54 protein-coding genes and 2 tRNA genes (2 of these 56 cut by a window edge) are annotated in these 57671 nt (G+C 50.4%); 34 read left to right on the top strand and 22 right to left on the bottom strand.

Annotated features, from left to right (window positions below):
- Window positions 1-892: the 5' portion of an FAD-dependent monooxygenase gene (locus H8K26_RS14915; RefSeq protein ID WP_190480598.1), read on the bottom strand. 302 nt of this gene lie to the left of the window's left edge; the window shows 892 of its 1194 coding nt (coding positions 1-892); the start codon lies at window positions 890-892; its stop codon lies off the left edge, out of view.
- A gap of 155 nt (window positions 893-1047) precedes the next feature.
- On the opposite strand from H8K26_RS14915, the gene H8K26_RS14910 reads away from it, so the two are divergent.
- From H8K26_RS14910 to H8K26_RS14900, 3 genes are all read left to right on the top strand, one after another.
- Window positions 1048-1123 (top strand) — tRNA-Phe (locus H8K26_RS14910).
- A gap of 142 nt (window positions 1124-1265) precedes the next feature.
- Window positions 1266-1889: a hypothetical protein gene (locus tag H8K26_RS14905; protein WP_190480595.1), complete on the top strand. Its 624-nt coding sequence runs from the start codon at window positions 1266-1268 to the stop codon at window positions 1887-1889.
- Window positions 1876-2319, top strand: a complete 444-nt coding sequence (locus H8K26_RS14900) for a tetratricopeptide repeat protein (RefSeq protein ID WP_190480593.1) — start codon at window positions 1876-1878, stop codon at window positions 2317-2319. Before H8K26_RS14905 ends, H8K26_RS14900 begins: the two co-directional genes overlap by 14 nt.
- Window positions 2320-2376: 57 nt before the next feature.
- Here H8K26_RS14900 and H8K26_RS14895 read toward each other — a convergent pair whose 3' ends face one another.
- The gene (locus H8K26_RS14895) at window positions 2377-2886 is read right to left on the bottom strand and encodes a tyrosine-type recombinase/integrase (RefSeq protein WP_317889280.1); all 510 of its coding nucleotides are present in this window, start codon (window positions 2884-2886) and stop codon (window positions 2377-2379) included.
- Window positions 2887-3274: 388 nt separating this feature from the next.
- The gene (locus tag H8K26_RS14890) at window positions 3275-3769 is read right to left on the bottom strand and encodes a GNAT family N-acetyltransferase (protein WP_190480590.1); all 495 of its coding nucleotides are present in this window, start codon (window positions 3767-3769) and stop codon (window positions 3275-3277) included.
- Between the two features lie 536 nt (window positions 3770-4305).
- Here H8K26_RS14890 and H8K26_RS14885 point away from each other — a divergent pair.
- From H8K26_RS14885 to H8K26_RS14865, 5 genes are all read left to right on the top strand, one after another.
- Entirely contained in the window at window positions 4306-4923 is a 618-nt protein-coding gene (locus H8K26_RS14885) for a LemA family protein (protein ID WP_190480588.1), read from the top strand.
- On the top strand, window positions 4920-5795 hold the full coding sequence (locus H8K26_RS14880) for a TPM domain-containing protein (RefSeq protein ID WP_190480586.1): 876 nt from the start codon (window positions 4920-4922) through the stop codon (window positions 5793-5795). Before H8K26_RS14885 ends, H8K26_RS14880 begins: the two co-directional genes overlap by 4 nt.
- Before the next feature lie 2 nt (window positions 5796-5797).
- Window positions 5798-6295, top strand: a complete 498-nt coding sequence (locus H8K26_RS14875) for a TPM domain-containing protein (protein ID WP_190480584.1) — start codon at window positions 5798-5800, stop codon at window positions 6293-6295.
- A 326-nt stretch (window positions 6296-6621) separates the two neighbouring features.
- Window positions 6622-7323, top strand: a complete 702-nt coding sequence (locus H8K26_RS14870) for a pirin family protein (protein WP_186884563.1) — start codon at window positions 6622-6624, stop codon at window positions 7321-7323.
- Window positions 7324-7355: 32 nt separating this feature from the next.
- Window positions 7356-7781, top strand: coding sequence for a DoxX family protein (locus tag H8K26_RS14865; protein ID WP_190480582.1), 426 nt, complete (start codon window positions 7356-7358; stop codon window positions 7779-7781).
- A 70-nt stretch (window positions 7782-7851) separates the two neighbouring features.
- On the opposite strand, the gene H8K26_RS14860 is transcribed toward H8K26_RS14865, so the two are convergent.
- Together H8K26_RS14860 and H8K26_RS14855 are read right to left on the bottom strand one after the other, a co-directional pair.
- Window positions 7852-8244, bottom strand: coding sequence for an OsmC family protein (locus tag H8K26_RS14860; protein ID WP_223827042.1), 393 nt, complete (start codon window positions 8242-8244; stop codon window positions 7852-7854).
- Between the two features lie 86 nt (window positions 8245-8330).
- Window positions 8331-9275, bottom strand: coding sequence for a VTT domain-containing protein (locus H8K26_RS14855; RefSeq protein ID WP_223827041.1), 945 nt, complete (start codon window positions 9273-9275; stop codon window positions 8331-8333).
- Window positions 9276-9557: 282 nt separating this feature from the next.
- Between H8K26_RS14855 and H8K26_RS14850 the strand changes: the two genes are divergently transcribed.
- Window positions 9558-10505, top strand: coding sequence for a LysR family transcriptional regulator (locus H8K26_RS14850; RefSeq protein ID WP_190480580.1), 948 nt, complete (start codon window positions 9558-9560; stop codon window positions 10503-10505).
- A gap of 13 nt (window positions 10506-10518) precedes the next feature.
- On the opposite strand, the gene H8K26_RS14845 is transcribed toward H8K26_RS14850, so the two are convergent.
- The 3 genes from H8K26_RS14845 to H8K26_RS14835 form a co-directional block, all read right to left on the bottom strand.
- The gene (locus H8K26_RS14845; RefSeq protein WP_190480578.1) at window positions 10519-11934 is read right to left on the bottom strand and encodes a DHA2 family efflux MFS transporter permease subunit; all 1416 of its coding nucleotides are present in this window, start codon (window positions 11932-11934) and stop codon (window positions 10519-10521) included.
- 368 nt (window positions 11935-12302) lie between these two features.
- Complete coding sequence (locus tag H8K26_RS14840; RefSeq protein WP_190480576.1) at window positions 12303-14147, bottom strand: AMP-dependent synthetase/ligase; 1845 nt, start codon at window positions 14145-14147, stop codon at window positions 12303-12305.
- 413 nt (window positions 14148-14560) lie between these two features.
- Complete coding sequence (locus tag H8K26_RS14835; protein WP_190480574.1) at window positions 14561-15832, bottom strand: O-acetylhomoserine aminocarboxypropyltransferase/cysteine synthase family protein; 1272 nt, start codon at window positions 15830-15832, stop codon at window positions 14561-14563.
- 258 nt (window positions 15833-16090) lie between these two features.
- Between H8K26_RS14835 and H8K26_RS14830 the strand changes: the two genes are divergently transcribed.
- The 19 genes from H8K26_RS14830 (at window position 16091) to H8K26_RS14740 (ending at window position 35381) form a co-directional block, all read left to right on the top strand.
- Complete coding sequence (locus H8K26_RS14830; RefSeq protein WP_190480573.1) at window positions 16091-17302, top strand: acyl-CoA dehydrogenase family protein; 1212 nt, start codon at window positions 16091-16093, stop codon at window positions 17300-17302.
- Between the two features lie 13 nt (window positions 17303-17315).
- Entirely contained in the window at window positions 17316-18113 is a 798-nt protein-coding gene (locus tag H8K26_RS14825) for a methionine ABC transporter ATP-binding protein (RefSeq protein ID WP_186897794.1), read from the top strand.
- Window positions 18106-18768, top strand: a complete 663-nt coding sequence (locus H8K26_RS14820) for a methionine ABC transporter permease (RefSeq protein ID WP_190480571.1) — start codon at window positions 18106-18108, stop codon at window positions 18766-18768. The genes H8K26_RS14825 and H8K26_RS14820 overlap by 8 nt, the downstream gene beginning before the upstream one ends.
- A gap of 77 nt (window positions 18769-18845) precedes the next feature.
- Window positions 18846-19673, top strand: coding sequence for a MetQ/NlpA family ABC transporter substrate-binding protein (locus H8K26_RS14815; protein ID WP_223827040.1), 828 nt, complete (start codon window positions 18846-18848; stop codon window positions 19671-19673).
- An 8-nt stretch (window positions 19674-19681) separates the two neighbouring features.
- Window positions 19682-21073, top strand: coding sequence for an LLM class flavin-dependent oxidoreductase (locus tag H8K26_RS14810; RefSeq protein ID WP_190480570.1), 1392 nt, complete (start codon window positions 19682-19684; stop codon window positions 21071-21073).
- A 26-nt stretch (window positions 21074-21099) separates the two neighbouring features.
- On the top strand, window positions 21100-22083 hold the full coding sequence (locus H8K26_RS14805) for an aliphatic sulfonate ABC transporter substrate-binding protein (RefSeq protein ID WP_190480567.1): 984 nt from the start codon (window positions 21100-21102) through the stop codon (window positions 22081-22083).
- A 5-nt stretch (window positions 22084-22088) separates the two neighbouring features.
- A complete protein-coding gene (locus H8K26_RS14800) occupies window positions 22089-22925 on the top strand; it encodes an ABC transporter permease (protein WP_190480565.1) in 837 nt (278 codons plus the stop codon).
- A complete protein-coding gene (locus tag H8K26_RS14795) occupies window positions 22922-23656 on the top strand; it encodes an ABC transporter ATP-binding protein (protein ID WP_190480562.1) in 735 nt (244 codons plus the stop codon). The genes H8K26_RS14800 and H8K26_RS14795 overlap by 4 nt, the downstream gene beginning before the upstream one ends.
- A gap of 280 nt (window positions 23657-23936) precedes the next feature.
- Complete coding sequence (gene minC, locus H8K26_RS14790) at window positions 23937-24683, top strand: septum site-determining protein MinC (RefSeq protein ID WP_190480561.1); 747 nt, start codon at window positions 23937-23939, stop codon at window positions 24681-24683.
- A 43-nt stretch (window positions 24684-24726) separates the two neighbouring features.
- A complete protein-coding gene (minD, locus tag H8K26_RS14785) occupies window positions 24727-25542 on the top strand; it encodes a septum site-determining protein MinD (protein ID WP_186884549.1) in 816 nt (271 codons plus the stop codon).
- Between the two features lie 2 nt (window positions 25543-25544).
- Window positions 25545-25808 carry a cell division topological specificity factor MinE gene (gene minE, locus H8K26_RS14780; RefSeq protein WP_186884548.1) on the top strand — a complete coding sequence of 88 codons (264 nt, stop codon included), beginning with the start codon at window positions 25545-25547 and terminating at the stop codon, window positions 25806-25808.
- Window positions 25809-26069: 261 nt separating this feature from the next.
- Window positions 26070-26762: a response regulator transcription factor gene (locus H8K26_RS14775; protein WP_186884547.1), complete on the top strand. Its 693-nt coding sequence runs from the start codon at window positions 26070-26072 to the stop codon at window positions 26760-26762.
- A gap of 70 nt (window positions 26763-26832) precedes the next feature.
- On the top strand, window positions 26833-28527 hold the full coding sequence (locus H8K26_RS14770) for a FecR family protein (RefSeq protein ID WP_190480558.1): 1695 nt from the start codon (window positions 26833-26835) through the stop codon (window positions 28525-28527).
- 10 nt (window positions 28528-28537) lie between these two features.
- A complete protein-coding gene (locus H8K26_RS14765; RefSeq protein ID WP_190480556.1) occupies window positions 28538-30946 on the top strand; it encodes a CHASE2 domain-containing protein in 2409 nt (802 codons plus the stop codon).
- 79 nt (window positions 30947-31025) lie between these two features.
- On the top strand, window positions 31026-32312 hold the full coding sequence (hemA, locus tag H8K26_RS14760; protein ID WP_190480554.1) for a glutamyl-tRNA reductase: 1287 nt from the start codon (window positions 31026-31028) through the stop codon (window positions 32310-32312).
- Window positions 32313-32417: 105 nt separating this feature from the next.
- Window positions 32418-33497, top strand: coding sequence for a peptide chain release factor 1 (gene prfA / locus H8K26_RS14755; protein WP_190480552.1), 1080 nt, complete (start codon window positions 32418-32420; stop codon window positions 33495-33497).
- 126 nt (window positions 33498-33623) lie between these two features.
- Window positions 33624-34124: a disulfide bond formation protein B gene (locus tag H8K26_RS14750; protein ID WP_186884542.1), complete on the top strand. Its 501-nt coding sequence runs from the start codon at window positions 33624-33626 to the stop codon at window positions 34122-34124.
- Entirely contained in the window at window positions 34124-34951 is an 828-nt protein-coding gene (gene prmC / locus H8K26_RS14745) for a peptide chain release factor N(5)-glutamine methyltransferase (protein ID WP_190480550.1), read from the top strand. The genes H8K26_RS14750 and prmC overlap by 1 nt, the downstream gene beginning before the upstream one ends.
- Before the next feature lie 16 nt (window positions 34952-34967).
- Window positions 34968-35381 carry a GNAT family N-acetyltransferase gene (locus H8K26_RS14740; protein ID WP_190480548.1) on the top strand — a complete coding sequence of 138 codons (414 nt, stop codon included), beginning with the start codon at window positions 34968-34970 and terminating at the stop codon, window positions 35379-35381.
- A 90-nt stretch (window positions 35382-35471) separates the two neighbouring features.
- Here H8K26_RS14740 and H8K26_RS17900 read toward each other — a convergent pair whose 3' ends face one another.
- The 7 genes from H8K26_RS17900 to H8K26_RS14710 all read right to left on the bottom strand — a co-directional run bounded on the left by H8K26_RS17900 (window position 35472) and on the right by H8K26_RS14710 (window position 41398).
- The gene (locus H8K26_RS17900) at window positions 35472-35600 is read right to left on the bottom strand and encodes a hypothetical protein (protein WP_255422883.1); all 129 of its coding nucleotides are present in this window, start codon (window positions 35598-35600) and stop codon (window positions 35472-35474) included.
- 131 nt (window positions 35601-35731) lie between these two features.
- A complete protein-coding gene (locus tag H8K26_RS14735) occupies window positions 35732-36184 on the bottom strand; it encodes a lysozyme inhibitor LprI family protein (protein ID WP_190480546.1) in 453 nt (150 codons plus the stop codon).
- 325 nt (window positions 36185-36509) lie between these two features.
- Window positions 36510-37334 (bottom strand): penicillin-binding protein activator LpoB, encoded by an 825-nt coding sequence (locus H8K26_RS14730; protein WP_190480544.1) that lies wholly within the window; start codon window positions 37332-37334, stop codon window positions 36510-36512.
- A gap of 53 nt (window positions 37335-37387) precedes the next feature.
- The gene (gene lpoB, locus H8K26_RS14725; RefSeq protein WP_186897780.1) at window positions 37388-38002 is read right to left on the bottom strand and encodes a penicillin-binding protein activator LpoB; all 615 of its coding nucleotides are present in this window, start codon (window positions 38000-38002) and stop codon (window positions 37388-37390) included.
- Window positions 38003-38047: 45 nt separating this feature from the next.
- Window positions 38048-38443, bottom strand: coding sequence for a YcfL family putative periplasmic lipoprotein (locus tag H8K26_RS14720; RefSeq protein WP_186884536.1), 396 nt, complete (start codon window positions 38441-38443; stop codon window positions 38048-38050).
- A gap of 70 nt (window positions 38444-38513) precedes the next feature.
- Window positions 38514-40007: a hypothetical protein gene (locus tag H8K26_RS14715; RefSeq protein ID WP_186884535.1), complete on the bottom strand. Its 1494-nt coding sequence runs from the start codon at window positions 40005-40007 to the stop codon at window positions 38514-38516.
- A 263-nt stretch (window positions 40008-40270) separates the two neighbouring features.
- A complete protein-coding gene (locus tag H8K26_RS14710; protein ID WP_190480542.1) occupies window positions 40271-41398 on the bottom strand; it encodes a serine aminopeptidase domain-containing protein in 1128 nt (375 codons plus the stop codon).
- Window positions 41399-41674: 276 nt separating this feature from the next.
- Here H8K26_RS14710 and H8K26_RS14705 point away from each other — a divergent pair, with 276 nt between their 5' ends.
- The 6 genes from H8K26_RS14705 to H8K26_RS14675 all read left to right on the top strand — a co-directional run bounded on the left by H8K26_RS14705 (window position 41675) and on the right by H8K26_RS14675 (window position 50860).
- Window positions 41675-44026 (top strand): Tex family protein, encoded by a 2352-nt coding sequence (locus H8K26_RS14705; protein WP_190480541.1) that lies wholly within the window; start codon window positions 41675-41677, stop codon window positions 44024-44026.
- Window positions 44027-44377: 351 nt separating this feature from the next.
- The gene (locus tag H8K26_RS14700; protein WP_190480539.1) at window positions 44378-46081 is read left to right on the top strand and encodes an ATP-dependent nuclease; all 1704 of its coding nucleotides are present in this window, start codon (window positions 44378-44380) and stop codon (window positions 46079-46081) included.
- 713 nt (window positions 46082-46794) lie between these two features.
- Entirely contained in the window at window positions 46795-47298 is a 504-nt protein-coding gene (locus H8K26_RS14690; protein WP_190480537.1) for a nuclear transport factor 2 family protein, read from the top strand.
- A 274-nt stretch (window positions 47299-47572) separates the two neighbouring features.
- The gene (gene grxD / locus H8K26_RS14685; protein ID WP_186884528.1) at window positions 47573-47884 is read left to right on the top strand and encodes a Grx4 family monothiol glutaredoxin; all 312 of its coding nucleotides are present in this window, start codon (window positions 47573-47575) and stop codon (window positions 47882-47884) included.
- Window positions 47885-47891: 7 nt separating this feature from the next.
- Window positions 47892-48491 (top strand): UbiX family flavin prenyltransferase, encoded by a 600-nt coding sequence (locus H8K26_RS14680; RefSeq protein WP_190480535.1) that lies wholly within the window; start codon window positions 47892-47894, stop codon window positions 48489-48491.
- Between the two features lie 296 nt (window positions 48492-48787).
- On the top strand, window positions 48788-50860 hold the full coding sequence (locus tag H8K26_RS14675; RefSeq protein WP_190480534.1) for an esterase-like activity of phytase family protein: 2073 nt from the start codon (window positions 48788-48790) through the stop codon (window positions 50858-50860).
- A 397-nt stretch (window positions 50861-51257) separates the two neighbouring features.
- Here the strand turns inward: H8K26_RS14675 and H8K26_RS14670 are convergent, their stop codons facing one another.
- The 7 genes from H8K26_RS14670 to petA all read right to left on the bottom strand — a co-directional run.
- Window positions 51258-53444 carry a S9 family peptidase gene (locus H8K26_RS14670; protein ID WP_190480531.1) on the bottom strand — a complete coding sequence of 729 codons (2187 nt, stop codon included), beginning with the start codon at window positions 53442-53444 and terminating at the stop codon, window positions 51258-51260.
- Between the two features lie 198 nt (window positions 53445-53642).
- A tRNA-Thr gene (locus tag H8K26_RS14665) sits at window positions 53643-53718 on the bottom strand.
- 58 nt (window positions 53719-53776) lie between these two features.
- Window positions 53777-54286 carry a ClpXP protease specificity-enhancing factor gene (locus tag H8K26_RS14660; RefSeq protein WP_190480529.1) on the bottom strand — a complete coding sequence of 170 codons (510 nt, stop codon included), beginning with the start codon at window positions 54284-54286 and terminating at the stop codon, window positions 53777-53779.
- A gap of 124 nt (window positions 54287-54410) precedes the next feature.
- Window positions 54411-55022 (bottom strand): glutathione S-transferase N-terminal domain-containing protein, encoded by a 612-nt coding sequence (locus H8K26_RS14655; RefSeq protein ID WP_186884523.1) that lies wholly within the window; start codon window positions 55020-55022, stop codon window positions 54411-54413.
- A gap of 157 nt (window positions 55023-55179) precedes the next feature.
- Window positions 55180-55944: a cytochrome c1 gene (locus H8K26_RS14650; protein WP_190480527.1), complete on the bottom strand. Its 765-nt coding sequence runs from the start codon at window positions 55942-55944 to the stop codon at window positions 55180-55182.
- A 25-nt stretch (window positions 55945-55969) separates the two neighbouring features.
- Window positions 55970-57382 carry a cytochrome b gene (locus tag H8K26_RS14645; RefSeq protein WP_190480637.1) on the bottom strand — a complete coding sequence of 471 codons (1413 nt, stop codon included), beginning with the start codon at window positions 57380-57382 and terminating at the stop codon, window positions 55970-55972.
- A protein-coding gene (gene petA, locus H8K26_RS14640; protein ID WP_186884521.1) for a ubiquinol-cytochrome c reductase iron-sulfur subunit crosses the window boundary here: on the bottom strand, window positions 57382-57671 show its 3' portion. It continues 325 nt past the right edge of the window; the window shows 290 of its 615 coding nt (coding positions 326-615); its start codon lies beyond the right edge, outside the window; its stop codon occupies window positions 57382-57384. Before petA ends, H8K26_RS14645 begins: the two co-directional genes overlap by 1 nt.

Here is a 57671-nt window from a genome sequence, read left to right as displayed (position 1 = left end):
GCGCTGCGTCGCCAATCAGCGCAACACGCTGTGCAATCATGCTGTGCGGACGTATTAATCGGAGAGGAAACGCCTTAATATCTTCTGGCAATACCGGTGTCAGATGCCCCAGCGTATCCAGACAATATTCTTCCAGCCGACTGACCAGCGCAGACAATGGCTCACGCAACAATTCGGCAGCCAAAGCATCTGGTGCAGACCACACCAGCGACACCCGGTTCCCCGGCAAAGGCAACAAAGCAATAATGCCCTGCTCTTCGACAAACCACTGATGCGCAACCCCGTGGTGCGGAATCTCGCATTCAAAATTAGTGACGACACCCTGTTGTCCGTAAGAGCGATAATCCAGACCGATATCGCACTGACCGCGCACCCACGATTGGGCACCATCAGCACCAACGATCAGACTCGCCTTGATCTGGCTGCCATCCTCAAGATTAATCTGCGCACCATGTTCATCTGCATGCAAACTCGCGGCAGCACCCGTGACTACCGATAAATTCTGCGCAAACTTCATTGCTGTATCGAGTGCGTGATTTAAATTTTTATCTTCAACAATCCAGGCCAGCTCACCGGTACGGGCGCCGTATGCATCGAACGCGAGTTGACCATCATCAACCGACTTGCCACCGCGTACATTCATTTCAGTGACAGCCGCGACACGCTGTAAATCCAATGCATCCCATACTTTAAGTGAAGACAATAAATCATGCGCAATATGGTTCAGCGCGAATACCCGCACATCCCACTGCGCCGACATCGGCAAAGCAACGGTGGAACGACAAAGGACCGCCACCTTCAGACCCGCCTGCGCAAATCCCAGTGCAGCAGCTTTACCCACCGCGCCATTACCCACGATACAAATATCACAATGATGAATCTGAGCCGTCATATAAAAGACCTTCGCCATAGACAATGGCAGGCATTATACGGCACCGGAACCAGCACCCGGCTGAGACACATCAATTCAGAGCTAGCCCCGCCCAGCAGCTTTTTTTCGCAAGGGACTTGCAAAGCACCGAACACATCTCTATAATGCGTGGTCTTGGCCTGGTAGCTCAGTCGGTAGAGCAGAGGATTGAAAATCCTTGTGTCGGTGGTTCGATTCCGCCCCGGGCCACCAAGAAATACGTAATAAAAAGAAGGGCTTACAGCGATGTAAGCCCTTTTTGCATTGCCCCTTTAGTTCTACAAAAAATGGAGTTGTTCTACAATTTAGAAATTAGTCGCATTATTTAAATATAAATCCGCTCGCTGGGACTGGCATGCAAATTATACGAATTACCCTGTTACTCTTAACTATAGCCTTCTCGTTAGGCTCACATGGAGTAGCCGAAAGTCATACAGACTCAAAGCAAAGCGCGGAATTTCAACGCGAAGTTGATTATTTAAAACGCGACTTGAAAAGAACCGACGACGACATTGCTATATTGCACAGAGATCAAATTAACTACCAGCTTGAAAAAGATCTTCTAAAAGAGACCTACTCAACCAACTACCAAACCACAGCCTTAACGATCTCTTTAGTTTCCACTTCAGTTGGAATTATTTTTGCAATTATTGGCTACCTTAGTTTTAAGAGCGTGGGCAAACTAAAAGATGAATTTTCAAACGAATTGCAAAATGCGCGTATGCTAAAAAGTGGTTTGGAAATTGAAATTGAAGAACTGCGCAAGAAGCAAAAGCATGCAGATGAGGAAATTTCAAAATTAAATCAAAAGCAGGCAACTACAATTCAAGTTCTGGAAATAGTGGAAAAGGCGTCAGCGCTTATAAATAGCGGTTCTTATGTTTGGGCAATAGAGAATATTGAAGCTGGTCTTGCCATTAATCCGACTTACCCCCCCCTTATTAAGGGTGTATGGTATGTGTCGAATGAAACAGGGTAAATTCGACAAGGCGACCGATATCCTAAGAAAAATACTCACTTGCAACTCCACGGTCGAAGTCGGAGATGTAGCAAATCTCGCAGAATGTCTTATTATTTTGCAGCAATATGATGAGTATCAAAAGCTATATGCTGAACACAAACAATCACTGGACACTCTGAATGATGGAAATTTCGTCACTTTAATGAATACACTCAAGGCAATTCAAGAAAATGATACCGCCGCAATAAAGGCTCAACTCCAACCTTTAATCGCGAAAACCCCTCCCGGTATGCACTCAAAATTAGTTCATTGGCAATTTAACGAAATCCAAAATGGTATTATCGATAAACTATCAGATGACAGAAGGCAACTCGCCGAAACGATAGTCGGGTTCTTTTCAGGAAGAATCGATCCTCAATTTATGCAGAGCACGCTAGACCAAGTGTAATTGATTTTTTCAATTGCCTATTCGCGTCGCCTGAACTCACACTAAACCTACACAGAATTAGCTTTTACAAGTTCTTGCAAGCGGCTTCACTAAATCGCCCTTTCTGTCCCTCGTATAAATTTCAGTGGTGCTACGATTTTTATGTCCTAGTAACCGCTGAGCATGAGCCAAATCATCAGTATCCGTTGCGGCTTTGGCGCGTAAGTCGCGAAACTGGAAACTAACTCCCGCTAAGTCTCTCGCTTTATCAAAGCGAGAGCGCAAAGCAAAATAGCTCAACCGTTGCCCATCGGGGTCTTGCAATAACGCCTTATTCATCTCATTCACCTTATCGCGTAGTTTAGCAAAAATCCGGTCGATCACTTCCGCAAGTTCGCCCTCAATTGCGATGCGTAATTTTTTACCCGTTTTATTTTGGATTAAGCTCAGACTTCCATCTGCAATATCTGTCACATTAAATTTCAGTACGTCAGCCGGGCGCTGGTCTGTACACAATGCCAAGTCCATTGCGTCTTGCACGGTAGGATGCGCACACGCCCATACAGCGGCATATTCGTCGTCAGACACATACCTGTCACGCGACTTCTCTTATGCCCTTTGATGCCAATACAGGGGTTTGTAATGTCGGTATATCCCCAAGCCCTGGCATGGTTAAAATCGTGCTGAAAAGTGCCTTCTCGCGGTTCGCACGTACTTTGAATGTTTCGCCGCGAACCCGCAAATATTCAGCGATAAAACGGGCGAATACTATCGATAGGCATTGCGCCAAATAGCGCATTCACTGAATTGAAATATCAAGTGCAATTCCGTATTGCATTCGCGCATAATCGTCGATAAAAGCTAAGATACCGACGAATTCCAGATCGGATATTCTCAACCTGCGATCGGCCAACGTTTTTTGAAAACTCTGATCTCCGATAGTTGTCGCCGGCAAATCAGGAAGCTGGTTGTACGCCTATTTTTTTCTATGCTTTGCGCCAAAGAATGAAATGCCTTCGGTAGTAAAGCGCCCATCCAGACACAGATCAGGAAAATCAGAAAAGGCTCTTTCGATCAGCCACGAGGCGATGCCTTGACGACGATATGCGTCATCAATATAGATGTTATCAATCACATGTCGGTTTTCATGATTGAGCTTGAGTACCAGAACGCCGACAGAAAATTCTTTATTCCCTTGAAATTGCGAAATTTTTTTCCCAGTCGGACGCAATTCATCTGAGGCGATGCGAATGTACCGGGTAAAGTAATCATTTGTCGAAATGATAGTGCGGTCATCCTGAAATACCACTTTTTCGTCGCTAAATACGGTTCTGGACAACACAGTATTTGGCATTGCCAGGCAATGAAGAATCGAGCTATCCGGGTTATATAACCGCTCGACGACCTGACAGATAATCGGGAGGCGGCAAGCCAGACGCTTGTTAATTCTGGATATCTTTACTTTTGACAACGGTGTGCCTCTTACAATAAATGAGGTCAGCAATTGTATTAACTTTTCATTTCATCTTCTGTTTCAAAGTGTTACGCGAATGCAACTTTATTTAACTGACTGAAGTGAATATTAATGATCTTCCCAAGGGTCGTTTCTATCACTCAGGGTAGTACAAAAACAGGTTTTTAAAAGCTGGCTACGGCACTGGTCTTGTCACAATTCGGTATTTGCTTTTAGTGAAAATGAGGCGATCGAAAATACTATCGTCGAGCTACATCACTGAAAAATGGCAGCTTATTTAGTACTCACATAAGTAAGAAGCAGGCTGAAATCAGTCTTGCACAGCAAGATATTCCAATTAAACTTAACTAAGTTTCGTTAAAGTGAGTTAGTTGCAGCGAGGCGAGGCAGTTGGTCCGCAGCTTGGAGAGTAATGCACTCACAGCAGTACAATTACTAAACTATCTTTCCGTTACGATATCTTTTTTGATGCAGGTAACAGGCGCTTACGTTATTCTTAACGAACGATGATTCAACATTTATGGAGTACTTCTATGCGTAAATTATGGCAGGCCGCATCCATCATCCTGATCCTTTGTTTATCTGGCTGTGGCTACAATACGATACAGACCGAAGACGAGCAAATTAAGTCAGACTGGTCAGAAGTGTTAAACCAGTATCAGCGACGAGCAGATCTGGTGCCAAATCTGGTGAGCACGGTCAAAGGTTTTGCGGAACAAGAGAAAGATGTGCTGCTCGGTGTCACCAATGCCCGCGCGAAAGTTGGCAGCTTACAAGCAACGCCTGAACTGATCAATAATCCCGAGGCCTTTGCTAAATTTCAGAGTGCACAAGGCGAATTATCAGGTGCACTGTCAAAGTTACTGGTTGTTACTGAAAATTATCCGCAGTTGAAATCTGACGCCGGTTTCCGCGATTTGCAGGCGCAACTGGAAGGCACTGAGAATCGTATTGCTGTCGCCAGAAATCGCTACATTAAATCCGTGCAGGAATATAACGTCACCGTTCGTTCTTTTCCTTCCAATCTGACCGCGATGGTTTTTGGATATCAGGTAAAACCTAATTTCACTGTTGAAAATGAAAAAGCACTTGCAGTGCCACCGAAAGTTGATTTCGGTGCGCCGCAAGGGAATAACGGAAATCAGAAATGACTATTCTGAAAACGGCAAGAATGCTGATTCTTGCCGGCTCTTTATGCTGCTCATTTTTTGCTTCGGCAGAACTTGCCGTTCCTGCGCTGAGCCAGCATGTCACCGATCAGACTGGGACGCTCAACACAGAACAACAAAGCAGTCTGGAACAGACCTTGCAATCTTTCGAAGAAAAAAAAGGAAGCCAGATTGCAGTATTGATTATCGCCAGCACTGCACCGGAAACGATAGAGCAATATTCGCTGCGTGTTGCTGAACAATGGAAATTAGGTCGCAAGAAAATTGATGATGGCGCTATTCTGGTGATTGCCAAGAATGATCGCACTTTACGCATAGAAGTCGGATATGGTCTCGAAGGTGCGCTCAATGACGCGACCAGCAAACGCATCATCAGCGAAACGATCATTCCGCAATTCAAGCAGGATAACTACTTTGGCGGTATCTCCGCCGGAATCAATCAGATGATCCAGGTCGTGAATGGTGAACCGCTGCCCGCAGTCAGACAGAAAAAGGCGAAAAATGACGATGGCGCTAAACAGTATCTTCCGATGCTGTTTATTTTCGCGATGGCCGCTGGCGGAATATTGCGTGCGATATTTGGCCGGCTTCCCGGCGCGATGATAACCGGCGCTGTTGTTGCAGGCTTAACCTGGATACTCGCTGGTGCGATCACGGTCGCTTTGATCGCCGGCATCATTGCGATGATATTTACCCTGTTCAGCGGAAGTATCGGTGGACGTGGGGTCGGTACTTATCATGGCGGTGGAAACCGTAGCGATCGTGGTGATTTTGGTGGCGGCGGCTTTGGAGGTGGCGGTTTCAGCGGAGGCGGAGGCAGCTTTGGCGGTGGCGGCGCATCCGGACGGTGGTAATCATGAATCTGAGACGCATAATCAAACATTTATCGATGAGCCGCTGGCAACTGCCGCGCTATTTCCCTGAAAAATCTCTGCAGGCCATTGAGCAGACAATTAAGCTCAGCGAGACCCGGCATCTGGGTGAAATACGTTTTGCTGTCGAAGCCTCACTCGATGGCGCGCCGCTATTCCGGAATCAATCCTCCCGAGAACGTGCGATTAATCTGTTTTCCGAATTACGTATATGGGACACAGAACACAACAACGGTGTTCTGATCTATCTGCTGCTGGCCGACAAACGTGTCGAAATCATCGCAGACCGTGGAATCCACACGAAAACTGGTAACGCCGAATGGGAAAAAATCTGCCGTGATATGGAAAGCTACTTTCAACGAGCAGAATATGAGGCCGGTGTGATCGCCGGAATACAGGCTGTGACACAGCATCTGATACGGCACTACGCAACAGAACATAACACCTGCAATGAGTTACCGGATCAGCCTGTGCTGCTGTGAGCCAAAACACGCATCTTTCGCCAATTCGCACAGACGGAACAACGTAGCGATAAAATTTAATACGTATTCTGTTTTCTTTTTCATATTCCGGGATTCATCACGGATATGCCCTGCCGGATGCAGCAATGATCTTGTTCAATCCTGAGCAAGATCAAAACTTCCCATATGCGGAAATAACATTGTTGCTATGACTCCATGAGTGTCATCAATATGCAATTCAAAGTGATTGGACATTCAAATTTTTTAAATGATGTCATCAAACGGCACGCGGCATCAGGTCGCAGAGAAATGAAATAATCACTGCCATCAACAAGGAGAAACCTATCATGCTTACACTCAGAAAATCTCAAAGTCGTGGTCGTGCGGATCATGGATGGCTTAAAAGTAATCACTCATTTTCTTTCGCAGATTATTACGATCCTGATCATTCAGGCTGGGGTAATCTGCTGGTGATCAATGAAGACGTTATTGCTCCCGGCACTGGATTTGGCACTCATGGCCATCGCGACATGGAAATTATCAGCTATGTGTTATCCGGGCAGCTCGCGCATCAGGACAGTATGGGTAACATCAAAGGCATTCCGCCAGGCGATGTGCAAAGAATGAGCGCAGGTACCGGCGTCAGACATAGTGAATTCAATCACGCAGAAGGTGAAACCACCCATTTTCTGCAGATATGGATTACGCCAAAACAAAAAGGAATCGCGCCGGGCTACGAGCAAAAAACGATTCCGGCAGCGAAAAAACGTGGCACTTTGTGTTTAGTTGCATCCCCTGATGGTGCGCAGGATTCTGTTGCGATGAATGCGGACGCTGCGCTGTATTCCGGCTTGTTTGATGGCGATGAAAAAGCGGAACTGATCTTAAATCCTGCACGTAAAGCGTATGTGCATCTGATACGCGGAGAACTGGAAGTCAATGGTCAGCGCATCAGTGGTGGTGATGCTTTCAAAATTGAGAATGAAAGCAAGATTACCCTCACCAATGGCAAAGACGCTGAAGTATTAGTGTTTGATCTGACTGCCTGAACAAGCTGTTTCACTAAAGAATCGGAGTCACTATGTTTGATGCATTAAAAAATCCTTTGGCACTCGCTGGTCGCTTATTGCTGGCCTCGCTGTTTTTACCTGCGGGGATCGGTAAGCTCACGGGTTTTGCAGGCACTATCGCTTATATCAGTTCGGCAGAGTTGCCTATGCCTGCACTGGCTGCGGCAGCCGCGCTCATCGTTGAAATCGGCGGTGGCGCAGCACTGATTACCGGCGCGGGCACACGCATTGCGGCCTTGGTACTTGCGCTGTTCACGCTGGTCGCATCATTTGTTTTTCATGCTTACTGGGCGGTTCCGGCTGATCAGCAATACGTCACGCAATTGCTGTTCTTTAAAAATATTGCGGTTGCAGGTGGCTTGCTGACACTGGCCGCGTGGGGTGCAGGTACATGGAGTATTGATGCTCGTATGGCGACAAATTCTCGGCACCGTTAATCTCGGCAAATATAAAAAAAGGCGTCGTCCAGACGCCTTTTTTCTTTGCTACGCGATATCAGGAATCGCTTCAGATCAGCTCACTATCGATCTGAAACTGCCCACTCAGCGCTTTATGTATTGGGCACTTATTCGCAATACGCAGTAAATCTTCACGCGTTGTCTGATCCAGCTCGCCAAGCAATTGTATGCGCCGGGTCAGGCGATAAATACCACCCGATTCTTCCCGGTCAATTTCCACATGTATGCCTGCAAGAGCATATCCCTTGCGCTTCGCATACAACTCCAGCGTCAGCGCGGTACATGCCCCGAGTGCGGAATCAAGCAGCTCATGCGGCGAAGGATGTTGCCCTGATCCGCCAGATTTTTTATCGATGTCAGAAATCCATTGCAAACCTTCAAATTCGACATTGCATGCAGTGCTGCCACTAGCGGCTTGCCAATCAACCGAAATCGTCATCATCAAACTCCTATTAAATTAAATGACAGGTAGAAAAATTATCCTGCCTCATCTGAATCACGTATGCCGATAGCCTGAGATATCAGACATTACGCGTGGCCGATTGTCTCTACCGGATACCCCGCATCGATCCAGGCGTCGATACCGCCATGTAAAACACTGGCGGCAATTCCACGCCGACTCAGTAAATACGCAGCTTTGAGTGCGGACGCATCATTCGGACACGAGCAATACGTAATAATTTTTGCGCTTGCCGGCCATGTGTCGACAGGGGCAGTTTCTATGCCGCTTAATTCTATGTGTCTGGCACCTTGAATATGTGTCTCCAGCGCGCCCGGGGCCAAAGAAACACGGACATCGACAATCACGAGTTCTTCACCACGCTCAAGCAGATCTGCCAGCTGAGCAGGCGCTACACGCGGCAAACTGGCCACCGAGCGTTTCACGCGCCAGCGCCGCCAGATACGTACGGCAATGTATAAAGCAACTCCACAAGCAACCAGCAACATGGCGGTATCGCCAAGCTGACTCAGGTAAGCCAACAGTTGCCCGACCTGATTGTGAAACAGTAAGCCTCCTGCAATACCACTGCCAGCCCATAACAGCGTGCCGGCAATATTAAATATCACAAATGATGACACCCGCATGCCCATTGCCCCTGCCAGCGGCGGTGTGAGAATCGACAGTCCCGGAACAAACTTGGCGACGACCAGAGTTGCGATACCACGGCGGGCAAAACTCAGCTCACTCTGGCGCACACAAGTATCGGGAGAAATTGAAATCCGGCACAGCAATGCCAATACGCGATGACCAAACCTGCGCCCGGCATAGAACCAGACGGAATCGGCAATCATTGATGCCAGCGTCGCCACTGCCAGCGCCTGAACCGCAAACACACCGTTATCTGCCGCCGCGACACCGGCTAACAACAGAAAAGGCAGGGCGGGAATAGGAGCACCGAGTTGCTCGACCAGTACACCAAAAAACAGTGCCAGCAACCCATGCTGAGAAAAAAGAGAGGTGATATTTTCCATTGTGACCGACTTGAATGTTCCTGATAAAGCTGACTCCGCAGTCTACCATTTCAGTTTTGTTCTGGCGCGAACAAATAGCGAATCTCTGCGATCACACTGCGGCGATGTTTTCGCGTTGGCATTTTTTGAAAATCCTGGCAATCGTCTCTGATCAATATCGCCCATCAAGCAATGAGCAATGAGCAGCCTGATCCCACCTTCCCATCATGCCTGACAAACACACTGTTTCCACGGGTGAAATTTGATGTCATGATTCTGAATAAATGAACGAATAAATACACCATGAATACTCCCCGTGATGTCCTGACGCCAGCGGCACTGGCGATGTTGCAAGTCATCGCTGATACCGGCAGCTTTGCCGCGGCCGCGCGCGCCAGCAATATGGTGCCAAGTGCCCTGACCTATCGCGTGCGTCAGATCGAAGAAGCGCTCGATGTATTGCTGTTTGATCGCAGCTCCCGTCAGGCGCAATTAACGGCTGCAGGGATGGAATTACTACGCGAGGGAAACAGTCTGCTGGAAGAAATCGACGCCATCGCCAATCGTGTGAAACGCGTTGCCACCGGTTGGGAGCCACAATTTACCATCGCCGTTGACAGCATCATTGATCGCACAACCATCATGGAATTGTGTGAACAGTTCTTTCAGATGAATCCACCAACGCGGCTTAAACTAAGGGCGGAAACCTTATCCGGCACCTTGGAGGCGCTGACATCAGGACAAGCCGATCTGGCTATTGGTGTCGTGATGGACAGCAATACGAAAACCGGCTTACAACGCGAACACCTGGGCACTGTCGATTTTGCCTTCGCCGTCGCGCCGCATCACCCGTTGGCAACCGCGACAGAACCCTTGTCTGACAAGGTGATACGCCAGTATCGTGCGGTTGCTATTGCCGACTCAGTCAAACAAGGAACCAGCATGTCGATAGGTTTGCTGACGGGGCAAGATGTGTTCACCGTTGCCGATATGTCTGCCAAACTGGAGGCGCAGGTGCGAGGACTGGGAGCAGGATTTTTACCGACCTGCCTTGCTAACCCATGCATAGACAGCGGAAAACTGGTCGTCAGAAAAGTGGAACGGGCGCAGCAGCAGGTACAGTCAAGTTACGCGTGGCGTCAAAGCAGTAAAGCCATGCAAGGACGTGCGCTGCAATGGTGGCTGGATCAACTGCAAGCGCCAGTCACCCGCGCAGCATTACTGGGAGTGCGCCGACAGCGCCATCTCTGATGCGGCAAAGCTGCTACGACTCCTTATCTGCAACGACGCCCTTCGTGACGTTTTCACCGTCCTCATTTTTTAAGGTCCAGAAAAATATCGACGACAACATCGTGACCACACCTAATGTGAGGAAGGCGTGGTGTAACGCACTGGTGACCGCAATTTTGTCGCTCTGCGGAAGCGCGCCGAGATACCATGCTGCGACCAGTGAGCCGCAAGCCAGCCCGAAACTCAAGGCCATCTGCTGCAAAGAACTGCCTATTGTGCTGGCCATGCTGGAATCGACGGGCTCAATATCGGCATACGTCATTGAGTTGATACTGGAAAACTGCAGTGAATTAAAAAATCCCTGCGCCAGACTCAGCGCCACAATCAATATCAACGGTGTGGAAGAGGAAACACGGGCAAACAAGCAGATCGTCACGCCTATCATGAACGTATTCGTAATCAGAATTTTGCGATAGCCAAATTGACGCAGCAAATGTCGGGCGATCAGCTTCATACCCATAGCAGCCGCAGCCGCAGGCATCATCAGTAATCCAGATTGCCATGCAGGCAGTCCCAGCCCCAGCTGATACAACAAAGGCAGTAAAAACGGCAGTCCACCTATACCTAAGCGCGTGACAAAACCACCGACAATAGACACCCGGAACGTGCGTATCTGAAACAGATTTAAGCGTAACAACGGATATGGCGTATGTTGCGAATGCCATCCATAAGCTGCCAGTAATATCAGCGAGATCACAAACAGAACTGACTCCGACGTAATATCAAGGCGGTGCTCACCAAAGATTTCCAGCAGCCATGACAGCAAGGCGGTTCCGGTGCCGAATAAGACCAATCCAACCACGTCCAGCGGGCGCTCCTCATTCCCGTAATAATCCGGCATGTGGCGATACGCCAGCCACAGCGCAATGATGCCGACCGGCACATTGATAAAGAAAATCACACGCCACGACAACCAGTGCACAATCAGTCCACCAACGGTCGGACCCAATAGCGGGCCTATCAGTGCAGGGATGATCACAAAATTCATCGCAGTCAGTAATTCTGTTTTTGGGAAAGTACGGATGATCGCCAACCGGCCGACGGGCATCATCATGGCGGCTCCGATGCCCTGCAAAATACGGGTTGCGACGAGCATAGGCACACTGACTGCCAGACCACTCAGAACCGAAGCAACGGTAAAAATTGCGACGGCAAAACCAAAAACCCGGCGTGTCCCAAAGCGATCTGCAATCCAGCCGCTGACAGGAATACCAACGGCCAGACTCAGAATATAACTGGTTACTGCAGCCTTCAAACTTAAAGGCGTCACCTGCAAGCTCGCCGCCATAGAAGGAATCGCGGTATTCAGAATAGTCGCGTCGAGCTGTTCCATGAATAGAGCAATCGCGACGACCCATGGCAGATAAGATTTGACCTTGAGATCATTCATCGTAAGTGCGCTGACATTGTGAGAAAGTGAAAATACCTGGCATAACGTGAGGCGATTTGAAACAAGCTTGCCAGTGTAACCCTAAGACGGTAACGCGTCACGCTGCCGTATGCAGATGAATCGGTACGTCATCAGAATTTTTTTGCACGAAATATGCAGATCGTTGGATGCGCGACCTTACGTGAGGTCGCCATCAAACCGAAAATAGAAAAACCTCCCCTGTACCGTTGATCGGGAACGATACAAAGGCGGGAAAAACAAAATCGCGGAATGCTCAAGCATGCACCAGAACGCGCAGGAATAACGGACACCAGTCCCTGCATTATCTGGATAAACATTGCAGAGACTGGTGTCCGACGATGGCAGGTTTATTTTTTTCGTGGAGCGTAAATACGTGCCATGTCTTCTGCAAAGTGCTTTTGCAAATTCAGACGTTTCAATTTCAGCGTTGGTGTGATTAAGGTACTTTCTATCGTCCAGGGTTCGGTCGATAAAATCACGCCTTTAGGTTGGGCGTAAAACGGAAAGCTGCTGGTCAGTTCACGCACACGCTTCAACACCACGTCAGTTGCAGCGGGGGATTTTAAATTGTTCATATCCGTGGCATCCAACCCCAGCGTTTGCGCTAACTGTGCCCAGTAAGACTGACTCAGTACAACGACGCAACCGATGAAAGGCGCATTCTCACCAAAAGCGTACACCTGCTCAAATGCCGGATCGGTGGAAATTGCGATTTCCAGATCGACAGGCGCAATTTTTTCACCAGTCGATGTCACAATAATCTCTTTGACGCGGCCGAGTATGCGCACGCGACCATCGACGACTTCCGCCTGATCACCGGTACGCAGCCAGCCATCAATAAATGCTTTGGCAGTATCTTCTTCACGCTTCCAGTAACCGCGCATGACGTTAGGTCCGCGCACCTGCAGCTCGGCGTTTTCACCTACCCTTACCTCAACACCTTCAAGAATTCGCCCGACGGTGGAAGGATTATTGTCGTCCGGTGCGTTGAATGCCACAACCGGCGCGGTTTCTGTCATACCGTATCCCTGCACAATAGGAATTCCCAGACCGAGGAAGCAACGCGAGATCGATGTGGAGAGTGCAGCGCCGCCACTGACCGCAACGCGCAGGCGACCACCAAACTGATTTTTCAATTTGCTGGCAACCACAGGCTCCAGCACACGCCAGACGATAGCATCGCTGATACTTTGCAACACGCTATCTGCCGACAAACCCTGCGCGCGCGTGAAGCGCCGCCAGCCCACTGCGATCGCCGCATTAAACAAAAACGACTGTACTTTTGACTGCGCCAGCCTGGTCTGAATCACGCTGTACACACGCTCGTAAATCCTCGGCACAGAAATCAAAATTGTCGGCTTAATCGTGACCAACTCTTCAGGCAACTGTTTGACCGAATGCGAGAATGCAACACAGGCACCGGCCGCCACTGGCAGGTAATAACCGGCTGTACGCTCAAAGGTATGCGACAAAGGCAGGAACGACAGAAATACATCGCTGATCACCGGTGCCACACGTGCAACCACGGCTTTCACATTCGACATGACATTATTGTGCGTCAGCATCACGCCCTTGGGCTTACCTGTGGTGCCTGAGGTGTAAACCAAGGCGGCAAGATCATCCGTCGCAGCCTCTTCCAGCCCCCCGGCAGCATTCACACTCGCCGCAGCAGACAGCCATTCTTCGCTTGAAACGACAGGAACACCGGCGGGATAATCAGCCGCCGTCAGATTTTTTTCCAGCACCACGACCTGACGCAAAGCAGGCAGCGCAATCCCGGCATTGCCTATGTCTTTCCATTGTTGATCAGTTGTTGCGATCAGAACTGAAGCATCGCTGTCACCGATGATGTAAGCAATACTTTCAGGATTATCAAGCGCATGCATCGGAACTGGCACGCACGCCATCTGCAACGCCGCCTGATCGATACACACCGCCTGCAAACCATTCGGCAACAAAATCGCGATACGCGCACCACGCTCCAGATTCAACAACGACAGCGCCCGCACGCAGCCCATCACGCGCTGATGGGTTTCTTCCCATGTGTAACTGATCCATTGACCATTTTGCTCATTAAACTGCCGATAAGCTTCTGCGGACGGCGTTTTCGCTACGCGCCATGTGAAAAGTTCAGCGAGGGTCCGGAGGTCTGTCAATGCGCGCTCTTGCAATGGTCTCTGTTGGTTTGACATGATTTTTAAGTTTTCGTTAAGCACCGCTCTGTGACGGTAGGCTGGTCGCCGGATGAGAATGCAGCTCAGACAACATGTTCAGGAAAATAATTTGCTTCTGGCAAGTACGAGGCTGCGTATGAACAAATGCGCCACATGCGAAACATGCGGCATATGCGACGCATGCAATACCTGATTCATTCAGACAGCATATGTTTATATTACTACTATGGCAGCATATCGGCGCAGAACAGTCGGCTGAAAATAGCACATCCGTGCGGAATTCAGGGCAAACGAATTATAGGACGCCATCAGGTCGGGGCATTGACTTGGGTCATTGACAGAATGAGCAAAAAATTGCTATTCCTTACTGCGGATGAAAATCAGTGAGATGCGCCCTGATGCAAAGCCTGCGATCAGGGCGACATATTATGTTATGAAGCGGCTAATGCCTGTTCGAGATCAGCGATCAGATCGTCGATATGCTCGATACCTATCGACAAGCGCACAGTGTCTTCGGTCACGCCTGCTTTGGCGAGTTCTTCCGGATTTAATTGCCGGTGCGTCGTGGTCGCAGGATGGCATGCGAGAGATTTAGCGTCGCCGATATTTACTAAACGAGTGAAGAGTTGCAAGGCATCCTGAAAACGTCCACCCGCTTCACGTCCACCTTGCAGACCAAAAGTCAGTATTCCTGATGGCTTACCGCCCAGGTATTTCTGCGCCAGCGCATGATCTTTATGATCTGGCAAACCAGCATAATTCACCCACTTCACTTTCGCGTGCTGTTGCAGATATTCGGCAATCTTGCGTGTATTGTCGGTAATGCGATCCAGTCTTAACGCCAGCGTTTCTATGCCCTGCAATATCAGGAAGGCATTGAACGGCGACAAGGCGGCACCCGTATTACGCAATGGCACCACGCGCGCACGACCTATGTAGGCGGCAGGGCCTAAAGCTTCGGTATAAACGACGCCGTGATATGAGACATCAGGCTCATTCAGACGCTTAAAACGTTGCTTGTGTTCTGCCCAAGGAAACTTGCCGGAATCAACGATAATGCCGCCTATCGTCGTACCATGCCCGCCCAGATATTTAGTCAGCGAATGCACCACGATATCGGCACCAAATTCAATCGGGCGCAACAGATAAGGCGATGGCACCGTGTTATCGACGATCAGCGGCACACCATGTCTGTGCGCAACGGCAGCAATCGCTTCGATATCGGTGATATTCCCCAGCGGATTACCAATCGATTCAACAAACACTGCTTTAGTTTTATCGTCGATCAACCGCGCAAACGACTCTGGGTCACGATAATCCGCGAAGCGGGTTTCTATGCCGAATTGTGGCAAGGTATGCGCAAACAGATTATAGGTACCGCCATATAACGTCGATGCCGAAACGATGTTGTCGCCAGCTTCAGCAATCGTCTGTATCGCATACGTAATGGCGGCCTGCCCGGATGCCAATGCCAGGCCAGCGATACCGCCTTCGAGTGCCGCGACGCGTTTTTCCAGCACATCATTGGTCGGATTCATGATCCGTGAATAAATATTCCCCTGCACCTTCAGATCAAATAAATCTGCGCCATGCTGGGTGTTATCGAAAGCATAGGCAACGGTCTGATAAATCGGCACCGCAACTGCACGTGTCGTCGGGTCTGGCGAATAACCGCCGTGAACAGCAATAGTTTCCAGTTTCATTGATGGTTTCCTGTCGTTTGAGATGGTTTGAAATGGTTTGAAAAAAGCTGTGATGATCATAAAAAGCGCCAGAACACCTGACAAGGAAGCATTTCATATTTCTATAGTTGAAAATTAAAAAACAACAGATTTCAACTATCAGCATCTGATTTTCAACATAGGAAAATTCCGCATAAGCAAGGCGAAATATCTTCGTGTACCGCGATAAGACCAGATGCAATACTGGCCTGACATATTGCTCATCCATCAGGTTTTCGCATGTCCCGACGACTACAAACATTAAGTGACGCCATCGATTTTTCATCTCCTGAAAACGAGATGATTGCCATCGCCGCCAACCTGGCTGATCGTCTGGCGCAAAGCGCCGTCGAACGTGATCAGACTGGCGGTCATGCAGCAACAGAACGTGCATGGATACGTGAATCCGGCTTGTTGACCTTATCCATTCCTGAGGAATTTGGCGGTCAGGGCGCGAGCTGGGCAACGATCTTGCAGATCGTACGATTGCTCGCCAAAGCCGATAGCGCCCTCGCGCATGTGTTCGCGTTTCACCACTTACAAATTGCAGGCATAGAGTTGTATGGCAACGCGCAGCAACGCCGGCGTCTGTACAGCGCCACCGTCGCACAAAAATTATTCTGGGGTAATGCGCTGAATCCTCTGGATAAACGCACGATTGCAACCCGTACTCAAAATGGCTATCTGCTCAACGGTATTAAAAGTTTTTCGTCTGGCTCCGTGGGTTCGGACTGGCTGACCATTTCAGCCTGGGATGAAGCAACGCAAAGCGCGCTGATTGCGGCAATACCTAGCACCCAACCCGGCATACGCATACAGGCAGACTGGGATGCCTTCGGCCAGCGCCAGACAGATAGCGGCAACGTGCATTTCGATCACGTCTTCCTGCATGACGATCTGGTGTTGCAGGCGCCGGGACAAGTACCGACGGCGCAAGCCACACTGCGCTCGCAAATTGCCCAACTGATGATGGCAAACCTGTATCTGGGCATCGCGTCCGGTGCGTTTGATGCCGCCCGCAACTACACGCGGGATAAGGCCAGAGCCTGGTTTTCCTCAGGAGTCAGCGCCGCCACAGAAGACCCTTACATTCAGCATCGTTATGGTGAACTCTGGTTATTGCTGCGCCCGGCGACGGCACTTGCCGATCTGGCGGCACAAGAACTGGAGCGCACTTTCAGAAAAGGGGCGCTGGTCACTGCCACAGAGCGAGGTGCGCTTGCGATCTCGGTCGCAGAAGCAAAATGCCTTGCGCACCGCGCAGGTATTGAGGTGAGCTCACAAATGTTTGAACTGACCGGAGCCAGCTCAACATCCAGCCGCTATGGCTACGACCGTTTCTGGCGCAATGTCCGGGTACATACCCTGCACGACCCGATTGATTACAAACTACGTGATCTGGGGCGCTATGCACTGAACGGCAGCGTGCCTGAACCGACCGCCTATTCGTAATACGGAGCCGATCATGAGCGACAACATCATACGAATACAGTCTGCCAGCAAATCCTTTGTGCTGCCGCACGGCGACATTTTTCAGGCGGTCAACAACGTCAGTCTGGACATTGCAAAAGGCGATATTTTTGGTCTGATAGGAAAAAGCGGCGCAGGAAAATCGACGCTGCTGCGTCTGTTCAATTTACTGGAGCGGCCAGACACGGGCAGCATCACTGTCGCCGGTAACGAACTGACGCGACTCAACAAAAAACAATTGCGTGAAGCACGCCAGAACATAGGCATGATTTTTCAGCAGTTCAATCTTTTACAAAATGCCAGCGTGTTCGACAACGTCGCGTTCCCGCTGAAGATACACACCCATCTGAGCAAACACGAGATCCGTGAACGTGTAGAGGAATGTCTGAATATCGTCGGCCTGACGAATAAAGCCAACAGCTATCCGGCGCAGTTATCCGGTGGGCAGAAGCAACGCGTTGCAATCGCGCGCGCACTGGCGAGCAGACCACAAGTGCTGTTGTGCGATGAACCAACCTCATCTCTCGATGCAGAAACAACACGCGAAGTGCTGGACACTTTGCGCGATATTAATCAACGTTTAGGAGTCACGATTGTGATCGTCAGTCATGAATTATCCGTCCTCAGCAGTATTTGCAATCATGTCGCGGTGATCGTCGATGGCGAAGTCGCTGAAAGCTTTGCGCTGGCCGATACCGACATCCCACGCCAAACCGCGTTAGGACGTGAACTGGCGTATTACAGCCGCGAAGAAAGCAGCGCCGGACAGTGGAAAGATCTTGCCCATGTTTGAAAATCTGATCTCACTGTTACCTGAACTCGGAACGGCTCTGCTGCAAACGCTGACCATGCTGGGTATAGGCTTGTCAGCCGCCGTCATCATCGGCGGGCCACTCGGTATTCTGTTGTTTCTGGTCGGCGAGGGGCAATCGCTACAGCATCGCCCCCTCGCACTGGCGCTAGGCTGGCTGGTCAATACCGTACGCTCATTTCCTTTCATCATTTTGCTGGTCGCACTGGTGCCATTCACACGCTGGCTAGTCGGCACCTCCATCGGCCCGCTGGCAGCGGCAGTGCCACTGTCGTTTGCTGCGATTCCTTATTTCGCGCGGCTGGTCGAACAAAGCTGCAAAGAAGTGCCACGCGGCGTCATCGAAGCCGCCCATGCGATGGGCGCCACCGAATTTCAGATCGTCTGGCGGGTCTTGCTGGTCGAAGCCCGTTCCGGTCTGGTGCTCGCCCTGACCGTATTGGCGATCAGTTTTCTGTCTTACTCCGCCATTGCTGGCGTGGTCGGCGGCGGTGGCATCGGCGATCTTGCGATCCGCTACGGTTACTACCGCTTTCAGACCGATGTCATGTTTTTTACTGTTGCCATTCTGATTGTTCTGGTGCAGTTGATACAGTTCACCGGCAGCCGTATCGCCAGAAAAATTGATCATCGTTGATTCGTTACCGTCACCGCTACCGTTACCTTTACCTTTACTGCATTCACTTTCATACTCAACTTTCTGAAGGAATTTCTATGCTGCGTCGTACACTTCTGACTACCCTGTTGACGAGCTTAGCGCTCGCCGTTTCCGTTCCGGCATTGGCGAAAGACCCGAAAGAATTAGTCATCGGTACAAGCGCAGGCCCGTATGCCGATCAGGTGAAATTAGGCATTAAGCCTGTACTGGAAAAGCAGGGATACAAAGTTAAAGTCGTCGAATTTAACGACTATATACAACCGAATTTTGCACTCGCCGAAGGCTCGCTCGATGCGAATGCGTTTCAACACATCATCTATCTGACCAAGTTTTCGACTGAAAACAAATTGCCATTAAGCGAGCTGATTAAAGTCCCCACGGCTCCGATTGCGATCTACAGCAAAAAACATACTTCACTGAACCAAGTTAAAGAAGGCACGACCGTCGCCTTACCAAATGATCCGACCAATCAGGCCAGAGCACTGGTGCTGCTCGACCAGTTAGGATGGATCAAACTGCGGGCAAATTTCGATCCTATCCGTGCCTCAGAAAAAGATATTGCCGACAACATCAAAAAAATCAAACTGATTCCGCTGGAAGCAGCGCAGTTACCACGCTCTTTGCAAGACACAGATTACTCGTTTGTGAATGGCAATTTTGCGCTGGTGTCAGGCTTGAAACTGAGCGAAGCGCTGGCGCGTGAAAAAATCTCTGCCAATTATCAAAACCTGGTCGCGATCCGCACTGCAGATAAAGGCAAAGCCTGGGTGAAAGATCTGGAAGCCGCTTATCGTTCACGCGAATTTCTGGATGTCACGAATAAACATTTCGCCGGGTTCTCCAAACCGGATTATCAGCAAGCGCTGGAAAACAGCGGAAAATAAATCAGGCCATGAGCAAAGTCATCCGCTTCAATGCGTTTCAGATGAATACCGTCGGCCATCAGTCGCCGGGGCTGTGGCGACATCCCAGCGATCAAAGCCATCAATACACCAGCGCGCGGCATTGGACCGAGCTCGCACGCTTACTGGAATACGGTTTGTTTGACGCCGTATTCCTGGCCGATGTGCTGGGTGTGTATGACGTCTTTCAGGGCAAGGTGGATGCTGCACTGAAACATGCGATACAAATCCCCTTAAACGACCCGCTGGCCTTGGTGCCCATCATGGCGAGCGTAACCAAACATCTGGGCTTTGGCGTGACATGTGCATTAACCAGTGAACATCCCTATCCGTTTGCGCGTCGCTTATCGACACTCGATCATCTGACGGAAGGACGCATAGGTTGGAATATCGTCACTGGCTATCTCGACAGCGCCGCCCGCAATCTGGGTCTGCAGCAGCAACTCGGTCACGACGAACGCTATGACCTGGCAGATGAATATCTGGAGGTCGTCTATAAATTGTGGGAAAAAAGCTGGGATGAGCAAGCGCTTCAGCGCGACAAATTGCGCGGTATTTATGCCGACCCGGCACATGTGCATGCGATTGCGCACGAAGGCCGGTATTTCAAAGTACCGGGCATCCACTTATCCGAACCTTCACCACAAAGAACGCCACTCTTGTTTCAGGCTGGCACTTCCAAGCGCGGTACTGCATTTGCCGCCAGACATGCTGAATGCACGTTTGTCAGCGGCCCCAGCAAACAAGTCGTCAAACGCTATGTCGATGATATTCGGCAGGCGGTCGTTGCCGCTGGCCGCCAGCCTTCCGACATTCTGATTTATGCGCAGGCACTGATCATCACCGCAGAAACCGAAAAAGAAGCGCAAGCCAAATATCTGGATTATCGGCAATACCTCGATATTGAAGCATCGCTGACCTTGTTGTCTGGCTGGACCGGTGTCGACTTTTCACAATTTCCACTCGATGCCACGATAGACTACATCGAGTCAGATGCAGGCAGATCGGCGCTGGCCTCGTTCAGTGCAGCAGATCCTTCAAAAAAATGGACGGTCAGGGAAGCGGCAGAATTCATTGCGCTCGGTGGTCGCGGGCCGGTCTTCATCGGTGACCCGCAACAAATCGCCACCCAGTTAGAAGCCTGGGTCGATGAAACAGGTATCGACGGTTTTAACCTTGCGTTTGCCATCGCCCACGAAACGATGCGCGATGTCGTGAATCTGATCGTTCCCGAATTACAGCGCCGCAAACGCTACAAGACCAGGTATGCCAGCGGCAGCTTGCGACATCAGCTTTTCGGCAAAGGCCCTTATTTACCCCAAAATCATGCCGGACGCCAGGTCAGCATCACGCCCCCGGTCGCAGCTACAGCTGCAACCTGATTATTTCTTTTTTTTGAAAGCGCCTCATGAAACGTCGCCATTTCCTCGAACTTGCTTCCGCTTCTGCAACCGCAGCTTTATTACCGACATTCGCTCACGCTGCGACACCACTGAAAGAATTGCGGCTGGACTATGCGTATTACTCCCCCACCAGTCTGGTATTACGTCGTTTCGGCTGGCTGGAAGATGAATTCAAAGCCGACGGTACCAGTATCAAGTGGGTGCTGAGTGCAGGCAGCAATCGAGCGCTCGAATATCTGAACGCCAACAGTATTGATATCGGTTCGAGTGCCGGTTTGGCGGCCTTACTCGCCAAAGCCAACGGCAATCCGATCAGGACGCCGTATATTTTTTCACGCCCCGAATGGACGGCACTGCTGGTGCGGAAAGACTCTGCCATCCGCAATCTCGCCGACCTGAAAGGGAAAAAAGTAGCGGCTACCAAGGGCACCGATCCTTATCTATTTTTGTTACGTGCGCTGAAAACGGCGGGATTAAAACGTAGCGACATAGAACATGTCAGCCTGCAACACGCCGATGGCCGTGCTGCGCTGGAGCAAGGTAAAGTGGATGCGTGGGCAGGATTGGATCCGCACATGGCCGCCAGCGAACTGGAATCGAATTCCAGACTGATCTACCGTAATGTGGCATTCAACACCTATGGCTTTTTGAATGTGCGCGAAGAATTCCTAAGCAGTCGCCCGACCGAGGTCGCGCGTGTCATCCGCGCCTATGAAAAAGCACGTCTGTGGATTATCAGTAATCCATCGGAGGCCGCAAAGATATTGTCGGAAGAAGCCAAAGTCACGTTGCCAGTCGCTTTATTGCAAATCAAATTACGCAGCGACTTCAGCCAGCCTTTGCCGACAAATGAACATATCCAGGCTTTGGAAACTGCCGCGCCTATTCTGCTGGAGGAAGGGCTGGTCAAACCAGGCACCGATCTGAAAGCCGTGATTCATGCACTAATCGATACGCGTTTTTCCCAACCACTGATTAGCCGCAGCTGAACATCATGAACACGTCTGCCATTGCGATGACTGCTGCCAGCACAAATCCGGCAGCGCAAAAAAAGAACCCGGTGTTACCACGCGCATTGTGGGGCCTGCTGTTGCCGCTGACCGTTTTACTGCTGGCGGAAATCAGTGTCCGCTTTGCGCTGATTCCGTCTAATCTGCTACCAGCACCGTCTGAGATTTTTGGTACGCTTTTTTATCTCTGGCAGCATGACCTGCTCAGCCACATCGGCGTCAGCAGCGCCCGCGTTGCAGCGGGATTTGTCATCGGTGCGGCGCTGGCAATCACCACCGGTTCTATGGTTGCGCTCAGCGGACGTCTGGACGCATTGCTCGATCCCAGCTTTCAGGCATTGCGTGCGATTCCCTCGTTGGCATGGGTTCCTTTATTGCTGTTGTGGCTGGGTATTGATGAAGCACCGAAATTAGTATTGATCGCGATCGGCGCTTTTTTCCCGGTGTATATGGGCGTTGTTTCCGGCATTCGTGGCGTTGACCGGCGGCTGACGGAAGTGGGTAAACTATATCGTCTGACGCCTTATGCGATGACGCGCCGCATCTTGCTACCGGCCGCCTTGCCGGCGATTCTGACTGGTTTGCGTAACGGACTGAGTCTGGCGTGGATGTTTATGGTCGCCGCTGAATTGATTGCCGCCAGTCAGGGGCTGGGCTATCTGCTGACCGATGGGCGCGAAACCAGCCGTGCCGACATTGTTCTGGCCGCAATCGCCTTACTCGCCTTGCTGGGCAAGATCAGTGACTGGGGTATGCAACAACTGGAGCAGCACCTGCTTACCTGGCGTGATACTTATCAGGCAGAAGGAACCTCCGCATGAGCGATTTCCTGCATATCAGTATCGACGACAAACACTACGGCAGCCGCCAGGTATTGCGCTCGCTGCAAATCGAGATACAGCGCGGCGAGATCGTCAGCCTGATCGGCGCCAGCGGTTGCGGCAAAAGCACCTTGCTCTCCATTATTGCCGGGCTTGATCGTGATTACCGTGGACAAATACAACTCGAAGGTAAGCGGCTATATGGTGTCAGCCAGGACATCGGCTTTATATTTCAGGAACCCCGCCTATTTCCTTGGCTGAGCGTCGCCGCCAATATTGCCTTCGACCCGGCGCAATCAGCCACAGAACGCTCATCGGTGTCACATCTGCTGTCAGAAGTCGGCTTGTCCGGATATGAAAATGCGCTGCCCAAACAGTTATCTGGCGGACAGGCACAACGCGTAGCAATCGCCCGGGGGTTGTACTCTCGCCCGAAGTTACTGCTGCTGGATGAACCATTTTCTGCGGTGGATGCGTTCACCCGCATGAAATTACAGGATTTGCTGCTCAGCGTGGCGCAAGAGCATGGACTGACGATAATCATGGTCACACACGATATTGACGAGGCGCTGTATCTGAGCGACCGTATTATTCTGCTGGATCGCGATGCAGGCAATGTCAGATCCATCTTCCGTCCCGGGCTTCAACAACCAAGAAATCGTGCACAAGCGACGCTCTCACCGTTAAAAGCAGAAATCCTGGACAATTTGCATGCTGCGCATGCGTTCTAGATCTCGTTTCATCAATAGAGATGATTTCTGCTTATATCCGCTTACGTCTGTTACATAAATTTTCCATATGGAAAGTTTTACTGAGTAGCGTCGTGGATTTGCCGCTTGGCGCAAGAAAACCTTGCTTATTTTTGCAATCTTTTCTGTCAATTGGTAGGATGAGTCCTTTTAGCAGGTATCAAGCTTACCTGCCGAAACGCGTATCGATATCCTGCGGATGATTTCCTGACCACAAAATAATGATACGCTGGCGACTGCCTTTCCTTTTCTGATGAATGCCATGCAAAACAGTCTGACGCGTAAGCCCATAGAAATAAAAATTTCCACCGTTGTCGCTGTCGCTGTATTGCTGCATGAAGCGTCCACTCCTGCGCTGGAAGCTGCCTTAAAGGAAATGACCACTGGTTCACCGGATTTTTTTGACGATGAATTCGCAGTCATTGACGTTGAAAGCATCGCTGCAGAAACCGTTGACTGGGATGCGCTGATCCCACTATTCAAAGCGCATGGCTTGCATCCGGTCGCGGTTCGCAATGCGCGCGAAGAGGATTATGCGATCATCCGTTCACATGGTTTAAGTATTGATGTGGTAAGCAAACCACGCCACGAACCAGAAGTGATCGCAGCGCAAGCCGAAGTACCGGCACCGGCAGCAAAAGCTGAACCACAAGTAATTATCCGCAATAATCCGGCAATGGTGATCGATACGCCAGTACGCGCTGGTCAGCGTATTTATGCCCGCGGCGCAGACCTGATTATTACAGCCTCAGTCAATAACGGCGCGGAAGTTATCGCCGACGGCAGCATCCATATTTACTCTACGCTGCGCGGACGCGCATTAGCTGGCGCTACCGGCAATACGGAAGCAAGAATTTTTGCTCTGCAAATGGAACCGGAACTGGTGTCGATTGCCGGCATCTACCGGACATTTGAAAATGGCTTCCCGGATTTGCAGGCACAACATCCCGCACAAGTAAGGCTGATTGGTGACAGTATTGAAGTATCATCAGTAAAAACGGTCGGATAACGCCCTATATTTCAGTTATTTCGAATAGAAAAAGGAGTTTTTTGTGGCAAGAATCATTGTTGTAACATCCGGCAAGGGCGGCGTAGGAAAAACCACCTCCAGCGCAAGTTTTGCCTCAGGTCTGGCAATGCGCGGGCATAAAACAGCCGTACTGGATTTTGACGTCGGTCTGCGCAATCTGGATCTGATCATGGGTTGCGAACGCCGCGTGGTCTATGATCTGGTGAATGTCATCAGCGGTGAAGCAACCCTGAATCAGGCATTAATCAAGGATAAGCATTGCGATAACCTGTTCATACTGCCCGCCTCACAGACCAGAGATAAAGATGCACTGACAGAAGAAGGTGTTGAGCGCGTGCTGAATGATCTGGCAAAAATGGACTTTGAATTCATCGTCTGCGACTCACCAGCGGGTATCGAACGCGGTGCCGTCATGGCGCTGACATTTGCTGACGAAGCAATCGTTGTTACCAACCCTGAAGTGTCTTCAGTACGTGATTCTGACCGTATCCTCGGCATCATTCAGGCGAAGTCTAAACGCGCACAAGCAGGCGGCGAGCCAGTCAAAGAACATTTACTGATCACACGCTATTCACCAAAACGTGTTGAAGCCGGTGAAATGCTGTCGTATACCGATGTACAGGAAATTTTACGTATCCCTCTGATTGGTGTGATCCCGGAATCAGAGGCTGTATTACATGCATCGAATCAGGGTAACCCTGCTATACACATGAAAGGCAGCGATGTCTCTGATGCTTATGAAGATGTGGTCACCCGCTTCCTCGGTCAGGAAGTTCCGTTGCGCTTCATCACTTACGAAAAGCCAGGCTTACTGCAGCGTATTTTCGGAGGTAAATAAACATGGCCTTGCTTTCTTTTTTATTTAATAGCAAACCAAAAACTGCCAATGTGGCAAAAGAACGCTTACAGATCATCATCGCCCGTGAACGCACAGGTCGTGAAGGTTACGATTTTTTGCCCGCGTTGCGCGAGGAGCTGATCGCTGTCATTTCAAAATACACCAAAGTCAGTCCGGAGGACATTACCGTCTCTCTTGATAAGCAAGGGAATCTTGAAGTACTGGACGTGAATGTTGTTTTGCCTGAATTAGAACTACGTAATTAAACAGTTGAGTCAGCAACTGGATGAGTAACTGAGGCGGACAAGTCTGCAATGCGTTCGCCTTGAATGAATCAGATCGGTGTTTCACATCACTTAACGAGGTAATGCTTAAAGAAGAATGATCGATGCGGTAATAAAGAAATAAATTTCGTTGCAAATGTTATTTTTACGGGTTACATTTTTTAACAAATTTCATTTTTCTTACTTGCTTTCGATATAATGATAAGACCCTGTTCAATTGCCAGACATTAACGATAACTATCCATGAGAATCGCTGTACTTGACGACGACAATAATCTGCTGGAGCTGGTCTGCACTATTTTGAATGCGGCTGGTCATACATGTCATCCTTTTTTAAGCGGCAAAGAAATGCTGCATCAGCTGCGTCGCGAAAGCTACGATATGCTGATACTGGACTGGCAGGTTCCCGATCTGAATGGCACTGAAATTCTGCACTGGGTGCGGGAAAAGCTCTCACCAACGCTGCCGGTTTTGTTTATGACCAGTCGCTCAGGTGAAGACGACATCGTCGCTGGCCTCGCTGCTGGTGCAGACGACTACATGATCAAACCTATCCGCCGCAGTGAACTGGTGGCCAGGGTGCAGGCGCTGTTGCGCCGGGCGTATCCGACGCAGACGGCGTCAGAACATCTGCAATTCGGCATCTACAAGTTTGAGACGCGCGCTGGTCGTGTCAGCGTTAACGATCAGCCGGTAGAAATGACGCAAAAAGAGTTCGATCTCGCGCTGCTGTTATTCCGCAATCTCGGTCGCCCCTTATCCCGCGCATACATACTGGAAGCGGTCTGGTCGCGCGATGTCGATATTCCGTCCAGAACCATGGACACTCATATCTCCAGGGTGCGCAGCAAACTGGAATTGAGGCCTGAAAACGGCTACAGGCTGGCACCTGTTTATAGTTATGGCTACAGACTAGAACAGGTTACAGCAGAATAAATTTCCGGGTCAGCATAGTCTGACCCGGTTTGCATTTAATGCACAGAATTTTGATACATAGGATATGCGCATGAGTTCAGGCTCACCTACACTCCGTCGGCAATTATCAGTCTGCACTCTGCTTGCGGTTTTTCTTACCTACTCCCCGCTGTTGCTGGCGGCAAAAGTCACCGGCGAACCTGGCAGCATCGCGGCCACACCACCGGACATGACCTATTTCGCTTTACAAGGCGACACCTTAACTGGCATCGCAAAGCGATTTACTAATAAATCCCAAAACTGGGAAGTGCTCAGCAAACGCAATCATATTGCCGATGACAGGGCCATCCCCATCGGCACAGCGATCCTGATCCCGGCGGATCTGTTACCGGAAGAAGCAAGTGAAGCCCGTGTTGTTGCATTGGCAGGCAACCCGACGTTTAAAACAGTCGATGGTACAGAAACAGCTTTGTCCATCGGGACTGTGGTGAAAGAAGGAACCAGCATCACCACCGGAAAAAACGGCTTTCTGACTCTGGCGTTTCCGGACGAATCGCGCGTGTCCATTCCGTCGAATAGCCAGGTCAGCTTGAGTAAATTACGCAAAACAAAGTACGTCGCCAGTCCCAGAACTGAGATTTCTTTATCTGAAGGAAAAGTCGAATCCCGCGTCACCAGTCTTTCAAGTAACAAAGGACGTTTTGAAGTACGCTCGCCTCTGGCGGTTGCGGGTGTGCGCGGTACACATTTCCGCGTTGGCATCAACCCTGACGGTACCGCGAATGAAGTTCTGGAAGGTGGTGTTGCGGTCGGAACGGGTAACAAAAAGACGAACGAACTGATACTGCCAGCGGGCAAAGGAAACATCGTCGGCGCAAATGGTGTCGGAAAAGCCGTTGATTTGCTGCCGCCGCCGGTATTAGAAGCTGGTTATGCAATTCAAACGCGCCCCACCGTGCAGTTCATCGCGCAGAAATCCGCGGTGACCGCCGCGTATCGGGTGCAGATTGCCAGAGATGCACAGGCCTTGGATGTCCTCGCAGAGAACCGTTTCAAAGAAAATCGCTTCAAATTTGATGGACTGGAAGACGGCCAGTATTTTGTCCGCCTGACGGCAATTGATGCACTGGGGCTGGAGGGCTTGCCACTCACTACAGCTTTCACTCTGAAAGCAAGACCAGAGCCACCATTCTCGATACAACCCAAAAATAAAGTGCGGGCGGCCAGTGTTGACTTCACATGGACAGAAGCGGCGCACGCCTACGCTTACCATTTGCAAGTCGCGAAAGACGCAGCGTTCAAAAACATTATTCTGGATCAGGCAGACATCAAGGATGTGCAATTCTCCAGCGCATTGCCACAAGGAGAATATTTCTGGCGCATTGCGACTGTCATACAAAAAAATGGCCAATTTGATCAGGGGCCGTACGGCGATATACAGAGCTTCCAAAAATTGCCGCCACAAGCAGCAGCCTCTTTCAGCGATTCTCAGAGCAAGCAAATTTCTTTCAACTGGACAGCAGAACCGGGGCAAAAATTCCTGATTCAAATCGCACTTGATGCAGAATTTAAACGACTGTATTTATCACAGGAATCAGATCAGGCTGAGCTGAAAATTCCACGCCCGACGGCCGGTGAATACTATATCCGTGTCCGTGCGACGGATGCCGATGGCTACGTTGGTGCCTTCTCCGCCACACAGAAGATCACCATCCAGTCGCGCTGGACGACAAGTGATGGCGAGGCAATCAATAGTGGCAGCGGCGCCATTCGCAGTGGATTTTAACGGCTAAGGTATGGCAACCAGATATATACAGGTGGAGCGCATCGCGTTTCGCGAGTGGCTGATACTAAGTCTGCTGCTTTGTATTCTGACTGTTGCTCTGGTTAACTTTAAAAGCCTGGAACGGCTGGATATGGTTGCCTACGATCGCTACATGCAGATCAACAGCCGCGAAGCGCGTGACGACATTCTGATTGTGGCGATTGATGATTACAGCCTGAGTGAGCTGGGGAAATGGCCCTGGCCACGGCAACGGCATGCGGAACTGTTAAAGCACATCAATGCGGCAACACCGGCCGCTATTGGTATGGATATTCTGTTGACGGAAGCAGAATATCCACAGGCCGGCAATCAGATCAACGGTGACCAACTGCTGGCGGATGCTATCGCTCAGAGCAACAAGGTCGTTTTACCCTTGGTCTCACAAAATGGCGGAAAAGGTTTGGTAGCTGCGCGCCCCATTCCCCTGCTGGCAAATGCGGCACGGCAGATCAGCCACATCCATATCGAACTCGACAAAGACGGCGTGGCACGCAGTGTCTTTCTGCGTGAAGGATCACGAGGCGAATGGTGGCCTCACTTTGCACTTGCGTTAAAAGATGTTGCGCAAAACACTGCTTACGGTACCGAAAAATATCTGCCGGGAGAAAGACTGCCCGTGCGGTTGCGCAAAGAAAATAATCAGGCCGACCTGTGGCAGCGTGATTACCAGATGCATATTCCGTTTTACGGCAGCAGCGGACATTTTAAATCCGTGCCGTATGTGTCAGTGCTACGCGGCGAAGTTCCCGCAGAGTTCTTAAAAAATAAGTATATTCTGATTGGTCCAACGGCGTTGGGCATGGCCGATTCATTTCCGACACCGGTATCAGGCAACGACGGCACCATCTCAGGAATTGAAATCAATGCCAATATTCTGGCCAGCCTGCTGGATGAACGTGCCATTGATTTTGCTCCAGCCTGGCAGGTGGCTTTATACAACCTGTTGTTGTTGCTGGCGGCACTGATCTCTTATCAGTTACTGTCACCAAGAAAAGCCTTGCTACTGACTATTCTGTTTATCTTCGGTGCTGCCGCAGGCAGTTTCCTTGCCATGCGCTATGCAGGCAAATGGATATCACCGTCAACTTCATTGCTGGCCTTAATCATTGCCTACCCGGTGTGGAGCTGGCGCAGGCTGGAGGCAGCGATTAAGTATCTGGGCGAAGAATTTACTCTTCTTGAAAAAGAGCCGCATCTGCTGCCAGAATTTATTGATGACGAAGAAGAAAAAAGCGCGCCAGTTCTGACAGATACGCTGGAACAAAGTATCAATGCCGTGCGCGTCGCTGCCGACAGAGTTCGTGACTTACGCCAATTCGTCAGCGACAGTCTGGCCAGCTTGCCAGATGCGACACTGGTGACCACCACCGATGGTAATGTTTTACTCTCTAATCCGCCGGCACTCAGTTATTTTGCCAGTCAGGGATTACCCAAAGTGAACGATTCCCTGCTGCCGTATTTATTCGCCCGAATGTCTGCGCCAATGGAGTCTGACGAAAATCAGACGGGTAGTTTCAGTTGGTGGAATCTGCTGGATCTCAAACATACGGCACGCATGAAGCAAGGCGTCGAAGTCAGGGATCCGCAGGGTCAGGATTTACTGATCAAAAGCGCCCCTTGTTACAGCGCCAGCCAGCAACTGGTCGGCTGGATAGTCAGTATTATCAATATCACCGCCATCCGCGCCGCCGAGCGCAGCCGCGATGAAACCCTGCATTTCATCTCGCACGACATGCGCGCGCCGCAAGCATCAATACTTGCTTTGCTGGAAATGCAACAGGATGATGCAACCGCGTTGCCGCAGGCGGAATTTATTTCCCGGATTGATAAAGCCTCACGCATCACGCTGGGGCTGGCCGATAATTTCGTCCAGTTGGCTCGCGCCGAATCGCAGGATTACCGTTTTGAAGAGCTTGATTTACAGACGGTGTTGCTGGATGCGACGGAAGAAATGTGGTCGCTGGCCAAGAGTAAAAACATACGCATCAAGTGCACGATACCCGATGGAGAATATCCGATTCGCGCCGACCGCTCACTGTTCACGCGGGTTCTGACGAATCTGCTGTCGAATGCCGTCAAATACAGTCCGCGCGACACCATCATTAGCTGCACACTGGCCTATGAACAACATCTGGCTGGGGCAAATATCGTCTGTAGCATCAGCGATCAGGGTTACGGCATACCGCGCGCGGAACAAAGCAAATTATTTCAACGCTTTCAACGCTTCAACAGCACCGATCAACCCAAAAATGATGGAATAGGACTGGGCATGGTGTTTGTGAAAGCGGTTCTCGATCGCCATCATGCACAGATCGATTTCAGCAGTGCACCGAATGAAGGTACCACTTTCAATATCAGATTGCCATCAAGCACCATTTGAGCTACATCAAGCCCATCCGGACGGAAATTAATGCCGCCAACGCGTTATAATGATGGTCTGATCTTACGCCCCACATCGCATGCAACTGACTGCTGTTGGACTCAACCACACGACTGCGCCGCTCTCGCTGCGCGAGAAAGTCGCATTCTCGCCTGAACAAATAGGTCAGGCGGTGGTGGCTGCACGTGCATGGTTTGGCAACAACGCAGCAAACTCCACGCATTCGTATGGCAATGAAGCGGCGATTTTATCGACCTGCAACCGCACTGAGTTGTATGCAGCTTGTGCCGCAGCAAATCCGGTCGACGCTACTGCACATTTTCTGGCAGATTTTCATCAGTTGCCTTACGCGGATTTACGCCCGCATCTCTACACGCTGCCACAAGACAATGCCGTCCGTCATGCGTTCCGCGTTGCTTCCGGCCTGGATTCCATGGTGCTGGGCGAGCCGCAAATTCTGGGGCAAATGAAAGATGCGGTACGTCAGGCAGAAGCTGCCGGTGGTCTTGGCACCTATCTGCACCAGATGTTTCAACGTACTTTTGCGGTCGCCAAAGAAGTTCGCAGCACCACGGAAATCGGTGCGCACAGCGTCTCTATGGCTGCAGCAGCGGTGCGCTTGTCTCAGCGTATTTTTGACAAAATTGCCGATCAACATGTGCTGTTTATCGGCGCAGGTGAAATGATAGAACTCTGCGCCACGCATTTCGCGGCGCAAAATCCAAAATCCCTGACCATCGCCAATCGCACCTTGGAACGTGGCGAAGTCCTTGCCCATCGCTTTAATGGTAAAGCGATCCGCCTTGCTGACTTACCGCAACAACTGGCACAGTTCGACATCATCGTCTCCTGCACTGCATCCTCATTGCCGATCATAGGATTGGGTCTGGTCGAGCGTGTTGTCAAAGCGCGTAAACATCGTCCTGTATTCATGGTTGATCTGGCCGTGCCACGCGATATTGAACCGGAAGTCGGCAAACTCGATGACGTGTTTTTATACACGGTGGATGATCTCGGCAGCGTGGTGCAGACCGGCATAGAAAGCCGTCAGGCAGCCGTCGCGCAGGCAGAAGCGATTATCGAAACGCGGGTGCAGTCTTTTATGCACTGGATCGATGGCCGTGCGGTGGTGCCCGTGATTCAGGACTTGCATGAAAGCAGCGAACAACTCCGCCTGATGGAACTCGAACGCGCACGTAAAATGCTGGCGCGCGGTGATGACATCGACGCTGTGCTGGAAGCGCTTTCCAAAGGTATTACAGCCAAATTCCTGCATGGCCCGCAACAGGCATTGCATCAGGCCAGTGGCGATGAACGGGCACGTCTGGCGAGCTTGTTGCCGCAATTATTCCGCACCAAGCGTTAGCGGATTCTGCTTTTCTTTCTGATGCAGACTCTCTGCGTCATCTTCTCGGTGACTGTTTTCAAGCCTGAAGCAGTTCCCTCCGGATTCACCTACTACTCTTCCCGTATGAAACCATCAATGCTCTCCAAGCTGGATCAGCTGGCTGAACGTCTCGACGAAGTTGGTCACCTGCTGATGCAGGAAGGCGCCACCAATGACATGGACAATTACCGCAAACTCAACCGTGAGCATGCGGAATTAGACCCCCTCGTCGCTCTCTACAAAAACTATCAGCAGGCACAAGCCGATCTGGGCGAAGCACAGGAAATGCTCAACGATCCCGACATGAAAGCATTTGCGCAAGATGAGATAGAAGCCGCAAAAGAAAAAATGCAAACGTTGGAAGCCGATCTGCAAAAAATGCTGCTGCCGAAAGACCCCAACGATGAACGTAACATCTTGTTGGAAATCCGCGCCGGCACCGGCGGTGACGAAGCTGCCTTGTTTGCCGGTGATTTATTGCGCATGTACACCCGTTTCGCTGAACGTAACCGCTGGCAAGTAGAGATGATGTCGGAGTCGCCTTCTGAGCTTGGCGGCTACAAAGAAGTGATCGTGCGTATCGCCGGTCTGGGTGCGTATTCCAAGCTGAAATTTGAATCCGGCGGACATCGAGTGCAACGCGTTCCGGCGACAGAAACGCAAGGCCGTATCCATACTTCCGCCTGTACCGTCGCCGTGATGCCTGAAGCGGATGAGCTCGCCGACGTGATCATCAACAATGCCGATCTGCGTATCGACACTTTCCGCGCCAGCGGTGCCGGCGGGCAGCACATTAATAAAACTGATTCTGCTGTGCGCCTGACGCATATTCCTACCGGTATCGTGGTCGAATGTCAGGATGGCCGCAGCCAACATCAGAATAAGGCGCAGGCGATGCGGGTGCTGGCCACCAGGATCATGGATGGTCAGTTAAGAGAGAAACAGGCGAAAGAGGCAGCAACCCGTAAGAGCCTGATCGGTTCCGGCGACCGCAGTGAGCGCATACGCACTTACAATTATCCGCAAGGCCGCATGACTGATCACCGCATCAATCTGACCTTGTATAAACTCGATTTCATTATGGATGGCGATCTGACCGAACTGAGCAATGCCCTGATTGCAGAACACCAGGCTGAACTCCTTGCGGAACTTGGAGACGATTAAACTATCCAAGTCACGGTACCAACAGCGCCAGCAACACCAGCATTCCATACTATTTAGTTTCTTATAAACATGAGGCTTTAAATAGCGTGTAAGCTGGCATCCGCTTTCATTTTACGAATGACCTACATGCGTTCCTCTAAATTCGTCTTACTCGGCATCTCTGCCACCTGCCTGCTACTGATAGCGGTTGCCCTCTATCTGCAAATCGTTGAGCTGATGCTGCCTTGTCCCTTATGCGTCTTCCAGCGTTACGCATTCCTTGCCATCGCGCTGTTCAGCCTGATCGCTGCGTTTCTTCCTGCCGATGCGCGCCGTTACGGCATAGGTCTCGCAGGTTTATCAGCATTCGGCGGCATCGGCATCGCAGGCAAACATCTGTATGTCTTGTCGAATCCTACGCTTTCCTGCGGTATCGATCCGCTGGAAACCGGGCTCAACAAAATCTTCTTGTCGGAATGGTTTCCTATCCTGTTCCGTGCAGACGGTTTGTGTGAAACACCGTATCCACCGATCTTCGGTCTGGCGATTCCGACCTGGGCCATGATCTGGTTTGTTATTTTCAGTCTCACGCTGATCGTACTGTTTTTTCAAAAACAAAAAACCGGCATGTTCGGAAAGCGTCACTGATGACAGCAGGACAACCGCTCAGCATTGCCGATCATGAGCGCTTGTCGCCGCTGGACAAGCTGGAAACACGCATGTTGCTCATGCATGTGACTGGCTTTAGCCGCATACAACTGATTACCCGCTCGGACTATCAGCTCAGCGCGCAGCAAATGTCTCAGTTCGTCGAATTGCAGCAACGTCGTTTAGCTGGCGAGCCCATCGCGTACCTGACCGGTGAACGTGAGTTTTTCGGTCTGCCCTTTTATACCTCACCAGCAGTATTGATCCCACGACCCGATACAGAATTGCTGGTGGAACTCGGTTTGCAATTCGCACCGCAAAACTCCAGCCTACTCGATCTCGGCACAGGTTCCGGTGCGATTGCGATTGCGATTGCCCACGAACGCCAGGATCTGGATGTCTGCGCGGTCGATATCAGCACTGAGGCACTTGCGGTAGCAAACAAAAATGCCGCGCGTTTGCTGCCGCCTGATCGTCTGCAATTGCTGCACAGCGACTGGTACAGTGCGCTTACGGGCAAGGTATTTCAGACCATCGTCAGCAACCCGCCCTACATCGTCAAAGATGACCCACATCTGAGCCAGGGCGATCTGCGCTTTGAACCCATTAATGCCCTCACCGATCACGCAGACGGCCTCAGCGCTTACCGGCACATCGTCAGCGGCGCGCATATGCATCTTGCGCCACAAGGCTGGCTGCTGATGGAACATGGTTACCATCAGGCCGAGGATGTGCGCGCTTTGTTAAACGGCGCGGGCTACACGCAAGTACAAAGCTGGCGCGACCTCGCTGGTATAGAACGTGTTACAGGCGGACAACGCAGCTGATCGGAAAAGAATTTTTATGCACATTACGACAGATAAAACCGCGCTCGACATTGCGCTGATACACGATTTTTTATCCACGACCTCACCGTGGGCGCAAGGGATTCCGCTGGAAACGGTACAACGTTCAATTGAGCATTCCCTGTGCTTTGGCGGATTTATTGATGGCAAACAAATCGCGTTTGCCAGGGTAGTCACAGACCATGCCACATTCGCCTATCTGATGGATGTGTTTGTCTTGCCGGATTTCCGTGGCCAAGGTCATAGCCGCCATCTGCTGGAAGTGATACAAGATCATCCTGATCTGCAAAACATACGCCGCTTCATACTGGTCAGTAGCTCGGCACGCGGCCTGTATGAAAAATTTGGTTTCCGCTCACCGGCAACACCAGAAAATTTTATGGAAATTCATCGGCCCGATATTTATCGCTGATATATATCGCGGATATTGATCGCTAACATTGACCGGCGAAAAAAAACGATGCTGTTCAACACATCGTTTTTTTTGCTCAAGTCAACGCGGTTATGCGCGCGGTGTCCAGGGAATAACAGCATTCGCTACTTTCTTCGCTTCCTTTGCTGCCTTTTTTTCTTTAGGAGTGGATGAGGCCTGCTTCTTGGTTTCTTTATTGCTCTTGGTAACTTTGCTCATGATCTGACTCCGGGTAAGCACCCGCGTATGCAAGTGAAGATTCAGTATAGGCCATCATGACCACGGACGTTGCCTATTTCATGCATGGCGCGACTACAATCGCTGCAAAGCATCTGCGCCATAAAGAAACATTATTTCCGGGGATCGCGAAGAACCGGCTCAGCAGAACCAAAATACCTTAAATACGAAATCCATATTTCGTCAATGCGCTCGTCATACAGTCGCAACCGGCACTCGGCAGAATCGCGTATCCGGGCAGTACCTTGCTCACGGCTGTACAGATAGTCGCAATGCTTTCGCAGATACTGTTCCCACATCTGCTGTGATTCGGCTAATTCCTCGGCGTTGCCGCCGTATATTTTTATATCCTGCTTCTGCGCTGCCAGATAGTACTTTTTAAATTGAGCCTCTTTCAAATCAAGCTGATGACTGAAGCACTCAGCCTCTGCCTGATAGCCCTTCATATCAACGCATACAGGGACATATCGATCTGCCCCAGCGGCATTCGCGGCATTACCAACATTTGCGGCAAGCGCAAAAATAGCGAAGAAGAACAGCTGTGCAAACGGTTTACGTTTCATCATTCAATCACCTATTCAAAAAAATTCAGACAGACATTTCCAGCAACCCGGCGCATAAAATAAACATCTCGCGCAGATCAGCTATGCGACTGGCCAGGTGTTCAGTGACGGCACCAGCCTGTCATTTGGCATCAAATATACTCCCCGGAGTATATTTTAAAGCCCTTATTTCATAAGGAGATGATGGAATTTTTTGCTTATACTCCCCTAAAAATGCTATTTCACGCAACAATTTCACACAAAATATTACGCAGTTTCGCGGATGGAAGTGACATAAAAAAGCCAGCATTTCTGCTGGCTTTTCAGTTACTAAAACAGCGATGACCGATTAACGATACACCGTCACTGGTTCTGTATTTTGTACTGGCACTGCAGGTACCACTGGCTGACCATTGACATTCGCCGGACGGTTCGCGCCGCGTGGCAAACCGAACTGCACCATCAGCTCGTTATAGGCGGCATCTGCCAGACTGCGTGACGTTTCCTGCATGACCTTGCCGCGATTGAAGACAACGCGATCACCGGCACGGCTGATGATCTTAGTATCAACACCGGAACCACTCGCGCTGAAAGCCGCTTTGACCTCATAGGTTTTGGTATTAATCAGGCTGAAATCGGCCACCAGATCGAGTGACAGGCTGGCTGTCATCGAATTCCCGTATTGCAGTTGATTGCTTTCCTGACGGAACTGGATATTGCTGACTGTGCCGAACAACACATAATCCGCGCCGGGATACATGCCTTGTTTGATACGACCGATGATGTCGTAAATTTTTTCCATCGGTTTACCAACATACGGACGCGCCTGAATCAGATGCACACCACCGCCTTTGATCATCGCGCCTTTTAAATCAGCCGTGTAGGTTTTTAATTCGCCACGATCGATATAGGTGTAAAAACCTTCCGCTTCGTAGTAATTGCTTTCGCTCTTGGCATCGATTTTGCCGCGTTGTGAATAGCTGCGATCGGTTTCGCGTTCGCTGTAGCTACCTTTGACACTGCTTTTGCTGCTGGCAGAAACGACACGGAAATACTCGCTGACTTTTTCTTCGTAAGTCAGATCGGTCACGGCAATTTTCGGTTCTGCTGCCAGCGCGCTGCATGCCGCTGCGGAGCAGAAAACGCCTGCCAGAATTTTTTTCATATTCAACATCTTGCGTCCTTCAGGAGCCGGTTAAAAACCGGTTAAAGATTGATCAGGGCTGATTATTTTTTCGATGTTTTACGGATTTCTTTTTCATCCTGCCATTCGATGGAACCATCTTCGATGTCATACAGTTTCAATGTCATCTTGTAGAACACATCTTTAGTCGTGGAATTTTGTTTGACGATAGAAACGATTTCACCTTCGAGTGAATATTTCGCTGCCGTCATGTTGCCCACTTTTGCTTTACCCTGGGATTTGTACAAGCCACTTTGATTTTGACGTTGCAACTCATCCACGCCTTGCTGCATTTCATCCGCGCTACGTGTGAATTTTACTTTTTTACTTTTCACCAACGCAGTTTGAATACTGTTCATGATCGATTTAGTGTCGATGTATTCGCTGGTTTTATTGCGCACGCCGGCCAGTGTCAGTGTCGGGCGATTTGCCAGTGCCGGATCTTCGAGCAAGGAACCTACCATTTTTTCTGCAATCATTTGCAGATCAGTCGAACCGAATTCATTCGTCACTGTTTCTACCGCTTTGTTGTCGCCATAATTGACCTGACGCGCGAGGCTGACGGTCGGCTGCGATAATTTTGTCTGGCAAGCAGACAGAGAAGTCACGGCCAGAATCATCAGGCACAAAGTAGTCGATAAAGAGGAAATGCGTTTCATAATAACTCCGTAGTTCTGTACAATTTTTTTAAAACAAATCTGTGATTAACGTGGCTCAGCGCTCATTTCGATTTTGAAATCTGTCGCTTGCGGGCCATAGGCTGTGCCTTTGACGAGCTGGCTTTGCTTACCCAGTATCATCAATGGTTTCCAGACTTCGCCGTCGCCAACCTGCATACCGGCCGCATCTGTCCAGCGGAAACGGTAATACACGCGCACATCTTTGGCTGTAGTGTTATACATTTCGGCCTGCACAACCAGCACGTCGTTGCGACGCTGACCGCGCAGATCAGTGACCTGCACACCTTCGAGCGTGCCGCGCACCATTAATTTCGCAGCAATGCCAGGAGAAACTGCATTTGGCACATCTTCGGCCATGACCGGTGCAGCAAAGCAGGCTGCGATGACAGCCGCACAAACGGCAATTTTTTTAGACATCATGGATGATTTTTCCTTAGTAACTTTGTACATCAATTAAATCGACTGGTTTCTGTCGTCTTGCCAGTTTTACTTAGTTAGCACCTGCAGTTGCAGCAGCTGGTTTCACCTGCTTTTGCGCTGCTTTTCTGTTCGCTGGCTTCGTCGGTGCGGCTTTTACCGCTGGCGTTTCCGCTGCGATTTGCGCCGCTGGTGTCACGCTACCGAATTTTGCCAGATCACCGACATAAGTTTTGTTCGGATACAAACGCACTGGCACCACCATGTAACGACCATCAATACTCAGCTTGGTGCTTTCGCCAGGACGACCCGAAAAATTCACATCATATTCGCCCGGTGGTAAAAACGCACGAGCAATAAAGACGCGCTCTGGCAGACTACGCCACATACGATCATCTGCCGGGCCTTCAGTCGCTACCACGGCAATATTAGCAGCCAGACCAGCGAGTGCGCCGAAGTTTTTATTGACCTGATCCTGCACCACACCTTTGGTAATCGCGCGGATCGCAGCGCGGGTGTAAATACCAGGCATTTCATCTTTCAATGCACGACGCGCCATGACGTTGAAATCAGTGATCAATGCCGTTGGCAAAGATTGATTCGCGATATTCACCGAACGGATCACCGCCGCTTCTTTATCCGGCTGGATCACAGGGAAAGTCAGCGATACAGTAACAAGACCGCGTGAGGTTGGCAAAGGCAACGCAAATTTCTGTGACTGACGGGCTGGCGCATTACCGGTTTCGACCACGAACAGGACATCCGTCACGCCTTTTTTGCGGCGGAAGCTGGTGCGTTGATCAAGGCCCTTCAAGCCATCTTCCAGCACCGGCAAATCCGGGCGCAATTCTATCGCCTTGCGATAGCCTGGTGCCGCCAGACCTGGTTCATTCAGGGCTTCGTATACAAAACCTGCGAGGTAATGACTCAGTGCATTCTGATAACCGTTCTTCAGTTTCAGCACTTCAGGGTCATTCAGGGTTTCAACCGGATAACCGTTAATTTCCTTGTTACTGGTTGTTACACCTTTTTCTTTCGCTTCCTTTTCGGCGGACTCTGTTTCTTTGGAACGGAATTCAGCAATCACCGCTTCACGCTCATGCGTGCGTTTGATATCGACGCGGGCAGTATCAAGATCACCCAGATTGATACGATCCATCGCCATCCGTACAGTCAGCATCACTTTTTCGTAATCCTGTCCTTCGTAATCGCGGCTGGCGTCGCCCATGATCGTGGCGCCGATCTGGCCCATCAATTTCTGCGGATTACTTTTAGCGTTTTCTTCCCACTCTTTCACCTTGGTGTCGGCAATCGTCAGCGCATTCAAGCTGTCCTGATAACGCTTACCGATACGCATCAGTTCGCCTTTTTCCAGATTCAGCAATAAATCATTCTGATTAGCACCTTTAGTCTGCTCTTCCACCTGACGGATCGCATCCTCGATCTGCCCGGTTTTAACAACTGCCAGTGAGTTAGAGACTTTGCTGTCGTGGGTTTGCGTTGTAACGCAACCAGTGAGAACCAGAGCAGCAACCAGAGGTGTGAGCGAGAAGGAAGAGAGGCGCATTTAGCTTATATATTTGAGTGTTGAAAAAGGCGGCCGGACTAGCAACATCATTTTTGTAACGATCAGGTACACATCGTACAAAGTGATAAATACTGCCCTGCAAAATAAGGTATTACCAAGGCATGACCAGCATTAAAACGGGAAATTATAAAGAGCGCGTTTGTTTTTGTAATGCTTAAAATTGTTAGCAAAACATACAAAACAACACTTTTTCAAAATTATTATTTTTGCAGCAAATAAACTTTGCTTTTAATCAAACTCCATCACCGGAAGCTGGGCTTCGGATTCTCTTCATCCAGCAACCACTGATCCAGTTGCCACATAAAATCTGGCAGATAATTTTTATGCTCACCACGCAAGCCGTGATCAGCACCGGGATAAACACGCAGTTGCAGATTGCTGCGCCCGGCATCGCCGAACGCTTTTCTCAAGGCGTTTGCCGCTCCCGGCGGAATTAAGGTGTCCGCCTCACCGATACCAACGAAGACCGGCAAGCGAGCGGCGATCAGATTACGCGTCTGATCAACACCAGCGATTTCCGACCAGTAGCGCCAGCTGCGTCCGTGAATACGTGACTGCTCAGGGTCAGCAGGGGAACTTGCCAATGCGCTGGATAAAACATTCCAGCCCTGCTGCATATGCGGATAGATGCCAGCGAGCGCGCGATACGTGGGAATCGCGCTATTTCCCGCATTCGCCAGCAAGGCCAGATGCGTGATGTGCGGCAGATCGCGCGCCAACATCGGCACCAACAGCGGTACCAGCTCTGCACCTTCAGAAATGCCCAACAAAATCACGCGCCGTGGCTGCATGCCTTGTTGTTTGAATTGGCGTAACTGCGCTTGTATGAATGCCCGCTGATCGGCCTGCCATTGGCTCAGATGATCAGCGCGGATAAATGCCTCACTGCATTCGTCGCCGCTGGCCTGATCGCTGATATGGCGCTTCTGCAAAACGCTGATGCGGGTCGCCCCTGATTCACCTTCCAATCCGGTGAAATACTGCGGCAAGTATCGTCCCATGCTACCGCAACCTGCACCGGCGACAACGAAGATCAGATTCACGGGTGCTGCCACGGAGCTCGTCGGCGCAGACACCGCGGTTTCCGCCTGCCACGGCTGTTTATCCCATTGATAAAACAGGGCAACGCCGCCATCGGCAAAGGTGAATGTTGATGGCTGCAATGCGCTGCTGGCGGTTGCTGCCGAAGCTGAAGCTGCCGGTGTGATTGCGGCGATGGCAGCCGTAGAAATGACACGCATATTGTCAGCAGGCGCAGGGGCCGCCAGCGCCGGGCGTATCACCAGCGACAGCGACATCAGCCAAATCAGCAAGCCCGCCGCCAGCCATACAGCGACATGTCTGATCTGTTTGGGAAGGCCAAAAAACATGAAAATCACCTTTAAAATACTCCCCCCAGTATGTGTAAACACCCTTGATTTCATTAAGAGAATAAGCGTAAATCGCCACATACTCCCCCTTTTTTACTTCCTGAGCAGCATTTTTGCGGCACTGCGGGTCATCCTTCCGGGATGCTGCGGGAACCAAGCCACGCCAGAATGCCGACTATTAACCGCAGTCAGAACGACTGTCAAGACTGGCGCAACGCTGCAAATTGCGTATCATCTGCGCCTTCATTGCTTTTTTATTGTCTGGATTCTGGATTTATGCTGCCTTCGATTGAACAAAGACTCGCCGTAGAACTCGCCGCCAAACCGGTACAGGTGGCCGCTGCCGTTGCCTTGCTGGATGAAGGCGCGACCGTACCGTTTATCGCCCGTTACCGTAAAGAAGTCACCGGCGGCCTCGACGATATCCAATTGCGTCTGCTCGAAGAACGTCTGCGTTATCTGCGCGAACTCGAAGACCGCCGCGCCGCCATCATCGCTTCGATAGACGAACAAGGCAAGATGACGCCAGTCTTGCTTGATGCGATTACCCACGCCGAAGACAAAACCCGTCTCGAAGATTTATATCTGCCGTACAAACCGAAACGCCGCACCAAAGCGCAGATCGCCGTTGAAGCAGGTTTGTTGCCGTTGGCCGACGCCTTGCTGGCCGACCCGATGCTGACGCCGGAAACCGAGGCCGCCAATTATCTGAAACCCGCGTTCAGCACCGACAACGGCGACAACCCAGGCGTGCCCGATACCAAGGCCGCACTCGATGGTGCACGTCAGATTCTGATGGAACGTTTTGCCGAAGATGCGAGCCTGTTGCAAGCGCTGCGCGAATATCTGAACGACCACGGCATCGTCGAATCCAAAGTCGTCGCAGGCAAAGAAGATGCAGGCGAAAAATTTGCCGATTATTTCGATTACTCAGAAACCCTGGGCACCATTCCGTCGCATCGCGCGCTGGCCTTGTTCCGTGGTCGCCGCGAAGAAATGCTGACCGTCACTTTGCGGCTCGACACTGAAGAAGAAAAACCAAAATGGGATGCGCCGCTGAACCCGTGTGAAAGCCGCATCGCCGCACGTTTCGGCGTCAGCCAAAAAGATCGCCCGGCCGATAAATGGCTGGCCGATACCGTGCGCTGGGCATGGCGCGTCAAAGTCTTCATGCATCTGGAAACCGAGCTCATGGGTAAGCTGCGCGAGAGTGCAGAAATCGAAGCCATCAACGTATTTGCGCGCAACCTCAAAGATTTATTGCTGGCCGCACCGGCAGGCCCGCGCGCCACGATGGGCCTCGATCCTGGCTTGCGTACCGGCGTGAAGGTTGCGATTGTCGATGCGACCGGCAAGGTGATGGAACACGCCACGATTTATCCGCATCAGCCGCGCAATGACTGGGACGGTTCGCTGCATACGCTGGCGAAGCTCGCTGAAAAACATCAGGTGTCATTAATCTCGATTGGTAACGGCACCGCCTCACGCGAAACCGATAAACTGGCGCAGGATTTAATCAAACTCAAACCAGAATTGAAGCTGACTAAAATCGTTGTCTCTGAAGCTGGTGCATCGGTGTATTCCGCTTCAGAATTCGCCTCTAAAGAATTGCCCGATCTGGATGTGTCCATCCGTGGCGCGGTCTCGATTGCGCGTCGTCTGCAAGACCCGCTGGCCGAGTTGGTGAAGATCGATCCTAAGTCCATCGGTGTTGGTCAGTATCAGCATGATGTCAGCCAGACCCAGTTGGCTCGCTCGCTTGATGCGGTGGTCGAAGACTGCGTGAATGCGGTCGGTGTTGATGTGAATACCGCGTCTGCGCCTTTGTTGGCGCGGGTGTCCGGCTTGTCTGCCAGCGTCGCGCAAAGCATCGTCAATTTCCGCGATGCCAAAGGCATGTTCAGCTCTCGCGCCGATCTGCGCGCAGTGCCGCGCCTCGGCGACAAAACATTTGAACAAGCCGCCGGCTTTTTGCGCGTGATGAACGGCAGCAATCCGCTCGATGCATCCGCAGTGCATCCGGAATCGTATCCGCTGGTCGAAAAAATTCTGGCCGATATCAAGAAAGATGTGAAAGGCGTGATCGGCGACAGTGGCTTATTGAAATCGCTGAACCCCGCCAAATACGCCGATGACAAATTCGGTGTACCGACCATCACCGACATCATCAAAGAGCTGGAAAAACCGGGCCGCGATCCGCGTCCTGAATTCACCACCGCCACCTTTAAAGACGGCGTGGAAGACATCAAAGATTTGCAGCCCGATATGATTTTAGAAGGCGTCGTCACCAACGTTGCCGCGTTCGGCGCGTTTGTCGATATCGGCGTGCATCAGGATGGCCTGGTGCACATTTCCGCACTGTCGAACACCTTTGTCAAAGACCCGCATACCGTCGTCAAAGCCGGTCAGGTGGTCAAAGTCAAAGTCATGGAAGTCGACGTCAAACGCCAGCGTATCGCCCTCACAATGCGCCTCACCGACAGCGCACCGCAACCCGGCAGCAAACCGGAACAACGCGGCGACCGCAACGACGCCAAACGCCTCGGCCAACACCAGCAACAACGCAAACAAGAAGCCGCCCCTGCCGGAAATGCGATGGCAGCAGCGTTTGCGAAATTACGCGGCTGAAATTACGACTGCGATCACAAGATTGCCATGAGCACACCCCGGTTTTTACCGGGGTGTTTTTTTGTGCGGCATCCTGTATCTGATTGCGGCACCCTGAATCTTGGCTGCTTGTACTTATATATCGTAAGCGTTCCAGTGCCCGATCCATTTAATACGGTTTTGGCGATATTGAAGACGTGAGATTTTTCTCCGTTTAGATAAACAGACAGTATGTTCATCATAAAAAGGACAACAAGGCGTTTGAAGAAAATTGTCTTTTTTTCACATTCCAAGTTAAGCTTTGATTTTGTCAAAAATAAATAAAGTTCAGCATTCTATCCTCGCACTATTACTCAAACGAAAGGACATCAATTGAAGCTTGTCGAACTGAGAATCACCAACTTTAGAGGCTTGGGTGGAAATAAGAATGTGATTCGATTTTCCGAATCGAATATTATTTTTTTAATTGGCCAAAACAACGTCGGAAAATCATCATTTTTGGATGCTTACGAATATTTCGTTAATGTCAAACAAAAAGCCGAATTGACTGACTTCTTTAAATACGCCGAAGACAATACGATTAGTTTTGAAGGTGATTTTGAGATTGAGGAATCAGATAAAATCGACAAAGAACTCTCAAAAGAGCCTGATTGGACTACCAAATGGATTCAGAAGTCGAACGGGCTTGTTACGATTAAGAAAGAATGCTCAAAAGCTGAATCAGAGTTTCAGAAATCTACCAAGGATGCAGATGGCAATTGGGTTCTAAATGGCTTTGGAGGGTTTGATGCCATATTCAAAAAGTATGCCCCTGAACCAATCAAAATTAGTGCAATCGAAACCGTTGAATCGCTTGAGAAGAAAATCAATGACATTATGGAGAAGGAGTTCATCAAAAAATTGAACGCCTCCCACAAGGCAGAATACGATGCTGCTGCTGACGCGCTAAAGACCCTTCAAGGTCTTATCACATCAACTGAAGCTGTGAACACATACAATGAAAATATCAACAAGGGATTCCAGCGAGTATTTCCACATCTAGAACTCAAAATATCAGTCAAAAATGTAGATGGTATTGATCTAGAAAAGGCCATAAAGTCTAATCACTCAGTTGATGTCATTAAATCCGGAATCGATAGAAAAGAATTATTTACACAACACGGTCATGGTGTAATAAGACAGGCGCTTTTTAATTTTATTGCCTTCCTAAAAAATGCTAGCGAAGGTAATAGAAAACAATATCTTATTCTTTTCGAAGAGCCCGAACTTTTTCTGCATCCGAATTCCGAACGCATGCTCCGAGACCAACTATATGCCCTCGCAGAGAACAGTCCTTTCCAAGTTCTTTGTGCAACTCATAGTGCTCAGATGATTGATATTTCTAGACCCCATTCATCTTTAGTTCGAATCGTTAAACTTGAAAACGAAGAAACATCTACGCATCAAGTTGGCCACACCCTGTTTCAGAGCGACGAGTTCAAGGATTTTATTCAAATGGTCAACAGATATAACCCGCACGTATGCGAAACCTTTTACGCATCCAATGTTCTTGTGGTCGAAGGTGACACGGAGGCAATAGTGTGCCGCGAATATCTGAAGGAACATCACCCCGAATTAGATATTTTCATCTTGAATTCAGGTTCAAAAAATAACATCCCTTTTTTCCAAAAAATCTTGAACCACTTTGCAATTGATTATGGCGTTCTCCATGACGCAGACACTCGCTATATTTATGCCGATTCTGAACGTACTAAGCACGTTACAAAAAAAGACGGCACCCCCAAAAAAAATAGCGCATGGGCTATCAACGAGAATATTTCTAATGAACTTCAATCTGATTCCGCCAATAAGAAACATCGCTGGATTTCAGTTTTTGATTTTGAGTCAGCAAATGGATATCAGCAAGATCCAGACTTGGGCAAGCCGATGAGTGCATATTTTTTCTACAAAAATAACAAAGCTAAAGATCTACCAATTTTCAAGGTTCTTCGCGATTTTATTGCTGGCACAAACATCGTTACTCAAGCCGAAATTGATCTTATTAAAGAGCCAGTTGAGCCATTACCTAATGCCTAACCTCACGTTCGAGCAGGACTAACACGAAGCAGCTAAATCAACCTGGCTCAGGGTGCGGTTCACGCGCCCTTTTAGATTTATAAACTCTCACTGCAAACGCTTTTATGCGCGTCCATACATTAGCTGGGCACGATGGTATTTTTATGCCAATGGCTAAAAAGGGACGGCAGCTAATCACAGCGATATTATTCCGCTTCATTATCAGTTTTTGCGCTTGCTTTACGTACGGCAGAGAATCGCCAATAATCAGCATTTTTACGAATTGACTGGTGGAGGCAATCGCGGCGCCGGAAGTGAACTTATGTCGTCAATCTTTGAAAAGCTGAACCTAAAACAGCAACAAGAGATTCTTGTTGTCAATGCGCCGCCATCCTTCGAGCCTGAGTTGCTTGCGCTTGAAGGCGTGACCTGAAGCAACCGAAGGCAATCCATTTCGCTCTGATCTTCGCCACCAGACAAGCCGAGGTAGATACTTTATCCAAAGTTCTGGCAAGCAAGGCGGAAAGCGATGCAGTGCTGTGGTTCGCGTATCCGAAGGGCACGTCTAAGCGTTACAAGTGCGAGTTCAACCGCGACACGGGCTGGGATGCCATTCGCAGCGAGGGTTTCGATACGGTGCGCCAGGTCGCCATAGATGAAGACTGGTCGGCACTGCGCTTCCGACGTCTGGAGTACATCAAGTCTGCAGGTGCAATCCGTTCTGGCATACATAAATGAAAAAAGTAATACTCCTTGTGCTGATTGTGGCTGGCGGCTGGTGGTACTTCATCGGCGGGCGCAAGCTGTCGGACGAACATGTCAACGGCTTTTACCGCGATCTTGAAATAGCGACGCTGCAGCGTCAGCCTGAGGCGATATGCGCGCTGCTGGCGCCGGATTTTCACTCTACCGGCAGCGTCAGCACAGCCGGAAACACGCAAACGGTGAACCAAAACAAGCAGCAAGCCTGCGACGCCTATCGTGACTTGTATGCGACCTGGGAAAAGCTCGGCGAGAAAATGGGCGGCATGTTGCAACTGGATTCTCAATACACGATACACAGCATCTCGCTATCGCCGGACGGCAAAACTGCGACGGTGGATGTCAGCAGTTCGCTGGACGTTGCTGGAACGCTGATGCATATCCGATCACGCAGCACGGATACGCTGGTTCGTCGCAACGGCAAAGTATTATTACTGCACAGCTCAGGCCTTGGTTCTGTCGGCACGGGGTCGTAGCGCCTTTGAAAACGCGCCCCGCTCCGTCGGTATTGCGCGAGCCGGATTGGAAATCCTTGAGTTAGGTCAATCCTGGTTAAAATCATATACTCCCCCCATATTTTTACAAAACTATGCTGATCTCCTTATATTCATTGGGTGTTAAACATATACTCCGGGAGAGTATATTTATTCCCCTAGCGCAAAACAGCGCCTGTCAGCACGCTGTTGGCGCGCGGGAGCGCTGCCGGAGTTTCCTTTATAATGGCGGCACATTATTAACCAAGGAAAAGCCATGAGCGACGTTCAAAGCTGGATCAAAGAAACCGTTACCCAAAACCCTGTCGTGTTGTTCATGAAAGGGACTGCCCAATTCCCGCAATGCGGATTTTCCGGTCGCGCGGTGCAGGTACTGAAAGCCTGCGGCGTACAGAATCTGGTGACTGTCAATGTACTGGAAGACCCGGAAGTACGTCAGGGCATCAAAGATTTTTCTAACTGGCCAACCGTACCGCAGCTGTACATCAAAGGCGAATTCATCGGCGGCTCTGACATCATGAATGAGATGTTTGAAAACGGCGAACTGCAAACCTTGTTGAAAGACTGAGCCATCAATGACGAGCACCAGCGCACAACCGAAACAACGCCTGATCATCGCCATCACCGGCGCGACCGGCTCAGTGTATGGCGTGCGCTTGCTGCAAGTATTACAGGCAAACCCGGATGTCGAAACGCATCTGCTGATTTCTGAAGCCGGGGTCTTGAATCTACATCAGGAACTCGATATGAAGCGTAAGGATGTCGAGACCTTCGCTGATGTCGTGCATCATGTGCGTGATGTCGGCGCCAGCATCGCCAGCGGTTCGTTTCAATCAGACGGTATGGTGATTGCACCGTGCTCGATGAAAACGCTGGCCTCGGTGGCGCATGGCATGTCAGATAATCTGATCACGCGCGCGGCCGATGTCGTGCTGAAAGAACGCCGCCGCCTGATATTGATGGTGCGGGAAACCCCGTTCAACCTCGCGCATCTGCGCAACATGACCGCCGTCACCGAAATGGGCGGCATCATCTTCCCCCCTCTCCCCGGTTTCTACCACCGCCCGCAATCGATACAGGAAATGGTCGACCACACGGTTGGTCGCGTACTTGATATGTTCACCCTGCCGCACGAGCTGACACCGCGCTGGCAAGGTTTAAAAGACAGCCAATAGAACCTCAATCGCAGCGCCTGACTGCGCTCGCCTCTTGCCACGGATGTCTGACTCGCTAGACAGGATCGCGCATATGGCTGCGTCTTCTTTCCCATCTTCCACATAAGTTATTCCAACTCTCTGTGCTGTTGTTATCTGCCATCGCTGTAATCACAGGGTCATATCCGGTCGCTACATTTTGTTACTTGCGATCACAGTCATCGCCCTGCACCCGGTAACGGCGTGCTTGCAAGCACCTCCTCAAACAACAGCGATTGCTGCAAAGCAGTCAACCTCGACAAGCACAGGATCAACACATGAATCACAACAAAAATGTATCGCTGCTGGCCGCGCTGACGGCAAGCGCTCTGGTGGCCGCCTGCGGTGGCTCCGACACGACATCCACCCCGGCACCGGTCGCACAGTCGGGCGTGTTTCTGGATGCAGCGGTGGAAGGTCTGGATTACACCAGCGGCACAGCAAAAGGTACAACGCAAGCCGATGGCGGCTTTAGCTGCAACAGTGGTGACAGCATGAGTTTTTCTGTCGGCGGCATCAGCCTGGGTTCTGCGCCATGTGCGGCAGTGATCACGCCATTGAGCCTGGCGAATCTGAGCAACAGCAACGACGATAAAGTCGTCAATCGCCTGATGGCCTTGCAATTGCTGGATGAAGATAATGATCCTTCGAATGGCATACGCTTATCTTCTACCGTTAAAACTGCGCTGGCAGGTCAGGCTCTGGATTTCAATGCGAATGCGGCGACATTCAATACGGCGATGACGAATCTGCTGAGCAAGCTGCCGGCTACCTATCAGAGCCGCAGCGCGGATGCGGATCGTCGCGCATTGGTACGCGAACATTTTGAAGATACGCTCGCGTCCAAAATGGACAAGCCTGTCGTTGATGCGGTCACGCAAACCAATGCACTCGGCACGGTGGTGGCGAATGTGACGCGCTACCAGATCAAGGCGGCAGATGCATTTTATGTTCCGTATGAAGGCACAAACGCGGCCGTGAAAGCCGACTTCCCGAAAGGCTTTTTGCCATCGTATGGTTCTGGCCTGACGTTTAAAGGCAAAGCGGCCGATGGTTCTCTGGAGTTCTACGGCATTACCGACCGTGGCCCGAACGGCGACGGCCCGAAAGTACCTAATTCAGTCGTGACAGCCGGTGCCAGCGGCACCAGCGACGCTAAATTTTTCCCTTCACCGAGTTTCACACCATCGATCGGTCTGATCTCGGTCGGTAAAAACGGCGCGACATTGAAATCATCAATGCCGATTAAATTCAGCAGCACCATCAATGCTTCAGGCTTATCGATCGCCGCTGGCAAAGTCGGCTCCTCCGGCGAGGTGCCGCTGAACGACGCGATGAAATACGATGCCGCCAGCAAAACCACCTTCAGCGATTACGGTCTCGATACCGAATCCGTTGTGCTCGATACGGCACGCGGCGTGTTCTGGGTATCGGATGAATATGGTCCGTTCATCCTGAAGATCGATATGAATACCGGTATCATTCTGAAAAAATATCAGCCAGGCAGCGGTGCTGCTGACCTGCCCGCAGTGCTGCTGAAACGCCGTGCGAATCGCGGCATGGAAGGTCTGTCACTTGATGCAGGCACAGGAAAATTGCAGGGCTTTATCCAGAGCCCGCTGGACGACGGCAAAGCGTCATATAAAGTGCCGGGTGCAAGCGCTGCGACGAATGAAAGCATCAAGGATTACGCCAAATTTAACCGCTGGGTTGAGTTTGACCCGACGACTGAAAAAACAAAATTGTATGCGTATCCGCTTGACAGCACGATGTATGCATCCGGCAAAACCGGCGGCGCTAAACTCGGCGATCTGGTCGCACTCGGTGGTGGCAAATTCATTGTGATTGAACAGGGTGCTGGCGTTGACGGCAAGGTATTCAATCGTCTGATGCTGGTGCAGATTCCAAGCGATGCAACCGATATCGCCGCGATGGGCAGCGACCTCGAAAAAAGCAGCATGACAGGGGCAGCGGTCAACGGTGTGAATTATGCGAACGTAGTCACGCTCAAAAAGACGGTGTTGTTTGATCTGAATGGCGCAGGCTGGCTGGCAGAAAAAGCCGAAGGTCTGGCTCTGGTCGATGAGTACACGCTGGCATTGGTGAATGATGATGACTTCGGACTGAAAACCCTGATTACCGATGCGAATGGTAAAGCGGTAGAAGGTGCCGATATCACAAAATGCACGGTGGATGCGAATGGCGCACTGACCACCACGGCCGGTGCAACTGGCTGCGTTGCCGGTAATTCGGTACGCGTGGCTCGTGGTGCCGACAGCGAACGTCCGAATCGCTTGTGGCTGTTCAAATTCAACAAGAAACTGGCCGACTTCGCCGTGCCTGCGCAGTAATGCAGTCACGTCGCTGTGACGTCACCGCGACGTGACTTCGGCATCATTACAACGGCGTCACGCGGAACCTGATCTGAGACGAGCCGCCACCTGCGTGTGGTGGCTTTTTTATTTCGTTGAAGTCTGAAAATGGCAGTGGCTAAGATCAGCAGGAGATCAGCAGCGGACCGTTGCACCTGGATGTCCGCAAAGCGCAACAGCATGTAAGCAAAGATAAAACAGGGCCGAAACGGGGTCAAAACTAGTCGAAAACGGCTTAAATATACTCCCCCCAGTATTATTTAAATCCCTTGTTTTATGCTGGGATTAAGCGTTTTTTTCTGGATACTCCCCTGTTTTTTTAATTTCTACGTAAAAAAAGGACGCCGCAGCGTCCTTTTTTCATTGCAATTCCGGCTCACAGTTTCTTTTGCAGAAATTCCCATTTCGCTTTTTGCAAAGACCAGATCGTCCAGTCACCGCGCGGGCCGTGACCTGCACCCGGATACAGTTGCAGACTGTAATCCTTGCCGCCTTTGATCAGCTCCTCGATCAGCATCACGGTATTTTGCGGATGCACATTGTCGTCCATCGTGCCATGCATGATCAGGATCTCTCCGTGCAAATCTTTCGCCGCTTTCAGCACACTGCCCTGATCGTAACCACTCGCATTTTCTTGCGGCAAGCCCATGTAACGCTCGGTGTACACGCTGTCATACAAACGCCAGTCGGTCACCGGCGCACCGACAAAACCGATCTTCCAGGCTTTGCTGTGCGTCATCGCATACGAGGTGAAATAGCCGCCGTAACTCCAGCCGTTCAGCGCAATTCTGTCCATGTCTGCCCAGCCTTGCTGACGCAACCACGCCAGACCATCAAGCTGATCCTGCAATTCGAGTTGCCCCAGTTTTTTGTGGATAGGCCACGCGCTTGCCACGCCTTTATTACTCGCACTACGGTTATCCAGCACCCACACAACATAGCCTTGTTGTGCGAGGAAGTGATGGTACAAATCATTCGACCAACGGTCATTCACCTGCGGCGCCATTGGCCCGGCATACAAATGCTGATATACCGGATATTTTTTTGCCGGATCGAAATCCGGCGGCAGGTACAACAGGCTTTCCAGTAAAAATCCATCGCGTGCGCGGATTTGTTGCTGGCTGACTTTGGCCAGACGCAGAGTACGCATTTTCTCTGGCATGCCAACGTCATCGATCAGCCTGAGCTGTTTTCCAGCATCGTTAAACAAGGCCTGCTTCGGCGTTTGTTTCAGGCTGCTCCAGCTATCGAGGAAATGAGTAAAGGTTTTGTTCCAGCGAACCGCGTGCGTGCCTGATTCTTCGGTCAGGCGCTGCAAGCCTTCGCCATTCAGATTGACGCTGTAGACATCGTTACCGATAGGGTTGCGCTGATTCGCGGCAAACAATATCCGCTGCCGCGCTTCATCCACACCAAACACGCTGCGCACATCCCAATCGCCGCTGGTGATCACTTTTTGCAACTGATAATGCTGATCATAACGATACAAATGGCGATGCCCGCTGCGATCCGATTCCCAGATAAAACCGCCGTCTTTCAGAAACACCGGAAACGGCAAACGCTCAGTCCATGCCGGGCTGGTCTCACGCACGATCACTTTACTCTGCTGTAATTGCGCGTCATACAAACGCAGATCGAGCCAGGTCTGTACTCTGTCCTGCCAACCGGCCAGCAACTTGCCATCCGGCGTCCAACCTACTTGCACGATCAGGGTTTCTTTTTCGGGATAAGGATTGACTGTCCATGTCAGTTTGCCGTCTTTATCAACGATGCCTAATCTGACTATGGGATTCGGATCACCCGCTTTCGGATAGCGGGTCAGATTCGTTTTTAAAGGCTGCGTATGATCACCGCTGAGGGTGTAGACCGGCACTTTGCTTTCATCGAAATTCAGGAAGGCGAGTTTCTGCGAATCCGGCGCCCACCAGAATGCCCGCAATTTGCCGCGTCCGTAAATTTCTTCCATATAGACCCAGTCGAGACGACCATTCAGATTCGTCTCGCTGCCACCAGTGGTCAGACGTTTCTCTGTCGCGCTGGCGATGTCGGTCAGATACAGGTCATTCCCTTTCAGGTACGCCACCGATTTCGCGTCCGGCGAGAGTATCGCTTCATCTTCGGCCTGATCCGGCGTATGGGTCAGTTCGCGTGCGCGTGCATTTTGCAGATCGAGCAGCCACAGATCATTTTTATAGGTGAACAAATACGACTTCACTTCAGCTTGCACCTGTTGCCCCAGTTTTTCCGCCAGAGTCAGCGCCGCTTTGTCGTCAATGCCTGCGGATTTAAGATAGCGCAGAATATTCCCATCAACCGTCAGCGCCTGTTTTTCCCAGGTATCGGTATTCACAACCGAAAGCTTGACGACACCGTCTTTCACTTCGGACTCGATCAGACGATTTTGCTGATCCCACGACAAACGGGTCAGCGGGCGGGTATCGAATTTCTCTTTCTTCAGCGGGTGATACAGCATCTCCAGACTCAGCTTGCCATCGTCAGCATTCGCCATCACGGTGCTGGCAGCAAGAAATAAACACAAGCCACTGTTGATTATTTTTTTCATGAAACTCCTCTGTGTATTTTTATTCCGTGCCGCCAACACTGACTCATCAGCACGCGCTTGCGCAGTATGACCATGCAGAGCTGTGCACAGTTCACTGTTATGTTTGAAAGAGCAGGAATTATCAGGGCAGCACCGCGAATAAGAAAATGCGATGGCAAAGAAAAAACCCACCGTTATTGCTAACGATGGGTTTTTAATTGGTGCCGGCTGCCGGAATCGAACTGGCTACCTGATGATTACAAGTCAACTGCTCTACCAAGTGAGCTAAGCCGGCGAAAATCTTATCGTGTTTGCTTCGTTTCCGTTGCATTCCCGAAGACCAAGATTATAGGCTACTTTATTATTTTTAGCGAGGGCTTTTCTGATTTTTTTTCTGATTTTTTTTGTTCAGTGGATAAATCCGCTGTTTCTTCGCTATCCGGTTTGGAACTGACCGCGGCCAAACCTAACTTTCTCGGCGGCGCTTCGTTTTCAGGTATTTCTTTTTCCTCTGCCGATCGCACTGTTTCCTGCGTTTCTTCCAGCTCGGTAAGGTCCAGCTCAAATGCCATTCCCTGACCATTCTCGCTCGCATAAATTGCCATCACATTCGCGACAGGAACGTAAATCTCGCGGGAAAAGCCGCCGAATCTGGCTTTGAATGTCACGGCTTGGTTATCCATTTTCAGGCCACTGGTCGCGCCAAAACTGATGTTCAGTACGATTTCGCCATTCCGGACAAATTCCATAGGCACCCGCGCACCGCCCTGCACTTTCACCGCCATATAAGGTGTATAGCCATTATCAGTACACCATTCGTAAATGGCACGCATGAAATAAGGTTTTGTCGATGTTTCTTGCATGATGCTTACTCAACAGATCAAAGTTTAAGAATAGATGGGACCGATAAAAACAACAAGGCTGACTTGATGGAATAAGTCAGCCTTGTTGAAATACCGTTGAGACAGAAGACGTATCACTCAGAGCTTAGCGACGCATCACTTTCTCGGAAGGTGTCAACGCTTCAATGTAGGCTGGGCGGGAGAAAATGCGCTCAGCATATTTCATGATAGGTGCAGCGGTTTTCGACAATTCGATACCGTAGTGATCCAGACGCCACAACAAAGGTGCAATCGCTACGTCGAGCATAGAAAACTCATCGCCCAGCATGTATTTATTTTTGATAAATAAAGGTGCCAGTTGCGTCAGGCGATCACGAATTTCAGCGCGTGCTTTGTCCTGAATTTTAGCGGAACTGCTGCTCTTGTCATTTTCCAGCGTATGTACGTGAACGAACAATTCTTTTTCAAAGTTAAACAGCATCAGACGTGCACGTGCACGCTGCAGCGGGTCTGCCGGCATCAGTTGCGGATGCGGGAAGCGTTCATCGATATATTCGTTGATGATATTGGATTCATACAGAATCAATTCACGTTCAACCAAGATAGGTACCTGACCATAAGGATTCATGGTCGAAATATCTTCCGGTTTATTAAACAGATCAACATCACGGATTTCAAAATCCATGCCTTTTTCAAACAGCACTAAACGGCAACGTTGAGAAAATGGGCAGGTTGTACCCGAATAGAGAACCATCATTTTTATAGTTCCTTAGAAACAATCAGGGCGAGGAGCCAATTTTGCGCGCCTCACCCCAAGGATTACTCGTCCGTTTACGACGGATAGAAACGGACGATCTTAGAAATTCCTGCCTTACGATTTAATGAATCGCAGACGCAAAACAGGAAACAATACCTTATTTTACTTCTTTCCAGTAAGAAGCATTCAAACGCCATGCAAGTGTTGCCAGCAATGCCATGAAAATCAGCACAACAACACCAAGACGTTTGCGCGTATTTTGCGCTGGTTCACCCATCCATTGCAAGTAGGCCACCAGATCGCCAACCTGATTATCGTAAGCGGCCTGATCAAGCGAACCATCGGTTACTTTTTCAAATCCGACAAATTTGTGTATGGTTTTAGAAGCATCATGCGGGTCTTTTTCTTCCACAAATTTGGCATCGCGAACGCCTTGCAGCTCCCACAATGCATGAGGCATACCCACGTTCGGGAAAACCATGTTATTCCAGCCTGTAGGACGGGAATCATCTTTGTAGTAGGTACGCAGATAGGTGTATAACCAGTCCGCGCCAGAGCCGGCTTCAGAAGCACGGGCACGGGCAATCACGGACAAATCCGGCGGCACCGCACCAAACCAGGTTTTAGCATCTTTGGCTGACATCGTATTTTTCATCAGATCGCCAACTTTCTCACCAGTAAACAGCAAGTTTTGTTTGATCTGATCATCCGTCAAACCGATATCTTTCAGACGGTTATAACGCATTGCTGAGGCCGAGTGACAGTTCAGGCAGTAATTCACAAACAGCTTCGCGCCATTCTGCAATGCCGCCATATCTGTAGAACGGTCAGGAGCGCGATCCAGAGGGAATGTTGCACCAGCAGCCATCGCTAATGCAGGAACAAACGCCAGGACAGCGATTATCTTTTTAAGTAATTTCATGCTTATTCTTCCTCGCTTAGTTCGCTCAGTGTGCCGAAAATGTAACGCGCTTCGGCACTGGCTTAAATGTACCCATTGCACTCCACCAAGGCATCAGCAGGAAGAAGCCGAAATAGATCACGGCGCAAACCTGGGAAACACGTTCGCCGGTTGGGGATGGTGGCTGTACCCCGAGATAACCGAGGACAACAAACGCAATACCAAACACGATATAGACATACTTATGCCAGTGAGGACGGTAGCGTATGGATTTCACTGGCGACAGATCCAGCCAAGGCAGGAAACCCAGAATCACAACAGAGCCGCCAAACAATACAACACCCCAGAATTTCGCATCCAGACCAAATGGCAGCATGCCGATAATTGCCAGCAATGCGACACCAGCGATCGCCATTTTGACGATTTGCGGTAACTTGGTTGTCAACCAGATCAAAGCGACATAAGCAGCAACACCAGCCTGAACCACGTACAAGAATTCAGATGTTGTCGCACGCAAGATCGAATAGAAAGGCGTGAAATACCAGGTTGGCGCAATATGCAGCGGCGTTTTCAGAGAATCGGCTGGAATGAAGTTGTTATATTCGAGGAAATAACCGCCCATTTCAGGAGCAAAGAACACCACTGCGCTAAAGATCGTCAGGAACACTGTCACGCCGAAAATATCGTGGAAAGTGTAATAAGGATGTGACGGAACACCATCAACAGGGTGACCATCAGGGTCAAGATTTTCTTTGATCTCAATGCCATCAGGATTGTTAGAGCCCACTTCATGCAAAGCAATCAGATGCGCAGCGACCAAGCCCAGCAACACCAGAGGAATCGCGATCACGTGGAAAGAGAAGAAACGATTCAATGTCGCATCTGACACCACATAGTCACCACGGATCCACAGGGAAAGATCAGGGCCGATGAAAGGAATCGCACCAAACAGATTCACAATAACCTGCGCACCCCAGTAAGACATTTGTCCCCATGGCAGCAGGTAACCGAAGAAAGCTTCCGCCATCAGACACAGGAAAATCGCAAAGCCGAACAGCCAGATCAGCTCACGTGGCTTACGATATGAGCCATACAGGAAAGCACGGGTCATGTGCAGATAAACAATGATGAAGAATGCAGAAGCGCCAGTCGAGTGCATGTAGCGCACCAGCCAACCCCACGGCACATCACGCATGATGTATTCAACGGACGCAAACGCCAGATTCGCATCTGGTTTGTAATGCATAACCAGGAAAATACCGGTCACGATCTGGATCACCAGCACGAGCATCGCCAGCGAACCGAAGATGTACCAGAAATTGAAATTCTTAGGCGCGTAGTATTTGCCCCACTGGTCATTCCACAATTTCGTTAACGGAAAGCGCGAATCAACCCAGTTCAAGGCTTTATCCACGACAGGAGCGTCCGCCGGGAGTTTTTTCTCAACAAATGCCATGATTAAGCCTCGCCTTTCTCATCTTTACCGATGACAATTTTGGTATCTGACAAAAACATGTGACGCGGCACATCCAGATTTTGAGGGGCTGGTTTATTTTTATAAACACGACCAGCCAGATCGAAAGTAGATCCGTGGCATGGGCACAGAAAACCACCTTGCCAGTCATCCGGCAACGATGGTTGCGCACCTGCCTGGAATTTGGAACTCGGAGAGCAACCCAGATGTGAGCAAATACCAACGGTGATTAACAGCTCAGGATGTTCTTTGCGTGAGCGGCTTTGTTTGTCGC

The sequence above is a fragment of the Cognatundibacterium aquatile genome (assembly GCF_014699135.1).
Classification (GTDB): domain Bacteria; phylum Pseudomonadota; class Gammaproteobacteria; order Burkholderiales; family Burkholderiaceae_D; genus Undibacterium; species Undibacterium aquatile.
This window is presented reverse-complemented; position numbering and strand designations above follow the sequence as displayed.

Excerpts from the sequence above, each read along its gene's own strand:
- H8K26_RS14660 (WP_190480529.1), bottom strand. The coding sequence starts at position 54,286 with ATGCAAGAAACATCGACAAAACCTTATTTCATGCGTGCCATTTACGAA.
- H8K26_RS14800 (WP_190480565.1), top strand. The coding sequence starts at position 22,089 with ATGAACACGTCTGCCATTGCGATGACTGCTGCCAGCACAAATCCGGCA.
- H8K26_RS14885 (WP_190480588.1), top strand. The coding sequence starts at position 4,306 with ATGCGTAAATTATGGCAGGCCGCATCCATCATCCTGATCCTTTGTTTA.
- H8K26_RS14825 (WP_186897794.1), top strand. The coding sequence starts at position 17,316 with ATGAGCGACAACATCATACGAATACAGTCTGCCAGCAAATCCTTTGTG.
- H8K26_RS14655 (WP_186884523.1), bottom strand. The coding sequence starts at position 55,022 with ATGATGGTTCTCTATTCGGGTACAACCTGCCCATTTTCTCAACGTTGC.
- H8K26_RS14810 (WP_190480570.1), top strand. The coding sequence starts at position 19,682 with ATGAGCAAAGTCATCCGCTTCAATGCGTTTCAGATGAATACCGTCGGC.
- prfA (WP_190480552.1), top strand. The coding sequence starts at position 32,418 with ATGAAACCATCAATGCTCTCCAAGCTGGATCAGCTGGCTGAACGTCTC.
- H8K26_RS14815 (WP_223827040.1), top strand. The coding sequence starts at position 18,846 with ATGCTGCGTCGTACACTTCTGACTACCCTGTTGACGAGCTTAGCGCTC.
- H8K26_RS14770 (WP_190480558.1), top strand. The coding sequence starts at position 26,833 with ATGAGTTCAGGCTCACCTACACTCCGTCGGCAATTATCAGTCTGCACT.
- H8K26_RS14715 (WP_186884535.1), bottom strand. The coding sequence starts at position 40,007 with ATGCGCCTCTCTTCCTTCTCGCTCACACCTCTGGTTGCTGCTCTGGTT.
- H8K26_RS14875 (WP_190480584.1), top strand. The coding sequence starts at position 5,798 with ATGAATCTGAGACGCATAATCAAACATTTATCGATGAGCCGCTGGCAA.
- H8K26_RS14900 (WP_190480593.1), top strand. The coding sequence starts at position 1,876 with ATGAAACAGGGTAAATTCGACAAGGCGACCGATATCCTAAGAAAAATA.
- H8K26_RS14670 (WP_190480531.1), bottom strand. The coding sequence starts at position 53,444 with ATGAAAAAAATAATCAACAGTGGCTTGTGTTTATTTCTTGCTGCCAGC.
- H8K26_RS14705 (WP_190480541.1), top strand. The coding sequence starts at position 41,675 with ATGCTGCCTTCGATTGAACAAAGACTCGCCGTAGAACTCGCCGCCAAA.
- H8K26_RS17900 (WP_255422883.1), bottom strand. The coding sequence starts at position 35,600 with ATGAGCAAAGTTACCAAGAGCAATAAAGAAACCAAGAAGCAGGCCTCA.
- H8K26_RS14805 (WP_190480567.1), top strand. The coding sequence starts at position 21,100 with ATGAAACGTCGCCATTTCCTCGAACTTGCTTCCGCTTCTGCAACCGCA.
- H8K26_RS14880 (WP_190480586.1), top strand. The coding sequence starts at position 4,920 with ATGACTATTCTGAAAACGGCAAGAATGCTGATTCTTGCCGGCTCTTTA.
- H8K26_RS14750 (WP_186884542.1), top strand. The coding sequence starts at position 33,624 with ATGCGTTCCTCTAAATTCGTCTTACTCGGCATCTCTGCCACCTGCCTG.
- H8K26_RS14680 (WP_190480535.1), top strand. The coding sequence starts at position 47,892 with ATGACGAGCACCAGCGCACAACCGAAACAACGCCTGATCATCGCCATC.
- H8K26_RS14690 (WP_190480537.1), top strand. The coding sequence starts at position 46,795 with ATGAAAAAAGTAATACTCCTTGTGCTGATTGTGGCTGGCGGCTGGTGG.
- H8K26_RS14860 (WP_223827042.1), bottom strand. The coding sequence starts at position 8,244 with ATGATGACGATTTCGGTTGATTGGCAAGCCGCTAGTGGCAGCACTGCA.
- H8K26_RS14720 (WP_186884536.1), bottom strand. The coding sequence starts at position 38,443 with ATGATGTCTAAAAAAATTGCCGTTTGTGCGGCTGTCATCGCAGCCTGC.
- H8K26_RS14735 (WP_190480546.1), bottom strand. The coding sequence starts at position 36,184 with ATGATGAAACGTAAACCGTTTGCACAGCTGTTCTTCTTCGCTATTTTT.
- H8K26_RS14905 (WP_190480595.1), top strand. The coding sequence starts at position 1,266 with ATGCAAATTATACGAATTACCCTGTTACTCTTAACTATAGCCTTCTCG.
- H8K26_RS14850 (WP_190480580.1), top strand. The coding sequence starts at position 9,558 with ATGAATACTCCCCGTGATGTCCTGACGCCAGCGGCACTGGCGATGTTG.
- H8K26_RS14845 (WP_190480578.1), bottom strand. The coding sequence starts at position 11,934 with ATGAATGATCTCAAGGTCAAATCTTATCTGCCATGGGTCGTCGCGATT.
- hemA (WP_190480554.1), top strand. The coding sequence starts at position 31,026 with ATGCAACTGACTGCTGTTGGACTCAACCACACGACTGCGCCGCTCTCG.
- H8K26_RS14675 (WP_190480534.1), top strand. The coding sequence starts at position 48,788 with ATGAATCACAACAAAAATGTATCGCTGCTGGCCGCGCTGACGGCAAGC.
- H8K26_RS14795 (WP_190480562.1), top strand. The coding sequence starts at position 22,922 with ATGAGCGATTTCCTGCATATCAGTATCGACGACAAACACTACGGCAGC.
- H8K26_RS14830 (WP_190480573.1), top strand. The coding sequence starts at position 16,091 with ATGTCCCGACGACTACAAACATTAAGTGACGCCATCGATTTTTCATCT.
- minE (WP_186884548.1), top strand. The coding sequence starts at position 25,545 with ATGGCCTTGCTTTCTTTTTTATTTAATAGCAAACCAAAAACTGCCAAT.
- grxD (WP_186884528.1), top strand. The coding sequence starts at position 47,573 with ATGAGCGACGTTCAAAGCTGGATCAAAGAAACCGTTACCCAAAACCCT.
- H8K26_RS14710 (WP_190480542.1), bottom strand. The coding sequence starts at position 41,398 with ATGTTTTTTGGCCTTCCCAAACAGATCAGACATGTCGCTGTATGGCTG.
- H8K26_RS14740 (WP_190480548.1), top strand. The coding sequence starts at position 34,968 with ATGCACATTACGACAGATAAAACCGCGCTCGACATTGCGCTGATACAC.
- prmC (WP_190480550.1), top strand. The coding sequence starts at position 34,124 with ATGACAGCAGGACAACCGCTCAGCATTGCCGATCATGAGCGCTTGTCG.
- lpoB (WP_186897780.1), bottom strand. The coding sequence starts at position 38,002 with ATGAAACGCATTTCCTCTTTATCGACTACTTTGTGCCTGATGATTCTG.
- H8K26_RS14865 (WP_190480582.1), top strand. The coding sequence starts at position 7,356 with ATGTTTGATGCATTAAAAAATCCTTTGGCACTCGCTGGTCGCTTATTG.
- H8K26_RS14650 (WP_190480527.1), bottom strand. The coding sequence starts at position 55,944 with ATGAAATTACTTAAAAAGATAATCGCTGTCCTGGCGTTTGTTCCTGCA.
- H8K26_RS14840 (WP_190480576.1), bottom strand. The coding sequence starts at position 14,147 with ATGTCAAACCAACAGAGACCATTGCAAGAGCGCGCATTGACAGACCTC.
- H8K26_RS14775 (WP_186884547.1), top strand. The coding sequence starts at position 26,070 with ATGAGAATCGCTGTACTTGACGACGACAATAATCTGCTGGAGCTGGTC.
- H8K26_RS14730 (WP_190480544.1), bottom strand. The coding sequence starts at position 37,334 with ATGTTGAATATGAAAAAAATTCTGGCAGGCGTTTTCTGCTCCGCAGCG.
- minC (WP_190480561.1), top strand. The coding sequence starts at position 23,937 with ATGCAAAACAGTCTGACGCGTAAGCCCATAGAAATAAAAATTTCCACC.
- H8K26_RS14870 (WP_186884563.1), top strand. The coding sequence starts at position 6,622 with ATGCTTACACTCAGAAAATCTCAAAGTCGTGGTCGTGCGGATCATGGA.
- H8K26_RS14820 (WP_190480571.1), top strand. The coding sequence starts at position 18,106 with ATGTTTGAAAATCTGATCTCACTGTTACCTGAACTCGGAACGGCTCTG.
- H8K26_RS14765 (WP_190480556.1), top strand. The coding sequence starts at position 28,538 with ATGGCAACCAGATATATACAGGTGGAGCGCATCGCGTTTCGCGAGTGG.
- H8K26_RS14835 (WP_190480574.1), bottom strand. The coding sequence starts at position 15,832 with ATGAAACTGGAAACTATTGCTGTTCACGGCGGTTATTCGCCAGACCCG.
- H8K26_RS14855 (WP_223827041.1), bottom strand. The coding sequence starts at position 9,275 with ATGGAAAATATCACCTCTCTTTTTTCTCAGCATGGGTTGCTGGCACTG.